Annotated in this window: 50 protein-coding genes, 1 tRNA gene, 2 pseudogenes and 1 riboswitch (2 of these 54 only partly in view); of the genes and pseudogenes, 17 read left to right on the top strand and 36 right to left on the bottom strand. The window is 64.4% G+C overall.

Annotated elements, in window-relative coordinates; translation table 11 throughout:
- Positions 1-1,507: the 5' portion of a diguanylate cyclase domain-containing protein gene (locus tag QCM77_RS07625; protein WP_279660196.1), read on the bottom strand. 191 nt of this gene lie to the left of the window's left edge; the window shows 1,507 of its 1,698 coding nt (coding positions 1-1,507); the start codon lies at positions 1,505-1,507; its stop codon lies beyond the left edge, outside the window.
- A 109-nt stretch (positions 1,508-1,616) separates the two neighbouring features.
- Between QCM77_RS07625 and QCM77_RS07620 the strand changes: the two genes are divergently transcribed.
- Positions 1,617-2,306: a YggS family pyridoxal phosphate-dependent enzyme gene (locus tag QCM77_RS07620; protein WP_279660197.1), complete on the top strand. Its 690-nt coding sequence runs from the start codon at positions 1,617-1,619 to the stop codon at positions 2,304-2,306.
- A 33-nt stretch (positions 2,307-2,339) separates the two neighbouring features.
- On the opposite strand, the gene QCM77_RS07615 is transcribed toward QCM77_RS07620, so the two are convergent.
- A complete protein-coding gene (locus tag QCM77_RS07615; protein WP_279682685.1) occupies positions 2,340-3,113 on the bottom strand; it encodes a 2-keto-4-pentenoate hydratase in 774 nt (257 codons plus the stop codon).
- A 6-nt stretch (positions 3,114-3,119) separates the two neighbouring features.
- Positions 3,120-3,689 (bottom strand): L,D-transpeptidase family protein, encoded by a 570-nt coding sequence (locus QCM77_RS07610; RefSeq protein WP_462804301.1) that lies wholly within the window; start codon positions 3,687-3,689, stop codon positions 3,120-3,122.
- A 202-nt stretch (positions 3,690-3,891) separates the two neighbouring features.
- On the opposite strand from QCM77_RS07610, the gene QCM77_RS07605 reads away from it, so the two are divergent.
- Positions 3,892-4,578, top strand: a complete 687-nt coding sequence (locus QCM77_RS07605) for a response regulator transcription factor (protein ID WP_007598630.1) — start codon at positions 3,892-3,894, stop codon at positions 4,576-4,578.
- 58 nt (positions 4,579-4,636) lie between these two features.
- Positions 4,637-5,080: a cyclic nucleotide-binding domain-containing protein gene (locus QCM77_RS07600; RefSeq protein ID WP_279660200.1), complete on the top strand. Its 444-nt coding sequence runs from the start codon at positions 4,637-4,639 to the stop codon at positions 5,078-5,080.
- A gap of 126 nt (positions 5,081-5,206) precedes the next feature.
- Here QCM77_RS07600 and xth read toward each other — a convergent pair whose 3' ends face one another.
- The 13 genes and pseudogenes from xth to QCM77_RS07535 all read right to left on the bottom strand — a co-directional run bounded on the left by xth (position 5,207) and on the right by QCM77_RS07535 (position 19,055).
- On the bottom strand, positions 5,207-6,022 hold the full coding sequence (xth, locus tag QCM77_RS07595; RefSeq protein ID WP_279682681.1) for an exodeoxyribonuclease III: 816 nt from the start codon (positions 6,020-6,022) through the stop codon (positions 5,207-5,209).
- Positions 6,023-6,156: 134 nt separating this feature from the next.
- Positions 6,157-6,912 carry an outer membrane lipoprotein carrier protein LolA gene (locus QCM77_RS07590; RefSeq protein ID WP_279660309.1) on the bottom strand — a complete coding sequence of 252 codons (756 nt, stop codon included), beginning with the start codon at positions 6,910-6,912 and terminating at the stop codon, positions 6,157-6,159.
- Positions 6,913-7,064: 152 nt separating this feature from the next.
- The gene (locus tag QCM77_RS07585; RefSeq protein ID WP_279682679.1) at positions 7,065-9,539 is read right to left on the bottom strand and encodes a DNA translocase FtsK; all 2,475 of its coding nucleotides are present in this window, start codon (positions 9,537-9,539) and stop codon (positions 7,065-7,067) included.
- A gap of 9 nt (positions 9,540-9,548) precedes the next feature.
- Complete coding sequence (locus tag QCM77_RS07580) at positions 9,549-10,763, bottom strand: aminotransferase class I/II-fold pyridoxal phosphate-dependent enzyme (RefSeq protein WP_279682677.1); 1,215 nt, start codon at positions 10,761-10,763, stop codon at positions 9,549-9,551.
- Positions 10,764-10,992: 229 nt separating this feature from the next.
- Positions 10,993-11,397, bottom strand: a complete 405-nt coding sequence (locus QCM77_RS07575; RefSeq protein WP_279660204.1) for a GFA family protein — start codon at positions 11,395-11,397, stop codon at positions 10,993-10,995.
- 124 nt (positions 11,398-11,521) lie between these two features.
- The gene (locus QCM77_RS07570; RefSeq protein ID WP_279682676.1) at positions 11,522-13,120 is read right to left on the bottom strand and encodes a caspase family protein; all 1,599 of its coding nucleotides are present in this window, start codon (positions 13,118-13,120) and stop codon (positions 11,522-11,524) included.
- Between the two features lie 225 nt (positions 13,121-13,345).
- Positions 13,346-14,794, bottom strand: coding sequence for an ammonium transporter (locus QCM77_RS07565; protein ID WP_279660206.1), 1,449 nt, complete (start codon positions 14,792-14,794; stop codon positions 13,346-13,348).
- A gap of 37 nt (positions 14,795-14,831) precedes the next feature.
- A complete protein-coding gene (locus tag QCM77_RS07560) occupies positions 14,832-15,170 on the bottom strand; it encodes a P-II family nitrogen regulator (RefSeq protein WP_008142813.1) in 339 nt (112 codons plus the stop codon).
- Positions 15,171-15,650: 480 nt separating this feature from the next.
- Positions 15,651-16,253, bottom strand: a complete 603-nt coding sequence (locus QCM77_RS07555) for an ATP-dependent Clp protease proteolytic subunit (RefSeq protein WP_279660207.1) — start codon at positions 16,251-16,253, stop codon at positions 15,651-15,653.
- Between the two features lie 137 nt (positions 16,254-16,390).
- Positions 16,391-16,761 (bottom strand): annotated as a pseudogene (locus QCM77_RS07550) (SRPBCC family protein).
- Positions 16,762-16,805: 44 nt separating this feature from the next.
- Complete coding sequence (locus QCM77_RS07545; RefSeq protein WP_211383744.1) at positions 16,806-17,120, bottom strand: ArsR/SmtB family transcription factor; 315 nt, start codon at positions 17,118-17,120, stop codon at positions 16,806-16,808.
- 86 nt (positions 17,121-17,206) lie between these two features.
- Positions 17,207-18,508: an ammonium transporter gene (locus QCM77_RS07540; RefSeq protein WP_279682674.1), complete on the bottom strand. Its 1,302-nt coding sequence runs from the start codon at positions 18,506-18,508 to the stop codon at positions 17,207-17,209.
- Between the two features lie 208 nt (positions 18,509-18,716).
- Positions 18,717-19,055: a P-II family nitrogen regulator gene (locus tag QCM77_RS07535; RefSeq protein ID WP_008142802.1), complete on the bottom strand. Its 339-nt coding sequence runs from the start codon at positions 19,053-19,055 to the stop codon at positions 18,717-18,719.
- Positions 19,056-19,293: 238 nt separating this feature from the next.
- Here QCM77_RS07535 and QCM77_RS07530 point away from each other — a divergent pair, with 238 nt between their 5' ends.
- Positions 19,294-20,184, top strand: a complete 891-nt coding sequence (locus QCM77_RS07530; protein WP_279682672.1) for a DUF4339 domain-containing protein — start codon at positions 19,294-19,296, stop codon at positions 20,182-20,184.
- A gap of 40 nt (positions 20,185-20,224) precedes the next feature.
- Here the strand turns inward: QCM77_RS07530 and tesB are convergent, their stop codons facing one another.
- Complete coding sequence (tesB, locus tag QCM77_RS07525) at positions 20,225-21,088, bottom strand: acyl-CoA thioesterase II (RefSeq protein WP_279682671.1); 864 nt, start codon at positions 21,086-21,088, stop codon at positions 20,225-20,227.
- A 149-nt stretch (positions 21,089-21,237) separates the two neighbouring features.
- Here tesB and QCM77_RS07520 point away from each other — a divergent pair, with 149 nt between their 5' ends.
- Entirely contained in the window at positions 21,238-22,458 is a 1,221-nt protein-coding gene (locus QCM77_RS07520) for a ubiquinone biosynthesis hydroxylase (RefSeq protein ID WP_279682670.1), read from the top strand.
- A 227-nt stretch (positions 22,459-22,685) separates the two neighbouring features.
- Here the strand turns inward: QCM77_RS07520 and QCM77_RS07515 are convergent, their stop codons facing one another.
- Positions 22,686-22,883 carry a Trm112 family protein gene (locus QCM77_RS07515; protein WP_007598651.1) on the bottom strand — a complete coding sequence of 66 codons (198 nt, stop codon included), beginning with the start codon at positions 22,881-22,883 and terminating at the stop codon, positions 22,686-22,688.
- 66 nt (positions 22,884-22,949) lie between these two features.
- On the bottom strand, positions 22,950-23,480 hold the full coding sequence (locus QCM77_RS07510; RefSeq protein ID WP_279682669.1) for a TetR/AcrR family transcriptional regulator: 531 nt from the start codon (positions 23,478-23,480) through the stop codon (positions 22,950-22,952).
- 106 nt (positions 23,481-23,586) lie between these two features.
- On the opposite strand from QCM77_RS07510, the gene QCM77_RS07505 reads away from it, so the two are divergent.
- From QCM77_RS07505 to QCM77_RS07490, 4 genes are all read left to right on the top strand, one after another.
- On the top strand, positions 23,587-23,937 hold the full coding sequence (locus QCM77_RS07505) for a hypothetical protein (protein ID WP_279660214.1): 351 nt from the start codon (positions 23,587-23,589) through the stop codon (positions 23,935-23,937).
- A 220-nt stretch (positions 23,938-24,157) separates the two neighbouring features.
- The gene (locus QCM77_RS07500) at positions 24,158-24,436 is read left to right on the top strand and encodes a PepSY domain-containing protein (protein WP_279660215.1); all 279 of its coding nucleotides are present in this window, start codon (positions 24,158-24,160) and stop codon (positions 24,434-24,436) included.
- Positions 24,437-24,474: 38 nt separating this feature from the next.
- Positions 24,475-25,065 (top strand): cytochrome b/b6 domain-containing protein, encoded by a 591-nt coding sequence (locus tag QCM77_RS07495; RefSeq protein ID WP_279660216.1) that lies wholly within the window; start codon positions 24,475-24,477, stop codon positions 25,063-25,065.
- A gap of 222 nt (positions 25,066-25,287) precedes the next feature.
- Entirely contained in the window at positions 25,288-27,789 is a 2,502-nt protein-coding gene (locus tag QCM77_RS07490) for an EAL domain-containing protein (RefSeq protein WP_279682668.1), read from the top strand.
- A 12-nt stretch (positions 27,790-27,801) separates the two neighbouring features.
- Here QCM77_RS07490 and QCM77_RS07485 read toward each other — a convergent pair whose 3' ends face one another.
- Together QCM77_RS07485 and trxA are read right to left on the bottom strand one after the other, a co-directional pair.
- Positions 27,802-28,479, bottom strand: coding sequence for an LON peptidase substrate-binding domain-containing protein (locus QCM77_RS07485; protein WP_279682667.1), 678 nt, complete (start codon positions 28,477-28,479; stop codon positions 27,802-27,804).
- Positions 28,480-28,566: 87 nt separating this feature from the next.
- A complete protein-coding gene (gene trxA / locus QCM77_RS07480) occupies positions 28,567-29,490 on the bottom strand; it encodes a thioredoxin (RefSeq protein WP_279682666.1) in 924 nt (307 codons plus the stop codon).
- Positions 29,491-29,760: 270 nt separating this feature from the next.
- On the opposite strand from trxA, the gene QCM77_RS07475 reads away from it, so the two are divergent.
- The 4 genes from QCM77_RS07475 to QCM77_RS07460 all read left to right on the top strand — a co-directional run bounded on the left by QCM77_RS07475 (position 29,761) and on the right by QCM77_RS07460 (position 33,363).
- Positions 29,761-29,835: transfer RNA gene (locus QCM77_RS07475), tRNA-Gly, on the top strand.
- A gap of 76 nt (positions 29,836-29,911) precedes the next feature.
- A complete protein-coding gene (locus tag QCM77_RS07470) occupies positions 29,912-30,898 on the top strand; it encodes an NAD-dependent epimerase/dehydratase family protein (protein ID WP_279682664.1) in 987 nt (328 codons plus the stop codon).
- A 380-nt stretch (positions 30,899-31,278) separates the two neighbouring features.
- Positions 31,279-32,559, top strand: a complete 1,281-nt coding sequence (locus tag QCM77_RS07465; RefSeq protein WP_279682662.1) for a PQQ-dependent sugar dehydrogenase — start codon at positions 31,279-31,281, stop codon at positions 32,557-32,559.
- Between the two features lie 210 nt (positions 32,560-32,769).
- Positions 32,770-33,363, top strand: coding sequence for a c-type cytochrome (locus QCM77_RS07460; protein WP_279682660.1), 594 nt, complete (start codon positions 32,770-32,772; stop codon positions 33,361-33,363).
- Positions 33,364-33,375: 12 nt separating this feature from the next.
- Here the strand turns inward: QCM77_RS07460 and panE are convergent, their stop codons facing one another.
- The 4 genes from panE to QCM77_RS07440 all read right to left on the bottom strand — a co-directional run bounded on the left by panE (position 33,376) and on the right by QCM77_RS07440 (position 37,231).
- Entirely contained in the window at positions 33,376-34,299 is a 924-nt protein-coding gene (gene panE / locus QCM77_RS07455) for a 2-dehydropantoate 2-reductase (RefSeq protein ID WP_279682659.1), read from the bottom strand.
- Between the two features lie 195 nt (positions 34,300-34,494).
- Entirely contained in the window at positions 34,495-35,103 is a 609-nt protein-coding gene (locus tag QCM77_RS07450) for a 2-hydroxychromene-2-carboxylate isomerase (RefSeq protein WP_279682657.1), read from the bottom strand.
- Positions 35,104-35,197: 94 nt separating this feature from the next.
- A complete protein-coding gene (locus tag QCM77_RS07445; protein WP_279682656.1) occupies positions 35,198-36,547 on the bottom strand; it encodes an MATE family efflux transporter in 1,350 nt (449 codons plus the stop codon).
- 87 nt (positions 36,548-36,634) lie between these two features.
- Positions 36,635-37,231 carry a DUF2239 family protein gene (locus tag QCM77_RS07440; protein ID WP_279682654.1) on the bottom strand — a complete coding sequence of 199 codons (597 nt, stop codon included), beginning with the start codon at positions 37,229-37,231 and terminating at the stop codon, positions 36,635-36,637.
- Positions 37,232-37,382: 151 nt separating this feature from the next.
- On the opposite strand from QCM77_RS07440, the gene QCM77_RS07435 reads away from it, so the two are divergent.
- A complete protein-coding gene (locus QCM77_RS07435; protein WP_279682652.1) occupies positions 37,383-38,048 on the top strand; it encodes a glutathione S-transferase family protein in 666 nt (221 codons plus the stop codon).
- A 32-nt stretch (positions 38,049-38,080) separates the two neighbouring features.
- Here QCM77_RS07435 and QCM77_RS07430 read toward each other — a convergent pair whose 3' ends face one another.
- Together QCM77_RS07430 and ggt are read right to left on the bottom strand one after the other, a co-directional pair.
- Complete coding sequence (locus QCM77_RS07430) at positions 38,081-39,376, bottom strand: MFS transporter (RefSeq protein WP_279682650.1); 1,296 nt, start codon at positions 39,374-39,376, stop codon at positions 38,081-38,083.
- Between the two features lie 95 nt (positions 39,377-39,471).
- The gene (gene ggt / locus QCM77_RS07425) at positions 39,472-41,223 is read right to left on the bottom strand and encodes a gamma-glutamyltransferase (protein WP_279682648.1); all 1,752 of its coding nucleotides are present in this window, start codon (positions 41,221-41,223) and stop codon (positions 39,472-39,474) included.
- Between the two features lie 99 nt (positions 41,224-41,322).
- Between ggt and QCM77_RS07420 the strand changes: the two genes are divergently transcribed.
- Entirely contained in the window at positions 41,323-42,708 is a 1,386-nt protein-coding gene (locus tag QCM77_RS07420) for an MFS transporter (RefSeq protein ID WP_279682647.1), read from the top strand.
- A gap of 108 nt (positions 42,709-42,816) precedes the next feature.
- On the opposite strand, the gene purH is transcribed toward QCM77_RS07420, so the two are convergent.
- From purH to QCM77_RS07405, 3 genes are all read right to left on the bottom strand, one after another.
- Positions 42,817-44,409 (bottom strand): bifunctional phosphoribosylaminoimidazolecarboxamide formyltransferase/IMP cyclohydrolase, encoded by a 1,593-nt coding sequence (gene purH, locus QCM77_RS07415; protein WP_279682645.1) that lies wholly within the window; start codon positions 44,407-44,409, stop codon positions 42,817-42,819.
- A gap of 22 nt (positions 44,410-44,431) precedes the next feature.
- A riboswitch (ZMP/ZTP riboswitch) is annotated at positions 44,432-44,513 on the bottom strand.
- Positions 44,514-44,572: 59 nt separating this feature from the next.
- Positions 44,573-46,291 (bottom strand): heparinase II/III family protein, encoded by a 1,719-nt coding sequence (locus tag QCM77_RS07410; RefSeq protein ID WP_279682772.1) that lies wholly within the window; start codon positions 46,289-46,291, stop codon positions 44,573-44,575.
- Between the two features lie 156 nt (positions 46,292-46,447).
- Entirely contained in the window at positions 46,448-47,794 is a 1,347-nt protein-coding gene (locus QCM77_RS07405; RefSeq protein WP_279667734.1) for an RsmB/NOP family class I SAM-dependent RNA methyltransferase, read from the bottom strand.
- Between the two features lie 187 nt (positions 47,795-47,981).
- Between QCM77_RS07405 and QCM77_RS07400 the strand changes: the two genes are divergently transcribed.
- Positions 47,982-48,227, top strand: a complete 246-nt coding sequence (locus QCM77_RS07400; RefSeq protein ID WP_279667733.1) for a DUF1674 domain-containing protein — start codon at positions 47,982-47,984, stop codon at positions 48,225-48,227.
- 51 nt (positions 48,228-48,278) lie between these two features.
- Here the strand turns inward: QCM77_RS07400 and cysN are convergent.
- The 4 genes and pseudogenes from cysN to QCM77_RS07380 all read right to left on the bottom strand — a co-directional run bounded on the left by cysN (position 48,279) and on the right by QCM77_RS07380 (position 54,036).
- Positions 48,279-50,176: pseudogene (gene cysN / locus QCM77_RS07395) on the bottom strand (sulfate adenylyltransferase subunit CysN).
- On the bottom strand, positions 50,176-51,141 hold the full coding sequence (gene cysD / locus QCM77_RS07390; protein WP_279682643.1) for a sulfate adenylyltransferase subunit CysD: 966 nt from the start codon (positions 51,139-51,141) through the stop codon (positions 50,176-50,178). Before cysD ends, cysN begins: the two are co-directional and overlap by 1 nt.
- 5 nt (positions 51,142-51,146) lie before the next feature.
- Positions 51,147-52,166 (bottom strand): sulfotransferase family protein, encoded by a 1,020-nt coding sequence (locus QCM77_RS07385; protein WP_279682641.1) that lies wholly within the window; start codon positions 52,164-52,166, stop codon positions 51,147-51,149.
- Between the two features lie 151 nt (positions 52,167-52,317).
- Positions 52,318-54,036, bottom strand: coding sequence for a methyl-accepting chemotaxis protein (locus QCM77_RS07380; protein ID WP_279682639.1), 1,719 nt, complete (start codon positions 54,034-54,036; stop codon positions 52,318-52,320).
- A gap of 185 nt (positions 54,037-54,221) precedes the next feature.
- Here QCM77_RS07380 and QCM77_RS07375 point away from each other — a divergent pair, with 185 nt between their 5' ends.
- A complete protein-coding gene (locus QCM77_RS07375) occupies positions 54,222-54,812 on the top strand; it encodes a thermonuclease family protein (RefSeq protein ID WP_279682637.1) in 591 nt (196 codons plus the stop codon).
- 56 nt (positions 54,813-54,868) lie between these two features.
- Here the strand turns inward: QCM77_RS07375 and QCM77_RS07370 are convergent, their stop codons facing one another.
- Positions 54,869-55,384, bottom strand: a complete 516-nt coding sequence (locus QCM77_RS07370; RefSeq protein ID WP_279667727.1) for a L,D-transpeptidase — start codon at positions 55,382-55,384, stop codon at positions 54,869-54,871.
- Positions 55,385-55,846: 462 nt separating this feature from the next.
- Positions 55,847-56,384: the end of an acetate--CoA ligase gene (gene acs, locus QCM77_RS07365; RefSeq protein ID WP_279682636.1), read on the bottom strand. The gene runs 1,409 nt beyond the window's last position; 538 of the gene's 1,947 nt are visible here — the last part of the coding sequence; the start codon falls outside the window, past its right edge — the gene reads right to left on this strand; its stop codon occupies positions 55,847-55,849.

The following is a 56,384-nucleotide window of genomic DNA, read 5'->3' as shown; positions in this document are numbered from 1 at the left end:
CGGAGGTGATGTGCGGCAGGCACAGCTTCAGCACGGCCGCGCGCACCTGTTCGCCGATCTCGGTGGCGTGCGTTACGTCGGTGTTCGGCAGCAGCAGGCAGAATTCCTCGCCGCCATAGCGGGCCGCAAAGCCCATGGTGTCGGCGGCGATGCCGGACAGCGCCTCGCCAAGTCTGGTCAGGCAGGAATCGCCTTCGAGATGACCGTAGGTGTCGTTGAACAGCTTGAAATGGTCGACGTCGATCATCAGGAGCGCGAGCTCGCTGCCATATTGCTGCGCGCGCATCCATTCGAAGTCGAGCCGGCTCTGGAAACCACGGCGGTTGGCGAGTCCAGACAACATGTCGATCGAGGCCATCACCGTCAGGCGGTCGTTGCTCGCGATCAGCTCGCGCTCGCGCTGGCTCAGCTGCGCGGCCATCGCGTTGAACGCGCGGGCCAGCGGCACGAACTCGGCCGGCAGACGATTGCGCGCAGCGCGCGCCGACAGATCGCCCTCGCCAAGGCGCTTGGCCATGTCGGCCAACATCTCGATCGGCTTGATCACCAGCTTCTCGGCGGCGATCAGCGCGCCGAGCAGGACGAACAGGACGACGAAAGCGAGCTGGAGATAAGCAGTGCGGATGTCGCGGCTCACGGCCGCAGACACCTTGTCCTCGTCGATGCTGGCGATCAGGCGGGCATTGGTGCCGGCGATGCGGATGTAGCTGACCGCGCGACGGGAGCCGTCGGCGGCGAGGAACGACAATGCGCCTTCGTCCTGGTCCGACCGCAGCGCCTTGTCGGCGATCGCCGACATCAGCGGCATGTTGTCGAGCGGACGGCCGATCGCGCTGTGCTGGTCGGCGGGCGCTGCCAGCACGGTGCCGGCGCTGTCGACCAGCACGGCGGTGATGCCGGCGCGGCCGCCCAGATTGCTCATGACCTTCGACATCCAGTCGAGGTTGACGGTGGCGAGCACGACGGCATCGGATACGCCGCTGAAGGCGGATACCGGGTAAACCGCCATCACGGTCGGTGACGGCACCGGCCGCGACAGGATGAAGTCGCTCAGCACGAAACGGCCGGTTTCCTGCGCCTGCTGGAAGTACGGCCGGTCACTGAGGTCGAGGCCGACATACATGTTGTTGGTGGCGCACTGGATGCGTCCGTCCTGGCCGGCGATCAGAAGCGTGCGGATCCAGGGAAGATTCGATGGCAGGCTCGCGCGCAGCACGTCGCAGCTCTTGCTGATGCCGCCGGCGGAGGCGCGGATGAAAGCTTCCGATTTCAGGATGGTCTCGACCGACGAGATCACCTCGCGCTGCGCATCGGCGCTGTGCCTTGCGACCGTGGTGAATTCAGCCGCGGCCTGCGCGATCTGCCGCGCGCGCGTGTCTTCGAGCGAACGGATGCGCTCGAACATCAAGGGCGCCACCAGAATCACCGCGAGCAACGCAAGCCGTGCCCGGATCCCGAGAACCTGCTTGAGTTTCGCTCGTTTGCGGTTGAAACTGACGTTTGCCATCTTCGCTGCCCACCCCACGGGCTAAGGTAAAGCGAAGGGTTCAAAAACTCTTTCTTGAACTCGGTAAAATTAGAACTAGCTCCGCAACAACCAGTGCCGATGCGACATCATGACTGAAGCCAACGCCGCGCCGGTAACCGGCGATTCACCAAACGCGCTCGCCGCGGTCGAAGCCGAAATCGCGCGCGCCTGCAAGGACGCGCGGCGCGAACGTGCCTCCGTGACGCTGATCGCGGTGTCGAAAACTTTCGCCGCAGATGCAATTACCCCGGTCATCGACGCCGGACAGCGCGTATTCGGCGAGAATCGCGTGCAGGAGGCCAAAGGCAAGTGGCCTGCGTTAATTTCTGTTTACTCCGATATCGCGCTGCATCTGATCGGGCCGCTGCAATCCAACAAGGCGAAAGAGGCGGTGGCGCTGTTCGATGCCATCCATTCGGTCGACCGCCCGAGCATTTGCCAGGCGTTAGCCAAGGAAATCGAATCCCAGGACAAGCACCCGGAATTGTTCGTCCAGATCAACATCGGCGAGGAGCCGCAGAAGGCCGGCATTGCCCCCGGCGAGGCCGATGCCTTCATCGCGAGCTGCCGCGACACCTACGGGCTGACGATCTCGGGGTTGATGTGCATCCCGCCGGTGGATGAGCCGCCGGCGGCGCATTTCGCGCTGACCGCCAAGATCGCCGCGCGCAATGGATTGAAGAAGCTCTCGATGGGCATGAGCGCGGATTTTGCGACCGCGATCATGCTCGGCGCCACCCACGTTCGGGTGGGGAGTGCGATCTTCGGGCACCGGTAATTATCGCCGGGACGACGGCGGAGCGCGTAGCGCCTATTCGAACCCCACCGACACGGTCCCCAGCACGCCGAAATCTACCGCGAAATGATCGCCGGCCTGGATCGGCAGCGGCGGATGGCACGTGCCCGTGGTCACCACCTCCCCTGCCCGCAAGGTGAGGCCGAGGCCACGCAGCTCGTTGGCCAGCCAGACCAAGGCAATGCGGGGATCGCCGAGCACGTTCTTGCCGTGGCCGAGATAGCGCTGGCCGCGCAGCGTGATCTGCGGCCGCTCCTCGACGAGATCCATGGCGCGCCAGCTCGCAGTCGTCGCCGCACCCAGCACGAACAGATGCGCACAGGCGTTGTCGGCGATGAGCTGCGCCTCGCCGGCGCTGGCGAAATCGGCAAAGCGCGAATCGGGAATCTCGATCGCGGGATGCAAGGTATCGACGGCGGCGAGCACCTCCTCGACAGTGTACGGCGCCGCGCGCGGCGGCAGATCGCGCCCCATGCGGAAGGCGAACTCAGGCTCGCCGACGCACATCGCGTTGCCCTTCATCGAGGCCGTGCCGCCGTCGGCGATCACCGTGTCGCTCATGATGCGACCGGCCAGCGGTCCCGCGACGTTGATGTGCTTCTGTCCGGACTCGCTCGTTGCCGCGATCTTCCAGCCGACCAATTTTCCGCTGAGCGCAGCCTGCACGGCGTAACCCTCGGTGCGGCTCTGTGGCCGCAACCCTGTCTCCAGTGCTTCAAGCTTGGTGCCGTCACGCCAATGTTGAACGAGGACGCGCGATGCGGTGGCAATCTGATCGCTTTCGAGCATGTGTTCTCACCCGATGATGATTTTTGTTTTTGGTCCCAGCCGCCGCAGCAATTGTCGCATCGCCGCTTTGGTCATCGAGACGCAGCCTGCGGTCGGGCCGAAATTGTCGCGGGCCAGATGCAAGAACACCGCGCTGCCGCGACCGGCGATGCGCGGCCTCGTGTTGTGGTTGATTTCGATGATGAAGTCATAGAGGTGGTCGGCCCGCTTGAGCCGGTCACCGCCCTGCTCCGGACCGAGCCGGATGCCCTGGTTGTAATGACGGTCTTTGGGATCCTCGCACCAGGCGTCCTCGCCGGTGATGATCCGGGCCGGCAAGAAGGTCTGCGGGCGGCTGTGCCGGTCGCCCCGCCACCACAATCGCCTGGGACGGAAGCTGCCCCTCGGGGTGCCGCCATCGCCCTCGCGTTTATTTGCCAGAATGCCACCGCGTCCGAGCGCCACCGGAATCGTCAGCGCTCCGGCGGTCAGCCAGCCCCGGCGCGGATCCCCGGCAGCAGGCTTAACGCGGATCGCCGACAGCGGCCTGGCGCTTCGGTTCATGGTGTAACTAGCTGAAGCAGCTTTGTTTTTCATATGAACGTGCGATGTCGAATTCATTACAGGACATTCATCAAAACGGCCTGCTATTCTGGGTTAGAGTGGTTCTGGCTTGTGAATCGGTAACAGCCCACTACTTCAACACGAACAACAATAATAACAGCGACCCCTAAACTTCCCTCTCGGCTGGGTGCAGCATGGATGCGCGCCGTGCCGGACCCCAAAAGGATGACCCCCTATGGCCAATGCCCGCAAGATCCTGATCGTGGACGACGATACCGATCTGCGCGATACGTTGGTGGAGCAATTGTCGCTGCACGAAGAATTTGAAGCCTCCGCCGTCGATACCGGCGCCAAGGGCGCGAGCGCCGCGAAGGCTAATGCCCCCGATCTCGTCCTGATGGATGTTGGCCTGCCCGACACGGATGGCCGTGAAGTGGTCCGTTCCTTACGCAAGGGCGGGTTCAAGGCTCCCATCATCATGCTCACCGGGCACGACACCGATTCCGACACGATTTTGGGGCTGGAATCCGGCGCCAACGACTATGTCGCAAAACCCTTCCGCTTCGCGGTCCTGTTGGCACGCATCCGCGCCCAGCTCCGCCAGCACGAGGCCAGCGAGGACGCGGTGTTCTCGGTCGGTCCTTACTCCTTCCGGCCCGGCTCCAAGATGCTGACCGCCGCCAATGCGCGCAAGGTCCGCCTCACGGAGAAGGAAACTGCCATCCTCCGCTTCCTCTACCGGGCCGGCCAGATGCCGGTCTCGCGCGAGACCCTGCTCCAGGAGGTCTGGGGCTATAATTCCGGCGTCACCACCCACACGCTGGAAACCCACATCTACCGCCTTCGCCAGAAGATCGAGAAGGACGCCGCCAACCCGGAGATCCTGGTCACGGAAGCCGGTGGCTACAAGCTGGTGCCGTGATACGCTTCAGGGGCGTGCGAATCGTTTTAGATCGCGTGCCCTTGAGCCCCGGACCTGAATGTCAATCGACGACGATGTAGCGCTGCTCGAGCGTGTCCCGACACTTCGCCTGTTGGGAGACGCTTCGTTGCGCATGCTGGCGATCGGCTCCGAGCAGCGTGACTTCGTCCGCGGCGACGTCCTGTTCAATCTCGGCGACGCCGCCGATGCCGGCTTCGTGGTCCAGCGCGGCGCCTTCCGGGTCGACGACGGCGCCGGAGCCGAGATGATCGCAGGCCCCGGTGCGCTGATCGGCGAGCTCGCGCTTGTGGTGCCGATGAAGCGGCCGTCGAGCGCGATCGCACTGGAGCACGCCTCCGTCATCCGCGTCGCGCGCAGCCTGTTTCAGCGCGTGCTCGAAAGCGACCCTGCCGCCGCCGTTCGCCTCCGCGACGAATTCGCGGTTCGCTCCAGCCAGATCGCGAGCGATATCCTGATGGCCGGTGCGAAGTTGACGTCGTAGGTGATCCTCATGGTGAGGAGGCGCGTGAGCGCCGTCTCGAACCATGCAGGCCCGGCTCTCACCCGTAGCCCATCCTTCGAGACGACCGCTTCGCGGTCTCCTCAGGATGAGGTCGGTGGTTTGGCACTACACCTCGAGCGTCACCGTCACCGGCACATGGTCCGACGGACGCTCCCAGCTGCGCGCGTCGCGCAAGATCATGAAATCACTGACCGCATCCTTCAGCGCGCGCGAGACCCAGATGTGGTCGAGCCTGCGGCCGCGGTCGCCGACGGTCCAGTCGGCAGAGCGGTAGCTCCACCACGTGTAGACCTTTTCCGACATCGGAATGCGCTCGCGCGCGACGTCGACCCACTCGCCGGCTGCCAGCGCCGCGTTGAGCTTCTCGGTCTCGATCGGCGTATGCGACACCACTTTCAGAAGCTGCTTGTGCGACCACACGTCGTTCTCGTGCGGGGCGACGTTGAGATCGCCGACCAGGATGTGGCGATCCTCGCCGCGCGGATGCAGTGGCTCGCACGCCTTCATCTCGTCGAGGAAGCGAAGCTTGTGATCGAATTTCTCGTTCAGCGCGGGATCGGGAATGTCACCGCCGGCCGGCACGTAGAAATTATGCAGCACCAGCGGCTTGGCGATGCCAGCCTTCTCTCCGAACGAGACCGAGATATGGCGTGAATCCACCTTGTCGCAGAAGGTGCGGATGTCCGTTGCCTCGAACGGAATCTTCGAGACGATGGCGACGCCGTGATAGCCCTTCTGCCCGTTCAGCGCGACATGCTCGTAGCCGAGCCGCTTGAAGCGCTTCAGTGGAAAGGCGTCGTCGATGCACTTGGTCTCCTGGAGACACAGCACGTCCGGTCGCGCGCTCTTGAGAAATTTCGCGACCAGATCGATGCGCAGCCGCACCGAATTGATGTTCCAGGTTGTCAGGGAAAAACGCATGAGGCATGCGTCTTAGCATGGATCGGCGTGGGGAAAATGCTTGTCCACAGCGAGAGTTCGTAGGATGGATTAGCTCTGCGGCTGCGCGAAGCGCGGCGCAAAACACTGCCGCCGTTTAATGGTTGCTACGGCACCTATCCCGGCGACGGGCCGTAATTCGTAAAGTCGATCTTGAACATGCCGGGATCGAGCTTCTTGCTCGTGTCGAGATTGTAGACCGCGATCGTGGTGTCGTAGCCCTGCGGGTCGGTGACGGTCCACTGCTTCAACTGGCCGTCCTTGGCGCCGAACATCAGCATCAGGCGGCTGGTGCCGACCAGCGCCTGCTTCTCCTCGATGGTGACGCTGACGAAGACGTCGTCGGCCGAGACGTTGACAACGTTGGTGTCCTTCATCAGGTCGATGCGGTCGGACAGCAGGAAGCGCAGCGGCGTCTGCGACAGCGGATAGACGTCCTGCGTCGCGAGCTTGCGGTCGCGCACCACCAGCGACGATCCGTCGGCGACGATGTCGATCGGGCTCGGCGCATCATATTCGAAGCGGACCTTGCCCGGCTTCTGGATGTAGAAATCGCCCTGCGTCTTGCTGCCGTCGGGACCGACCTGGACGAAATTCCCGACCAGCGTCGACAACGACGACAGGTAGGCGCTGACCTTGGCGGCTTGGGCCTTCTGGTTGGCATCGAAGGTCTGGAAGATGCTGCTCGGCACGTTGCGGCGCGGATCCGGAATCACCGGGTTCGGCGGCGTCTGGGTCGCGCCGGTGACCGTGGGCCCTCCACCCGCCGGACCGCTATCGCGGCCCTTCGGCGCGGGCTTCGGCACGGGAACGGTCTGCGCGAACGACGTCGCGGTCGCCATCGCGGCGGTGACGAGAAGCACGCCGGCCATGCGCGCGCTTCGCGCAGCGATGGTGGCAGCGAATCGAATGTCCGGATGTCTGATCAACGCGTCGTCCTGTGTGGCTGGGCGCCCTTTTAGCGTGATTTCGGCCAAAAGCAGATAACGTTTTTGCGTGGAATGATGGTTTGAGGCGGCTCGCCTCACATATGGCTGTCTTCTTCCTCGACCAGAATCTCGCGCTTGCCGGCGTGGTTGGCGGGTCCGACGATGCCTTCCAGTTCCATGCGCTCCATCAGCGATGCGGCGCGGTTATAGCCGATTTGCAGGCGACGCTGGATGTAGCTGGTCGAGGCCTTGCGGTCGCGTTTGACGATCGCAACGGCCTGCGAGAACAGATCGCCGCCGCCATCCGCGCCCATGGCGGAAGCGTCGAACACCGCGCCATCTTCGTCCTCGGTGGGCTCTTCCGCCGTGACCGCCTCGAGATATTCCGGCTGTCCCTGCGTCTTGAGGTGGCGCACCACCTTCTCGACCTCCTCGTCGGAAGCAAAAGGTCCGTGCACGCGGCTGATGCGGCCGCCGCCGGCCATGTAGAGCATGTCGCCCTGGCCGAGCAGTTGCTCGGCGCCCATCTCGCCCAAAATGGTGCGGCTGTCGATCTTGGACGTGACCTGGAAGGCGATGCGGGTCGGGAAGTTCGCCTTGATGGTGCCGGTGATGACGTCGACCGACGGACGCTGCGTCGCGAGGATCACGTGCAGGCCGGCGGCGCGCGCCATCTGCGCGAGGCGCTGCACCGCGCCTTCGATGTCCTTGCCGGCGACCATCATCAGGTCGGCCATTTCGTCGACGATGATGACGATGTAGGGCAGCGGGTCGAGCGAGAGCTTCTCTTCCTCGTAGATCGCCTTGCCGGTCTCCTTGTCGAAGCCGGTGTGCACCGTGCGCGTCGGCTCTTCGCCCTTGGCCTTCAATTCGAGCAGGCGCGTGTTGTAGCCGTCGATGTTGCGCACACCGAGCTTGGCCATGTTCTTGTAACGCTCTTCCATCTCGCGCACGGCCCATTTCAGCGCGACCACCGCCTTCTTCGGGTCGGTCACGACCGGCGTGAGCAGATGGGGAATGCCGTCATAGACGGAGAGTTCGAGCATCTTCGGATCGACCATGATCAGCCGGCACTGGTCCGGGCGCAGCCGGTAGACCAGGCTGAGGATCATGGTGTTGATGGCGACCGACTTGCCGGAGCCGGTGGTACCGGCGATCAGCATGTGCGGCGTGCGTGCGAGGTCGATGATGACGGGGTCACCGCCGATGGTCTTGCCGAGGCAGAGCGGCAGCTTCGCAACCGAATCGATAGTCTCCTTGGCGACCAGCAGCTCGCGCAGATAGACCTTTTCGCGATGGGCGTTCGGCAGCTCGATGCCGATGGCATTGCGGCCGGGCACGACAGCGACGCGCGCCGACAGGGCACTCATCGAACGGGCGATGTCGTCGGCAAGGCCGATCACCCGCGACGACTTGATACCCGGCGCCGGCTCCAGCTCGTACAGCGTGACCACGGGACCCGGATTGGCCTTCACGATCTCGCCGCGAACGCCGAAGTCTTGCAGCACGCCTTCGAGCGCGCGCGAATTGGCTTCCAGCTCGGTCTTGCTGAGCGGCTGGCGATCGCCGGCCTTGGGCGCGGCCAGCACGGACACGGAGGGAAGCTCGAACTTGTCGGAGGATTTTTTGGAAGCGGCCTTCGGCGCAGCCTTCTTGCGCGGGGCGCGCGCGGCCGGCTCTTCCTCCTCCTCCTCGTCGTCCTCTTCTTCGTGATCGTCCTCGTCGTGCTCGTCTTCCGACTGCGGCGAGATCGACGGCGCGGCGCGGCCGCCACCGAGCTTCGGCTCCTGGCGGCTGAATGCAACGGCCTTGGTCTTCGGTCCGCTCGAGACCAACGAGCGGTAAGCAGCGCCGAGCAGCCAGATCAGCCGTGCCTTCGTGCTCATCAAAGCGTGGAACAGCCAGCCCAGCGACACTGAACCGCGATCGCTCTCCTCGCCTTCATCGAGCGGCTTGTCGTCATCCTCGATCTCCGCGAGCTCGTCGTCATGCTCACGCGCGCCGAGGCCGCAGGCGATCAGGAAAGTCGCCGCCATCGCGGCGAACAGGATCGTGCCCAGCACCATCCGATAGATCGTGCCCGCCGGTCCAAAAATCACCGCGGGCGCACGCACCAGGGCGTCGCCGACCACGCCGCCGAGGCCGGTCGGCAGCGGCCAGGCGCCGCCATGCGGCCAGCAGCTGACGAAGCCCGCCGCGATCACCGTGCAGAGAATCCAGGAGCCGAGCCGCAGCGCCTCGCGGTCGAACGGGCGATGGGTCAGCATGCGCCAACCCCACACCGCGATCGTCAGGACCAGCATGATCGCGCCGAGCCCGAGGATCTGCATCGCGAGGTCGGCGCCGATCGCGCCGGCATAGCCGAGAATGTTGCGGATCGGCCGCGACGTCGCGTGGCTGAGGCTGGGATCCTGCACCGACCAGGTCATCAGCGCCGCCGAGGCGACGCCCGACAATGCAATCAGGCCGAGACCGCTGAGCTCGCGCACGCGCCGCGCCAGCCCCTCGCGGATCGACGGCGGCAGATGGCCGACCAGGGGAATGACACGTTCGATTGTCGACATGCTCATGGGCCCCGCCTAACCCAGAGTCTCGACCAGGCGGTGCAGCGCCGCCGCCGTGGTCTCGCCATCCTGCACCAGCGCGAGGCGAATGTAGCCCGCGCCGGGATTGAAACCGTCGGGCTGGAGTCGCGCCAGATAGCTGCCGGGCACCACGCGCACGCCTGCTTCATTGAAGAGCTTGAGGGTGATCGAGACGTCGTCGCCGAGCTCGGACGTGTCGAGCCAGGCGCAGAAGCCGCCATCGGGCCGGCGATAGCCGTAACGATTGCCGATGATCTGGTCGGCGAGATCGAACTTGATCCGGTAGAGCCTGCGGTTCTCCTCGACATGCGCCTCGTCGCCGTAAGCAACGGTCGCGACATGCTGGAGCGGCACCGGCACCTGCGGCGCCGCAATGTTGCGCAGCTCGAGGAACATGCCGATGAATGTCTTGTCGCCGGCGGCGAAACCGACGCGCATGCCCGGCAGGTTGGAGCGCTTCGACAGCGACTGGAACGCAACCACGCGGGTGAAATCAGGGCCGGCGCATTCGAGCGCGCTGCCGGGCGCTTCGCGGGTGTAGATCTCCGAATAGCACTCGTCGCTCAGGATGACGAAGCCGTAGCGATCGGCGAGCTGCTTCAGGCGAATGAAATAGTCGCGCGAGGCGACCGAGCCCTGCGGGTTGGCGGGCGAGGCCAGATAGAACGCCACCGTGCGCGCCAGCGTCGTCTCGTCGATGGCGTCGAGATCGGGCAGGAAGCCGTTTTCGGCGGTGGTCGGCAGGTAGACCGGCTCACAAGCGGCGGCGCGGGCGCCGGCGCCATAGACCGGGTAGAACGGGTTCGGCATCAGGATGGCCGGCTTGCCGGGGCGCGGGCCGACGTAACGTGCGGCGGTGATCGCGGCGTAGAACAGCCCTTCGCGGCTGCCATTGAGGACGAGAATCTCGTTCTCGGGGTCGAGCGGCCGCGGCAGCTTGAAGCGCGACGACAGCCAGGCGCCGGCCGCCTTGCGGAACGGATCGGTGCCCTTGTTCGCGGGGTAACGGCCGAATTCGGCGATGTGCCTGGCCAGCACCGGGCCGACGAAGTCAGGCACGGGATGCTGGGGCTCACCGACCGCAAGCGAAATCAAGGGCTTGCCGGGCTGATGCGGCGCCAGCAGCTCGTTCAGCCGGACGAAGGGCGAGCGTTCGGTATCGGAGCTTCCACCGGCCTGCGGCGCGCGGGATGAAGCGGTCATGACCATTCTGGGCGCCAGCACTCTTGGAACTGCCGGTCGCATGGATACGCCGGCGGGAAGCGGTTCAGTTCACCATAGATAGGGCGAGGTTAAGACGCGATTAACCATCGGTCGCCGCCTCCGTCCAGAGCAGGAATAATGAGGCCGGATAACAACCGGATGCATGGCCGCATTGGCGCACACCTCGGCAAGGAGCCGAGGCGTCCCGGACCTCCAAGCAGCTGCAGCGGCGCTTCTAATGCGCCGGCAGCTTCTCGAACGTCGCCATGCCTGCGGGGATCGCGTGAAATTCCTGCTTGTCGCAGGTGTAGATCGCCATCTGCGGGTGGAACTGTGCCGGCTCGTCCAGCGTGCCGACCTTCAGGATCGCCGCAGGCAGACCCGGGACCTTGGTCACCAGATGCGTGCCGCATTCGGCGCAGAATTCGCGTGTCACCGCGCGTTCGAGATCCTTGCGCGTGAATTGCTTGGGCTGCCCGGTGATGTAGCTGAAGCCGGCCGCCGGCATCGCGATGAAGGTGTTGGGCGCGCCGCCCGAGATGTACTGGCACTCGCGACAATGACATTGGGCCTGCATCATCGGATCGCCCTCGGCCACGTAGCGCACTTCGCCGCAATAGCATCCGCCTTCCAAACGCATGACGACCTCCCGATTTGTTTTTCGTTGTGGTCGATATTTCTGCGCCGGCGCCTGGAATGGCAATCGTTTTCTTTTTGCCCGAGTGGACAAAAAGGAAATCACCCGGCGACCAGTCCTGCAGCGACTATCTCTTGGCGAGCCCGCAGCCGTTGAATCCTCGTCCGCGCCAGCACCCGCTGCTCATGCACTCTGCTTCCAGCCGTGGGCAGGCGGTCGAAGCGCAATCCGGGCGCCCGCCAAAGCCGACGCAAGCCACCGCGCACTTGCTGCGCATGATGGAGCAGCTCATCCCGTTGCCGCCCGGCTTGGTCTGTGCTCCCTCGCGCCGTTCGGAAGGTGGAACGGCCGCATTGTCGTTGCGCTTGGTGGCGCGCTTCGGATCGGATTGACCCTGATAGGGATCTCCGCTCGGCACCGAGATCTTGGAAAACTCGAAGCGACAGGGCCAGATAGTTTCAGTGCGGACGCCAGCCCCTTTGGAATCCTTCAGTTCGAGCACGATCTTGTATCGATAGGACGAGCCTGCGGGACGGTTCAGCGGATCCTTGTCGCCGATGACGCCGTTGACCGAGATGGTGCTGCTGCCGTCCGCTTCGATCTTGCCGTCATAGCTCACGGAGCCGGGTTTACCTTCGTCCCCGAACACGGTGTGCAGCGCCCCGTCCTTGATGCGGAAGACATATTGGCGGTGCGATTCCGGAAAAGGCAGCTTGCTCTCGCAGCTTTCGTTGGCGATCCAGGTTCCGTCGAAGGTCGCGGGGCGCTTTGCGCTGTCGATGGATTTCGACAACAGCTCGATGCGGGATTTCGCCAGGTCTGCAAAGGCGCAAGAGGGGAAGCGCAGCAGATGATCCCTGAATGCCGTGACCGTCCCGAGCGCTTCCGCGCCGCGCCAATGCTCGGCCGCCTCAGTGCAGGGGTCAGTCCGAGGTGAGGACGGTGTCAGCGCCGCGGTTTCGGCCTTGCCGTTGAGGTAAAACTCGCCGAAGAAGGACAGCGACAGCTCGGGGACCTGTGAACCCTTGGTGCGCTGGTACACGCCCGCGCTGATCGTCTGGAACACTGTGTTGATGTTGTCCCTGTCACCGATGTGCTCCAGGAACGCTCTGGTATAGGGGCTGTTGCGGCCGTTGCCATCATCGGCCGTGCGCCCGGCCTGGGTCGCATAGGAGATGATGGTGCCCTCCGGGCTCTCCATCTTGGCCAGCCCGCGGCTGACGGTCACGCCGCGACCCTGTCCGATGTTTCGCCGAAGCTCGTCGGCGAATGGATTGTCGCGGCAGGCGTCGAGCACGAAGATGCGGAGGTTCTTGGCCTGCTGCAGGTCCGCGAGGATCTCGTCGGCACGCACCAGGCGCCGCAGATCGACCTCGTCGCGCACGACGGCATCGACCGGCACCAGATAGTTGACGCCTGCGAACTGGAGGGCGTGGCCGCTGTAATAGAACAGGGCAACGTCGGCACCGCGGGCCTCGCGCGCGAAGCGAAGAACAGTCTCCTGCATGGCGGCCTGATCGAGATCGGTCGCGATCAGAGGATCGAATCCCGATCGCTTCAGGACCGCGCCGACGTCAGCCGCATCATTGGTCGGATTCGCGAGTGTGGGAACGTTCCTGTAGGCGCCATTGCCGATCACCAGCGCGACGCGCTTGTCAGCCTTGGCGTCGAGGGCCGACAGAGCAAGCGACAGGAAACACAGGGCCAGGCAATGCAGCAAACGCATAAGATCGGGCTCCCAATGGGAGCATGATACGCGCCGGTATCGAGACAATGCAATTTGGCTCTGCGCCGGTTCCGCCGCTGCGACGATGCGGCGCGCCAAAAAGAACAAAAAGAAAGGGGCTCCAACTTGCGCTGGAGCCCCTCAACGGTCGGGACATTGCCGGGTATGTGCCCCAAACCGTAGTTGTGGACGCGACCCCCGGAGAGGCCGCGTCCGGGAGGAGACTTACATGTTGTAGGCGCGCTCGGTGTGCTCGGTGATGTCGAGGCCTTCACGCTCGGTCTCGACATTGGCGCGGAGGCCAACGATCACATCGACGACCTTGTAGAGGATCGCCGAACCGACGCCCGACCACACCAGCGTGGTGCAGACGGCTTCGATCTGGGAGATCATCTGCGCCGCGAAATCGTAATCGGCAACCTTGGGCGGGATCGCGGTGTAGTCGATGATGCCCGCGCCGCCGAGGGCCGGGTTCACCAGGATGCCGGTGCCGAGGGCGCCGACGATGCCGCCGATGCAGTGCACGCCGAACACGTCGAGGGAGTCATCGTAGCCCAGCGCGTTCTTCACGACGGTGCAGAAGAACAGGCAGACCACGCCAACCACGAGACCGAGGACGATCGCACCCATCACACCGGAGAAGCCGGCGGCAGGCGTGACGGCCACGAGGCCCGCAACAGCGCCGGAGATGACGCCGAGCACCGACGGATGACCCTTCACGATCCACTCCGCGAACATCCACGACAGCGCGGCGGCTGCGGTGGCGACGAAGGAGTTGGTCATGGCGAGGGCAGCGCCGCCGTTGGCTTCCAGGTTGGAGCCGGCGTTGAAGCCGAACCAGCCGACCCAGAGCAGCGAGGCGCCGATCATCGACATGGTCAGCGAGTGCGGAGCCATCAGCTCCTTGCCGTAGCCGGTGCGCTTGCCGATCAGGAGAGCGCCGACGAGACCTGCAATGCCGGCGTTGATGTGCACCACGGTGCCGCCAGCGAAGTCGATCGCGCCCTTCTTGAAGATCCAGCCGGCGTCGGCGTTGATCTCGTCGAGCTTGGCCTGCGCCGCGGTCTTCGCTGCGCCATCAGCCGCAGCAGCAAGCGCCTTGGCAGCATCCTGGATCGCGTCCGGGCCGGGCCAGTACCAGACCATGTGCGCGATCGGGAAGTAGATCAGCGTGACCCAGAGCGGGATGAACAGCGCGACCGCCGAGAACTTCATGCGCTCGGCGAAGGCGCCGACGATGAGGGCGGGCGTGATCGCCGCGAAGGTCATCTGGAAGCACATATAGATGAGCTCCGAGATGTTGGCGTCGACCGAGAAGGTCGCAGCCTTCGAGTCGGTGGTGACGCCCATCATGAAGGCCTTGGAGAAGCCGCCGATGAAGTCGGAGCCGCCGGTGAAGGCGAGGCTGTAGCCGTACACGGCCCAGATCACGGTGACGACGCAGACGGTGTAGAACACCTGCATCAGCACCGAGAGCATGTTCTTGGAACGAACGAGGCCGCCGTAGAACAGCGCGAGGCCCGGGATCGTCATCAACAGCACGAGCACTGTCGATGTCAGCATCCAGGCGTTGTCTCCCTTGTTGACCGTTGGCTCGGCATAGGCTGCGGTCGCAGCGAACAGGCCGACTGCGAGAGCCGCCAATCCCGCGCCATAGGGACGCTTAAACGTCATTTTATTCACTCCTGATTGGTAAAGGTTGAGCGCGAAATCAGAGGGCCGCGGCATCGGCCTCGCCGGTGCGGATGCGAACCGCATGGTCGAGATTGATGACGAAGATCTTGCCGTCGCCGATCTGTCCGGTTTTCGCGGCGGACGTGATGGCATCGATGGTCTTGTCGACCTGGTCGGAGGCGACAGCGACCTCGATCTTGATCTTGGGCAGGAAGCTCACGGCATATTCGGCGCCGCGATAGATTTCCGTATGGCCCTTCTGGCGGCCATATCCCTTGACTTCCGTCACCGTGAGACCGTGAACGCCGATGGCGGTCAGGGCGTCACGGACTTCTTCCAGCTTGAATGGCTTGATAATCGCCATAACAATTTTCATGGGTCCTATCCCCGCTTGGGCCCGGTCCGGACGTGGGCCCGGGCGTTTCTCGACTGGTTCGCCACGAGGGAGAAAGTTCACTACGCGGGCACAGCCAGGACCCTTAGAATCAAATGCCGTGCCAGATCGGGCGTGTTGCCTAACGGACTATGAAAACGGGTGTTTTCGCGTTTGACGCGTATTGCTGTGCAGTGCGCTATTACGTCGCGCTCAAAACGTGGTCAGGCCTGCTCAAAATACAGGCAGGACAGGCTGCCGACATAATGTTGCTCATGGGTCGGGCAGTAGAAAGGTATCTAATTATAGGTGGATGCCTCGTTGGCGCGCTTCGCCATGCGGGGCAATGTCCAGCCTTCCAATTCATACTCACGCGAGACGCGCAAGCCACGAGCGGCGCGAACGTCTTGAGCAAGACGAAGCGCGCCTGCCGACCCAGATGAAGGTGACGGCCCACCCCAACTGAAGCCTGCTGGCGGCCCGTCAGGCGGCGCTGCGTTCCGCAAACACCTTGTCGATCAGCCCCCAGTCGACCGCCTGCTGGGCGGTCATGAAGTGGTCGCGGTCCAGGGTCCGTTCCACGTCCTGCTCAGGGCGCCCGCAATGTTGTGCATAGAGCCGGATGATGCGGCGCTTGGTTTCCTGCATTTCGGTGGCATGGATCAGGATGTCGGACGCTTGGCCCTGAAAGCCGCCCAGCGGCTGATGCACGTGAAGGCTCGCATTGGGCAGGGCGGCGCGGTGACCGGGCTCGCCGGCCATCAGCAGGAACGAGCCCATGGAGCGCGCGGTGCCCATGCACAGCGTATGGACCGGCGCCTTGATGAATTGCATGGTGTCGTACATCGCGAGGCCACTGGTGACCACGCCGCCATAGGAATTGATGTAGAGATTGATCGGCTTGTTCGGATTCTCAGCCTCCAGGAACAAGAGCTGTGCGCAAACCAGTCCGGACATCGCATCATTGACCTCGCCGTTGAGGAAGATGATGCGCTCGCGCAAGAGCCGCGAATAGATGTCGAAGGATCGCTCGCCACGGGTGGACTGTTCGACGACCATAGGGACGAGTTGCAGCATGTCGCGCATCGGCGACCTCCATTTCTGCAGGTGATGAAGTCTTTTTGCCGTTAGAGCGTTTTCGAGCGAAGTGGATACCGGTTCGCGTCAAGAAAACGCGTCAAACAAGAATCTAGAGCTCCGTTCCGATCCCATCGGAACGGGGCTCAGGCCGCGCGCATCAGGCAGCAATTGGCGTTGGCCGCCTGCGGCAGCTTTGCTCGATCGTCGCAGGCTTGCTGGATGATGCGAACGCGGGTGCCGCCGGCTTCGTTCGGTTCGATCCGGAAGATGACGTAGCTTTCGCGAAATGGCGGTTCGGAATCACGAAGCCGGTAGCGCACTCTTCGCCCACGATCGATGATTCAGGCTCGGCGCCCACAAGGTCGGAATCCGGCAGCCAGCGCTCGCGCAGGGCCGGAATGGTCACAGCGCGCCAGACCTTTGCCGGTGCCGCATCGAGGTCGTATTCGAGCACCAGGTCTGTTTCGAGCACCAAGTCTGCGTCGGGATGATCAGGCTTCACTGCGTCGCTCATTGATCCAGGTCCTTGTTGATCCAGGTCCTTATTGGTCCAGGTCCTTATTGGTCCATGTCCTTCAAGAGATCGGCGAGCGCTTCCATGCGCTTCGGCCAATAGGCGCGGTAGCGCGCGAGCCATGTCCCGATGGTGGCGATCCCGTCCGGGTCGACCTCATAGTTCACAAAGCGGCCCTGCCGCTGTTCACGCACCAGGCCTGCCGCACGCAGCACCGCGAGATGCTGCGACATCGCCGGCTGGCTGATCTCCAAGCCATCGCGCAAAGCGCTGGCATTCAGGCTTCCGCCAGCGAGCTTTTCAAAGACCTTTCGGCGCGTCGGGTCGGCCAGCGCCTTGAAGATATCTGCTTCGATCATGACAACACATAAGCATACGCTTATGTATTGCGCAAGCCCCGAAACGGCCTCAGGCTGCCCGGCGCTTCGAGCAACCCGCTGGCAGCTTACTGCAGCGCCTCGCCGTGCTGCGAAATATCCAGTCCTTCGAGCTCGTGCTCACGGGATACGCGCAAGGGAACGAACAGGCCGACCAGCTTGAGCAGGACGAAGCTCACGCCCGCCGACCAGACGAAGGTGACGGCGACCCCGTAGAGCTGAATCAGAAGCTGCTGCGGATGGCCTTCGAGCAGGCCGGCGGTGCCGCCGATCGCGCTGGTTGCGAACAATCCGGCCAGCAGGGTGCCGGTCAGCCCGCCGATGCCGTGGACGCCGAACACGTCGAGCGAATCGTCATAGTCGAAGCGGTGCTTCAGCCAGGTGCAGGCCCAGTAGCAGACGAGGCCTGCGATCACGCCGATGACGATACCGTGCCAGGGCGCTACGAATCCCGAGGCCGGCGTGATGGTGCCGAGGCCGGCCACCGCGCCGGAGATCATGCCGAGCACGGAAGGCTTGCGCCGCGTCGACCATTCGATCGCGCCCCAGGTCAGCGCGCCGGAGCAGGCTGCGAGATGGGTCGCGATGATCGCCAGCACCGCGCGCGAATTGGCCGCGCCCGCCGAGCCGCCGTTGAAGCCGAACCAGCCGACCCACAACAGGCCGGTGCCCATCACCGCGAGCGACAGATCGAACGGCGAGAGATTTTCGGTGCCGTAGCCATGACGGCGTCCCATCACCTTCGCCGCGACGAGGCCAGCCGTGCCGGCCGACAGATGCACCACGAGGCCGCCGGCGAAATCCAGCACGCCCATGCCGGCGAGGAAGCCGCCGCCCCACACCCAATGCGCCAGCGGAATGTAGACGAAGATGAACCAGGCGACCGAGAACAGCAGATAGGCCGAGAACCGCATCCGGTCGGCGACCGAGCCCGCGACCAGCGCCACCGTGATGATTGCAAACGTCATCTGGTACAGCATGAACAGCGCTTCCGGGATCGTCTTCGCCGCCGGGTTGACGCTGTCCATGGTCATGCCGGCGAGGAACCAGCGGTCGAGCGTGCCGATCCACGGGCCGTCGCCGACGAAGCACAGCGAATAGCCGAACGCGACCCAGAGAATGGAGATGATCGTCACCGCGGCGAGGCTCTGCGCCATGGTGGCGAGCACGTTCTTCTTGCGCACCATGCCGGAATAGAACAGCGCGAGCCCCGGGATCGTCATCATCAGCACCAGCGCGGTGGCGACGATTATCCAGGCGGTGTCGGCGGTGCTGATCTCGGAGCCCGCGGCGCGCGCCGGCGAAGCCATGATCGAGACAAACCCGACCGACGCGGCCATAGCAGCCGCGCGGCGCAACAATCCCGCCATGTCGTTTCCCCCAGCATAATGATTGCGTCGCACGCAGTGGCGTCGTTGCCCGGTGCGATCTTGATAAGAGTCAGTCCTACTGTGTCACCGCACTCCGCCCTCATCCTGAGGAGCCCGCGACAAGCGGGCGTCTCGAAGGATGGCCGCGGGCTAGAGCCGGGCCTTCATGGTTCGAGACGCGCGTTCCGCGCTCCTCACCATGAGGGCTTTAGAGCGCGTCGCTGTCGGTTTCGCCGGTGCGGATGCGCAGCGCATGGTCGATCGGCGTGACGAAGATCTTGCCGTCGCCGATCTGCCCGGTGCGCGCGGTCGCGGTGATCACGGCGACCGCCTTGTCGGCGACGTCGGAGGCGACCGCGATCTCGATGCGCAGCTTCGGCAGGAAATTCACGACATATTCGGCGCCGCGATAGATCTCGGTATGGCCCTTTTGGCGGCCATAGCCCTTCACTTCGGTCACGGTCATGCCGTGGACGCCGATCGCCGTCAGCGCCTGGCGGACTTCATCGAGCTTGAAGGGTTTGATGATCGCGACGACGAGTTTCATGGTTAGGCCTATTCCCCGGGATGCGCCGCGCCGTATGTCCCCGGCGCAGCGTCAATCTGGCATCTTTCGGGGCAAATGGCATAAAAATGTTGCAGATTGAAGCGGAAAAACGTTGGGCCATGTGAACGGCCGCCTCTGTACAGGGCAGCCGTTCATCCTCCACAATGCGTTTTTGGCATGGATGCGATGAACCCAAGCGTCCCGGCCGGTACAAAAGTATGTTTGAGGGGGACGTTTCATGGCGAGTTGGTTCTACGCATCCGAGGGCAAGCAGCAGGGGCCCTATCCGGAAGGGCAATTCCGCGACCTGGTCGCGCAAGGGATTGTGCGCCCGGATACGCTGGTGTGGTCCGAGGGCATGGCCGGCTGGCAGAAGGCCGCCGAAATCCCCGGCCTGATCGGCGGCGGCGGTGCGCCCCCGATGATGCCGGCTGGCGGCCCGCCGATGATGGGCTCCGGAGGTTACGCTGGCGGTGGCGGCGGAGGATCGCTGGCGGTCGATTTCGGCATCCTCGAGTTCACTTGGCGCAGCATCGTGATGCTGATCGGCATGTGTTTCATCATCCCGGTGCCGTGGGTGTTCGTCTGGTACACGAAATGGATCGTGTCCTGCGTGAAGGTCCCCGGACGGCCCAATCTCAGCTTCACCGGCAATGCGATGGCGCTGGTGCCCTGGTTTTTCGGCTTCATCGTTCTGGCGATCGTGATCGGCTACATCGGCGTCCCGTTGCTGAGCAATTTGCTGTTCATCGCCCAGATCGTTCTCTACTGGCTCCTGATTAAATGGATGGTCGCAAACCTTGCCTCCAACGGGCAGCCGCTCGGCCTGAGCTTCACTGGCTCGGTCTGGGCCTATGTCGGGTGGAGCCTGCTGTTCGCGATCTCCATCATCACCATCATCGGCTGGGCCTGGGTCGCCGCGGCCCAGATGCGCTGGTTCTGCCGCAGCATCGAAGGCACGCGGCGCGAGATCGTCTTCAACGGCAGCGGTCTCGGGATTCTCTGGCGGGGCATCGTGGCCGCATTCCTGTGCGGCTTCCTCATCCCGATCCCGTGGGTGTATCGCTGGATCATGAACTGGTTCGCGTCGGAGACCGTCTTGGCTCCGCGAGGATCGCTCCGAGCATGACCTCGAGAGGCATAAGCGCGATCGATCGCGCTTATGCCTCTTAGACTTTCCGCTCGCGCACGGAGCCTTCCTGCGCGACGGAGGCCACCAGCGTGCCGTCGGGCTTGAAGATCGAGCCGCGGGTCAACCCGCGGCCGCCTCGCGCGTTCGGGGAGTCCTGTGCGTAGAGCAGCCATTCGTCCGCGCGAAACGGACGGTGAAACCACATCGCGTGGTCGAGGCTCGCCGGCATCATGCGCTTGTCGAACAGTGTGCGGCCGTAGCGTGCCATGATCGCATCGAGCAGTGAGAAGTCCGAAGCATAGGCCAGCGCGCACATGTGCAGCGCCGGATCGTCCGGCAGCGTCGCCGCGGTCTTGATCCAGACATGGATGCGGCCGTCCTCGATCTTCTGGCCGAAATACCGGCCGAGCTCGACCGGGCGCAGCTCGATCGGACGGTCGGATTCATAGTAGCGGCGAATGAACTCCGGCATCTCCTTGAACATCGGCTGCTTCGCCACTTCCTCCGCCGTCAGCTTTTCCGGCGGCGGCACGTCGGGCATCTTGTCCTGATGGTCGAACCCGCTCTCCTCCTCGGCATGAAACGAGACCATGATCGAGAAGATCGCGTTGCCGTGCTGGATCGCGGTGACGCGGCGCGTCGAGTAGCTCTTGCCGTCGCGCAGGCGCTCGACCTGGTAGATGATCGGGATCTGCGGATCGCCCGGCAGGATGAAATAACAGTGCAGCGAATGCGGCAGCCGGCCCTCGACGGTACGGCAGGCCGCAACCATCGCCTGTCCGATCACTTGGCCGCCGAACACCCGCTGCCAGCTCGTTTTCGGGCTATTGCCGCGGAACAGGTTCACCTCGAGTTGCTCGAGGTCGAGGATCGAAATGAGGTCGATCAGGCTTTTGGACATGGTGGTGCTTTCAAAATGCCTCATCATTCCGGTTTCGCGCTTGCACGCGCCCCGGAATGACATCTCGGGCCGTTCCGCCCTTGTTTCACCGCACTGTTTCGCCCACCTCAAGTCTGCTAGCAAGACCAGGATTTAGCCGGGAATTGGGTATGTCAGTACAGGGTAGCATTGTCATCGGTGGCGGCGCGTTTGCAGGCCTTGCGCTAGCCCTGGCGCTGCGCCAGGGGCTCGGCCCCGAGATCCCCGTCATCGTCGCCGACCCCGCGCTCAGCACACGGCCGAGCCGCGACCCGCGCGCGACCGCGATCGTGGCTGCCTGCCGCCGCCTGTTCGAGGCGATCGGCGCCTGGGACGACGTCAGGGGCGAGGCGCAGCCGATCCTCGACATGGTCGTCACCGATTCAAAGCTGGAAGACGCCACCCGTCCGGCGTTCCTCAACTTTGCCGGCGACGTCGCGCCGGGCGAGCCCTTCGCGCATATGGTCGAGAACCGCCGCATGATCGATGCGCTGGTGGTGCGCGCCGAGGCCGAGGGCATCGATCTCCGCGCGACCACAGTGTCGTCTTACGACGCGCGGTCCGAGGGCATCGACGTGACGCTCGGTGACGGCAGTGTCATTGCGGCGAGCCTCCTGGTCGCGGCCGACGGTGCGAAGTCGAAACTGCGCGAGCGCGCCGGCATCGCCACCCATGGCTGGGAATACGATCAATCCGGCATCGTCGTCACCGTCGGCCATGAGCGCGATCACGAGGGCCGCGCCGAAGAGCATTTTCTGCCGGCGGGTCCGTTCGCGATCCTGCCGCTTTCGGGCAAGCGCTCCTCGCTGGTATGGACCGAGCGCCGCAGCGAAGCCGCGCGTATCATTGCGTTGAGCGATGAGAAATTTCACGGCGAGCTCGAGCAACGCTTCGGCCTGCATCTCGGCGAGGTGAAGGCGCTCGACAAGCCGCGCGCGTTTCCGCTGTCCTATTTCGTCGCGCGCTCCTTCATCGCCGAGCGTCTCGCGCTGGTCGGCGATTCCGCCCATGTCATCCACCCGATCGCGGGTCAGGGCCTCAACATGGGGCTGAAGGACGTCGCCGCGCTGGCCGAGGTCGTCGTCGATGCAGCGCGGCTCGGCATGGATCTCGGCGCGGCCGACGTGCTCGAACGTTACCAGCGCTGGCGCCGCTTCGACACGATGGCGATGGGCGTTGCCACCAACTCGCTGAACTTCCTGTTCTCCAATCGATCGACGCTGCTGCGCACCGTCCGCGACATCGGCCTCGGCCTCGTCGACCGTGCCCCGCCGCTGAAGAACCTGTTCATCCGCCAGGCCGCGGGTTTGACCGGTGAGATACCGCGGTTGTTGAAGGGCGAGGCGTTGTAGCGCGTTTAGAGAGCGATCGCCCCCCACTCTCCTCGTCGTCCCGGACAAGCGCGCCCCAGGCGCGCGCAGATCCGGGACCCATACTCCGCAGCAATAGTTTGCGGAGACCCGGAGTTGCCGGCTCGTGCAACAACGCAATTCGGTGGTTATGGGTCCTGGCCTTCGCCAGGACGACACCCAAAGTGTGGCGCGGTCATCGCGCCAAACGACCAGCGGGCTACACGCTCTCAATCGATCTTGCGCGCCTCTTCCGGCAGCATGATCGGGATGCCGTCGCGGATCGGATAGGCGAGCTTGGCGCTGCGCGAGATCAGCTCCTGCTTTGCGGAATCGAACTCCAGCGGGCCCTTGGTCAGCGGGCAGACCAGAATCTCCAGCAATTTGGGATCGACGCTGGCTTCGGGGCGTTCGGTGGGCGCGTTCATGGGGGTCTCCGGCGATCGGATTGCCTCTACCTAGCACAGAAAATCGCGGCCGCCCATCGCGGTCCGCTAGGCCAATACCATCCGCAGGATCTCGTCGAGCAGGCCCTGGAGTCGTGCCGCCGGCACCGGCGGGCCCGACAGGGCGAAGCCGAGGAAGGTCCAGTACAGGATTTGCGCGCGGGCTCGCGCCGCCGCCGCCTCGAGCCCGCGCTCCTCCAGCAGCCCTTCGATATAGTCGAGCCTGCGCCGGTCGATCGCACGCACCGCCGTTTGTGCCGCCGCATCGAAGGCCGCCCAGTTCCGCACCGCGCGCTCGAGGTCGAGCCGCGCGCCAAAAGTCCTGCGCAGCAGCGCTTTCAGCGGCTCGTCGCTGGCGGCTTCGACATCGGCGATGATCTGCTCGGCCGCGATCTCGCGCCAGCGCTTCAAGAGGGCCGCGTGGAATGCACCGAGATCGGCGAAATGCCAATAGAAGCTGCCGCGCGAGACGCCCATGACCTTCGCCAGCGGATCGGCCTTCAGCGCGGTGAAGCCGCTTCTGCCGAGCGCCTTCAGGCCCTCCTTGATCCAGTCATCGGCGGTCAGCTGTTCGGTCATCTTGGGTTCCAGATTCGAACCATACACTAGTGTATTGACAGGCGGCAGGCCAGCGCCTATCTCACCATACATAACTGTATGGACGAAGCTTCAGGGAACTCGGACGATGCGTGATCTCTTGCTCCAGTGTGCCGGCGCCGTGACCATTGCCGTGGCCTTCATCCATGGCATTCTCGGCGAGACCAAGGTCTTTGCCCGCGCCCGCATCGAGCCGGAACGGCTCCGCACCCTGATCCGCCTGGTCTGGCAGGCCTCGACCGTCGCCTGGATCGGCGGTGGTGTGCTCCTGATCGCGGCGCCCTGGATGGAATCGGAGCCGGCGCGCCACTGGATCGTCGTCACCATGGCCGGTGTGTTCGGCTTCTCCGCTTTCGCCAACGCATGGGCCACGCGCGGCCGGCATTTTGGATGGATGGCGCTCAGCGCCGTCGTGGCCATGGCGGTCGCCGGCTACTGAGCGGCGCCTCGGGATCAGCCTGTCATCAAACCGTGAGACGTAAGGCCGCAGCGTCGCCTCAAATGACGCGCTGCATACGGAGAGCGCTGATCTTTTTCGGATCGTTAGAATAAATCTAAAGCCAGCCGGCCCCGAACCGGATTGACTTCATCACGTGCTTTGCTTCCTTCGGTCCCGCTTCGCGCCAGGCGTTGCGCCCACGACAGAAGAGGAGACGTTCGTGAAGGTCATTCGTGTTGTTGCCATTGCATTGACGATCGGGATTGGCTCGGGGTCGGCGGCCGTGGCCGACGGTTTCAAGAACTGCACCAAGCTCGACAAGGCGTCGTGGAAGCCGGCGAGCGAAGCCGAAGCCAAGGCCAAGGCGCTCGGCTACGAGGTGCGGCGCTCCAAGATCGAAGGCTCGTGCTACGAGGTCTACGGCGTCAAGGAAGGCAAGGTGTACGAGCTGTTCTACAGCCCGGAAGATCTCAGCCTGAAGCACACCATCGCAAAGTAAACTGCACCAAGCGAACTCCACAAAGTAAGCTGACGCGTATGAAAGAAGCAGTGCCAGAGGCGCGCGGGGAGCCCACACGGGCCCCCGCGGATCGAACCGCTTCGCGGCAGGTCGAGGTCTGGGACCTCCCGCTGCGCCTCTGGCACTGGGTCCTCGCCGTCTGTGTCCTGGTCGCGTGGTTCACGCCCACCGTGTATGACGGACTTCACCGCATCGTCGGCTATACCGTGATCGCGCTTCTCGCCCTCCGTCTGGTCTGGGGTTTTTGGGGAAGCCGCTATTCGCGCTTCCGCATGGTCGGCGTCAGGCTTCGCGCCGCGCCAAGCTATCTCCTGAATCTGCGTCGCGGCATCACCGGCCGCTATATCGGGCTCAATCCCGCCGGCACCTTGATGCTGGTGGCGCTGCTGGCCTCGCTCGCGGTCTCGACGATATCAGGCGCGATGTCGGTGACCGTCACCTTCTTCGGCGTCTGGTGGATCGAGGACACCCACGCTTATGCATCGGACGCCGTCATCGTCCTCGTCGTGCTGCATGTGGTGGGCGTGGTGCTGATGGGACTTCTCCAGCGCGAGAACCTGATCCGCGCGATGATCACGGGTCGCAAACGCATCCGCAATCACACCTGAGCAGAGCTGGTTTGGTTCCAACCGATGGAGTCGCGGGCTCGCTTGACCGCGTAGTTTCACGGGAAATTGTCCCCTCCTCGTACAAGCTGCCGCCAAAGGGGCGCAATGGCTGACGTAACATTTACCTCCCGATAGGCATGCAACCGGAAATTGCGGAAAATTAACGCCGAGAAAGCCTGATCGGATCGATGCTCTAGAGTATTGACGAGGGAGGCGATTTCGATGTTCCGCGTTTTTACCTGCCTCACGGCAGAGCATGATTGGCGGCTTGTCATGCTCGCTGGTCTGGTGTGCTTCGCCGCAAGTATTGTAGCCGTCAGCATCTTTCATCGCGCGATCGCGTCGCGAGCTTGGACGCGGCTGATCTGGATTGCGATCGCCGGCGCCGCCATCGGCTATGGAATTTGGGCAACGCATTTTGTCGCAATGCTTGCCTACGAGCCCGGCGTCTCAACCGGTTACGGCATCGTTCTGACAGCTCTGTCGCTCGCCGCGGCGATGATCCTGACCTCAGGCGGTTTCGGCGTTGCCGTCAGCAATTCCCGCCGGTGGCGCGCGGCTGCCGGCGGCGGCATCATCGGCGCCGGTATTGCGAGCATGCACTATCTCGGCATGTGGGCCCTCGAAGTGCCTGGCCGCGTGACATGGTCGCCGGGGCTGGTGTTCGTCTCGATCGCCCTCGGCATGGTCCTGGCCTACGCTGCACTCGCGGTAGCCCTGGCCCGCAAGGACAAGTGGGGGACCTTCGTCGCGGCGCTGCTGCTGACGCTCGCAATCGTGTCGCATCATTTCACGGCCATGGGGGCCGTGCAGATCGTTCCAGACCCGACGCTGAACAGCAATACCCTGTCGCTTTCCCCGGCCTTCCTCGCCGTGGCAATTGCGGGTGTGGCTCTGTCAGTACTCGGGATGAGCTTTGTCGGCGTGCTGGCGGATCGCCGGCTTGCGACCAGAACCAGCAGACTCGAGGAAATCATCAGGGAGCTTTCGCTCGCCAGGCAACAGGTGGAAGATTCGCAAAAGGAAATCCACGACCAGAAGATCAGGCTGGACACGGCCATCAACAACATGGTCGAGGCCCTGTGCATGTTCGATGCGGAGAAGCGATTTGTCGTCTGCAACGAGCGTTATGCCGAACTCTATCGGCTGCCGCCGGAGCTGCTGAGAACGGGAACACCGCATACCGACATCATCAGGCATCGTATTGTGAACGGCATCCTCAAGGGCGACACCAGCGAGGGTGCTGCCGGGCAATTCATCTCGAAATTGGCCACGTTGCCGTTCGATGCAGTCTCGAGCAGGATCGACGAGTTTGCCGATGGTCGTTTGATCTGCGTGACGCGACAGCCAATGGCCGGCGGCGGCTGGGTGGCCACGCATCTCGATGTCACCGAGCAACGCCGGTCCGAGGCCAAGATCACTCATATGGCGCAACATGATGCGTTGACCGATCTGCCAAATCGCGTGCTGCTCAGGGAGCGGATGGAGCACGCCATTGCAGTTTCGCGCAACGGCGGCCTTGATCTGGCCGTGCTCATCCTGGACCTCGATCGCTTCAAGGAAGTCAACGACACGCTTGGACATCCGGCGGGAGACTCCCTGCTGCGCGCCGTCGCGGCACGTTTGCGCGAATGCACCTCGGAAACCGCGTTGATCGCTCGGCTGGGCGGCGACGAGTTCGCGGTAATCGATTACGTGACCAACCCGGCCGTGGAGGCCGCAACCCTTGCCGAGAAAATCAGAAAGGCGCTTTGCGAACCCTTCGATCTCGGCGATCACCAGGTCACGGTGGGCACCAGCATCGGCATTGCCATCGCACCGCGCGATGGCAACGATTCCGATGTGATCATGAAGAGTGCGGATCTCGCCCTCTACTCGGCCAAGAGTGGCGGTCGTGGTGCATTCCGTTTCTTCGAGCCGGAACTCGACCAGCTCATGCATGCGCGCCGCAACCTGGAGCGCGACATGCGGGATGCGCTTGCTGGAGGTCAATTCGAGCTCCACTACCAGCCATTCGTCAATGCCGCGACCGGCAAGACCAGTGGCTTCGAGGCCTTGCTACGCTGGCATCACCCGCAGCGAGGTCTGGTCATGCCCGGCGAGTTCATTCCGCTTGCGGAGGAGACCGGCTTGATCGTGCCACTGGGAGAATGGGTCTTGAGGACCGCCTGTGCGGAAGCCGCCAAATGGCCCGCCCATCTCATGATCGCGATCAACCTGTCTCCCGCTCAATTCAGGAGCAAGGAGCTTGTCCCGGTCATTATCAGCGCGCTGGCGAGCTCGGGAGTTGCGCCGCACAGGCTCGAGCTCGAGGTTACCGAGACGGTGATCATGCATGACAGCGAAGCGGTGTTCGCAGTACTCGGCCAACTGCGCGAGCTCGGTGTGCGAATCGCCCTGGACGATTTCGGCACCGGCTATTCGTCGCTGAGCTTTCTGCAAAGGTTCCCATTCGACAAGATCAAGATCGACCGCAGTTTCGTCAACGAACTCTCCAGCGAGAACGCAGAGGCGCACCATCTCGCGCGAGCAGTGGTTCGTTTCGCAGTCAGCCTCGGCAAGACGACGACCGCCGAAGGCGTCGAAACGAAGGCGCAGCTGGACATCCTCCGTGAAGAGGGGTGTGTCGAAACGCAAGGCTACTATTTCAGCCGGCCGATGCCTGCATCCAGCATCGCCAAGATGCTGCGGCGAGGTGCAGGAAGAGCCGTCCGCGCTGCGTGAGCATTCAGGCCGCTACTGCAGCGGCGGATCGCCGCTGGTGCGCTTCTTGGCGAGGTCCATCTCGGTGACGGCGATCAGGATTTCGGCGCGGATCTTCAGGTCCGGCGCTTCCAGCATCGCTTGCTTCTCGGCCACGCCATAGGGCGACATCATCGCCAGCGCGTTGACGAGCGCTTCGTTGGGTGCGCTCTCGACGCCCTCCCAGTCGACCTTGAGGTTGTTGGCCTTCAAAAAGTCCGCCAGTACCGTCAGCAGCGCTTCGCGATCGACCTCGTCCTCGCCCATGCGCGGCGTGAAGTCGTCGACGAAGGCGAAGAAATCCACCTTGCACTGCCGGTAGGCGGTGAGCACTTCGAGCTCCTCGACCACCTTGAAGCGCGAGACGCCGGTGAGCTCGAGGATGTAGCGGCCGTCGCCGGATTCGGCGAGCTGGGTGATGCGGCCGACACAGCCGACGCTGAACAGCGCCGGCTTGTCGGAATTCTTGGGCGAGTGCGCGATGTCGGGCTGGATCATGCCGATCAGGCGATGGCCGTCGCGGAAGGCATCGTCGATCATCGCGAGGTAGCGCGGCTCGAAGATGTTGAGCGGCATCTGCCCGCGCGGCAGCAGCAGCGCGCCCGGCAACGGAAATACCGGAACGATCTCCGGAAGGTCGGCGGGCCCGCGATATTCGATGTTGATCGGCATCTGCCCGGTCCCCTGGCCTTGCTAGCGCATGATCCGGAAAAGTGTGCAGCGGTTTTCCGAACAGATCATGCGCAAAAAATGCGCGCCCTATGAAAACAGGATGATCGACAGGCGCTTGCGTCCCTCGACGGTTGCATCGTCGGTGCCGCCCCAGGCCTCGAAGAACTGGACGAGCTGCTTGCGCGCGCCGTCGTCGTTCCATTTGCGGTCGCGTTTGACGATCGCGAGCAGCTGCTCGGTGGCCGCCGAGCGGTTGCCCTGCGCGTTGAGCGCGGTCGCGAGGTCGAATCGGGCCTGATGATCGAGCGGGTTTGCGGCGACTTTCTGTTCCAGCTCGGCGACAGGTCCCAGCGATTCGGCCTGCTCGGCGAGATCGATCGCGGTCTGCACGGCTTTCACCGCGGGGTCGTTGCGCTTGGATTCCGGCACTATGGCCAGCGTCTGCTTGGCCTGCTCCATCGCGCCGGTGGCGGCGTAGCATTTCGCGAGCCCGGCAAGCGCGGCGATGTTGGTCGATTCATGCTGCAGCACTTCTGCGTAGATCTGGGCGGCCGCAGCGGCATCGCCCTCGGCGAGCACGGCCTCGGCCTCTTGCAGGATTTCGGCGACATTCGGCTCACCCGGCGCGGTCACGCCCTTGGTCAGCTTTTCGATGAAGGCATTGAGCTGGCTCTCCGGCACCGCACCCATGAAGCCATCGGCCGGCTGGCCGTTGACGAAGGCGATCACCGCCGGAATCGACTGGATTCCCATCTGGCCCGGGATCGCCGGGTGCTGGTCGATGTTCATCTTGACCAGCTTGACCTTGCCCTTGGCCGCCTTGACCGCCTTTTCCAGCACGGGCGTCAGCTGCTTGCACGGGCCGCACCATTCCGCCCAGAAGTCGATCAGCACCGGCTGGCGCTTCGATTCTTCGATGACGTCCTTCACGAAGGTCTGGGTGGTGGTGTCCTTGATCAGATCGGTCGCAGCCGGGCCCGCCGCTCCGTTACCCTGGTCGATGATCGTCACGGGATCCCCTCGTCTAACTGGAATGGCGGGTCTTTAGCACGCCGCCAATTCATATGCTTCGCTGTTGGCCCTAAATTGGGCCGGGGCGGCCGAATTTCAATCCGTGCGCGCCGATTCGGCGGTTCCAGGGCGTTTTTGGGTGATTTGGCCGCGTTCGGGTTCATATCGGGCCTCCGATTGCGAATCTATGCCGCCGGTAGCTGTTGCATTCCCCTCCCGCTTTTGGCATACGACAGCCGTTGCCGGCGCGTCATGCGACCGACACAGGATGCGGGTGTAGCTCAGTGGTAGAGCACGACCTTGCCAAGGTCGGGGTCGAGGGTTCGAGCCCCTTCGCCCGCTCCAATTTTTCCCAAAGCATCCAGCCAATCCGGACGGGTACGTGGTTTTCCACGCCGCTGGCGGCTGTATTGGGTCTCGAATGACAATTCTGGTCACGGGCAGCGCCGGCCATCTCGGGGAGGCCCTTCTCCGCACGCTCCGCGGGCGCGGATTACCTGTGCGCGGGATCGACCTGAAGCTATCGCCCTTCACCGATGCCGTCGGTTCGATCGTCGATCCCGATTTCGTACGGGGCCAGATGGACGGTGTCACCGCGGTGATCCACACCGCGACGCTGCACAAGCCGCATGTGGCGACCCACTCCAAACAGGATTTTGTCGACACCAACGTCACCGGCACGCTCAACCTGCTCGAGGCGGCCGTGGCTGCTGGCGTGCGCAGCTTTGTCTTCACCAGCACCACCAGCGCATTCGGCTCGCAGCTCCAGCCGGAAGCGGGCCAAGCCGCGGTGTGGGTCACCGAAGACCTGCCGCCTGTGCCCAAGAACATCTACGGCACGACCAAGCTGATGGCGGAGAACCTGTGCGAGCTGTTCTGTCGCGAGCGCGGCCTGCCTGTCGTGGTCTTGAGGACCTCGCGCTTCTTCCCGGAAGACGATGACGATCCGGCGATGCGATCGGCTTACGCGCTGGACAACACGCAGGCCAACGAGTTGCTCTATCGCCGGCTGGATATCGCGGACGCGGTGAGCGCCCATCTGCTCGCCGTCGAGCGCGCGCCGCAGATCGGTTTTGCCCGCTACATCGTGTCGGCCACGAGCCCGTTCGAGCAGCGCCATCTCGCGGCGCTGGCACGTGATGCGGCCGATGTCGTGCGCGAGCACTATCCGGATTGTGCGAAGCTCTATGCGGCGCGCGGCTGGCGACTGTTCCCCGAGATCGACCGTGTCTATGTCAACGATCGCGCGCGGCGCGAGCTGGGCTGGCGGCCCGAATTCGACTTCGCGCATGTCCTGAACTGCCTTCGCGATGGCCGCGATTTTCGCAGCACGCTGGCGCGCGAGGTCGGGTCGAAAGGCTATCATGACACGGTGTTTGGCGTTGGTCCTTACCCCGTCGCCCCGTAGTCGCCGCCTTTGCTAATTTGCTCGACGCGTCAGATGTCTACCCGGAGTCACCGGGAGCAAGATGGCCTGGGCGCTTCTACTGTGCATGGGGTTGTTTTCGCGTTTTTTTGTTCACGCTCCCTCCTGCTGCCTGCAAATTAGCCACGCGTCATCTTGATTCCGCGCTGCAGCGAGCGCGTTGCCGTTGCGGCGTTCCGCCCTCGTTGACATTCCGTCTCAATTTTTATTGCGCGCAACTGCAGCGCACGCGGCGCGCTTCTCACCGTTCGCAGATGTGCTAACCTTTTTGCGTCTGCCTCTCGACAGACCCAAACTTCGCCTCTCGACTAGCAAAACAAAATAACGTGCAGCCCTGATGGCTGCCTTAGGGGAGTGACGCGATGAAATTCCATCGATCCGTCTTTCAATCCGTCCTGGCGCTTGCAGCGGTTGCCCTTCTTGCGGGGACAAGCGCCGGTCACGCGCAGCAGCAGGACAAGAACAAGCCGCTGAAGAAATACGAATCCGGCACCAAGGAATTCTGGACCCATCCGCCGGACGACTGGTTCCTCGGCGACGAGACCGAGGCGCAGAAGGGCCTGGCGCCGCCGTCGGGGCCGCCGACCGGCGCGTCGGAGGCCGAACTCGCCGCGATGATGAAGAAGATCAAGCTGCCGCCCGGCTTCAAGATCGAGGTCTATGCGCCCGGCGTCCTCGCGGCGCGGCAGATGGCCTGGGGTGACAAGGGCACGCTGTTCGTCGGCTCGTTCGGCCTCGGCAACGTCTATGCGATCAAGGACAACAACGGCAAGAAGGAGGTCAAGACCATCCTGAAGGGGCTGAACATGCCCACTGGTCTGGCCTTCAAGGACGGCGCGCTCTACGTCATCGCGGTCGACAAGCTGATCCGCTACGACGATGCCGAAGCCAAGATGGATAATCTCGGCGAGGGCAAGGTCGTCTATGACGACATGCCGTCCTATGCCGCGCATGGCTGGAAATACATCGCGGTCGACAAGGAAGGCTGGTTCTACCTGCCGTTCGGACCGCCCTTCAACGTCGGCGTGCCCCCGACCAGCGTGTCGCAAATCCGCCGCGTCGATCCCAAGACCGGCAACGCCGAAGTCTATGCGCTCGGCGTCCGCAACTCGGTCGGCGGCGACGTCGATCCGCGTACCGGCAAATACTGGTTCACCGAGAACGCGCGCGACTGGATCAGCGACGATCTACCCAGCGACAAGCTGAACATGATCTCGAAGATCGGCGAGCACTTTGGCTATCCCTATTGCCACCAGGGTGACCTGCCCGATCCGAAGTTCGCGATGGGCCACAAGTGCTCGGAGTTCACGCCGCCCGTGCTGAATCTCGGCGCGCATGTCGCTCCGCTCGGCATGAAGTTCTATACCGGCGACCAATTCCCCGCCGAGTACAAGAACAACATCCTGATCGCCGAGCACGGCTCCTGGAATCGTCACAAGTACCAGGGCGGCCGCATCATGCGCGTGATCGTCGGGCCCGACGGCAAGAACGCCAAGCAGGAAGTGTTCGCCTCCGGCTGGATCGAGGGCGACCAGGGCTATCTCGGCCGTCCCGACGACATCATCCTCGCCAAGGACGGCTCGATCCTCGTCGCCGACGATTGGGCCGGCGCGATCTACCGCATCAGCTACAGCAAGAAGTAGCGCGACACGAGAAGGAGGCTGCGACCGGGTGACGGCCGCAGCCTCTTTTGTTTTAATATCTCCCGCTGTCGTCCCGGATCGCGGGTTGGCGCGAGTCCGGAACCCATAACCCCGGCTGGTGGTTATGAATTCCCCAGATGCGCAATTGCGCATCGTAGCTCGTGCTTCGCGCGCCCTGAATGACGAGCTCGATAGATCGGAACGACCCCCATGCGCCGTCAGTCTTGTTCGTACACAATCGGCGCGCTATCGCTCGCGGCGTTCGCATTCGTCCCAGCCCAGGCCGCCGACAATGCCGCGATCAAGGAGAAGGCCGCCGTCTGCTCCGGTTGTCACGGCGAGAACGGCATTTCGCAGACGGAGAACATCCCTTCGCTCGCCGGCCAGCCCGATCAATTCACCCAGTGGCAGCTGGTGTTCTTTCGCGCCGGCTCGCGCAAGAACGACCAGATGCAGCCCATCGCCGAGGAAATCAGCAACGAAGACGTCCGCAATCTCGGCGCCTATTTCGCTGCGATGACGCCGCCGAAGGCAGCGGAAGACGGGGATCCGGACCTGTCGAAAAAGGGCGCGCAAGTTGCCGTCGGCCGCCGCTGCGCCTCATGCCACACCGATAGCTTTGCCGGCACCAAGGCCGTCGCGCGGCTCGCGGGCCAGCGCGAGGAATACCTCGTCAAGGCGCTACATGATTACAAGAGCAGCCAGCGCGTCGGCGGCGGAGGCGCCGCGATGGCCGATGTCGCCTATCACATGAGCGATGAGGAAATCACCGCCGTCTCGCACTATCTCGCGTATTTCAAATAGCGGAAGGTGCGGCTACCCCGCCCGCTGCTTCTCATACGCCTTCAAATGCGTATACGCGATGCGTAGCTTCGGCACCGGCACCTTGGCGGCATCGGCGCGCGCGATGAGGTCGCCGATGACGTGATCGGCCTCGACCGGCAGGCCAGCCTTGACGTCGCGGAACATCGAGGCCGTCATCGGCGAGCCCTCGGTGGTGAGGTTGCCCTTCACCCGTTCGAAGAACGGCCCGCCCGGCGTGTAGCCTGACGCGGTGGCGATCGCGCTGGTCTCGTCCAGCATGCCGAGCAGGAAATCCCTGCCGCCGGGGGCGGCGAGGATGTTGCCGACGGAGGTGCGCATCAGGCTGGTGGACGCCGCAAGCGAGGAGAGGAACACCCACTTCTCCCACATGTCCTGCATGATGTTCTGGCTGGCCGTGGCACCATTGATGCCGCTCTTGAAGGCCTCGTCGATCGCCTTGACGCGATCCGACTGCTTGCCGTCGCGCTCGCCGTAAGTGATCGCCTGCATCGGCTGGAGCTGCACCACCTCGCGCTTCTCGTTCAGCGTCGCGGCGATGGCGCAGAGGCCGCCGAGCACGCGCTCCTTGCCGAACTTGCCGTCGAGAATATCGAGATGCTTCATGCCGTTGAGCATCGGGATGATCGCCGTATCGGGCCCGACCGCCGCCGCGAACGACTTGATGGCGTCATCGAGATCGAACGCCTTGCAGCTCAAGAGCACGACGTCGAAATTGTCCTTGAGCTTGTTGGCCTCGACCCGCGGCGGGTCCTTCAGCGTCACGTCGCCATTCGGGCTCTTGATGACGAGGCCGGTGCTTGCGAGCTCGCTGGCGCGCCGCGGCCGGACCAGGAAGGTGACGTCGCGGCCGGCCTGCAACAGCCTGCCACCAAAATAGCCGCCGATGGCGCCGGCGCCGACCACGAGGATACGCATGGGATTGTCCTTGTTGTTGCTCTTATCGCTTCTTGGACGTCGTCCTGGCGAAAGCCAGGACCCATTACCCCGACTGCATGTTGCCGGACAAGCTGTACTCCAGCTTAGCGCAACAACGACGACTTGTGCTTATGGGTCCTGGCTTTCGCCAGGACGACGTCGAGGAGATTGCTCGGTTCCCCTACTTCAAGAAAATCACTTCCCCGACATCATCTCCTCGACCTCGCGCAGCTGCTCCTTGCCGAAGAACATCTCGCTGCCGACGAAGAAGGTCGGCGAGCCGAACGCGCCGCGCGCAACCGCCTCCTCGGTGTTCTTGATCAGTCTGCCCTTCACTTCGGGCTCCTGGGCGCGGGCGAACAGTTTTTGGGCGTCGAGCCCGGAAGACGCCAGCGCCTTCGCCGCGATTTCGGGATCGTCCATCTTCTTCGGCTCGCGCCACATGTGGTGGAAGGCGGCCTCGACATATGTCTCGAACACGCCTTCGAGCTGCGCCGCGATCGCCGTGCGCATCAGGTTCAGGGTGTTGACGGGGAAGAACGGATTCATGACATAGGACGGGACATTGAAGCGCTTGACGAAGCGCTCGGTCTCGACCGCCTGGAACTCCCGCTTGTTCTTGACGCCGGCAAGCGTCTCGGCCGGCGACTTGTTGTTGGTCGACTTGAAGATGCCGCCGAGCAGGATCGGCAAATATTCGAACTTGACGCCGATGCGCTGCTCGATCGCCGGGATCGCGAGATGACTGAGATAGGCGTTCGGGCTGCCGAAATCGAACAGGAACTGCGGGGCTGTGCGGGTCAAAATCGTTCTCCCTGACATCGCTTTTCCGCATTGTGGCGCAGCGCGCGCCACGGGTCCACCGTTTAATGATGGTCGTAATCTCTTGATGATCCCGTCAGATCAGACGCCGAATCGTCCGCTTGCGCCACACCAGAAGGTAATAGCCCATCTGCAAAAGGAACATGGCGCAGAACACGATCGGATAGGCGACCCACACACCCTGGAGGCCGATCGTGCGGCTGAGCATCATCGCGGCAGGTAGCTCGATCGCCACGATGGTCAAGATGGAGAGCAGCATTGGCGTCAGCGCCACGCCGGCAGCGCGCATCGCGCCGGAAAATACTGTCGCCAGGCCGAACGGCACCGAGCTCCACAGCGCGATGCGGAGCAGGCCCTTCGCCAGATCGAGCACGGTGTCGTCAGTGATGAAGATACCGAGCACGGCGCGCGGCGCGAGATAGATCAGCGCCACCAGCCCGCCGGTCAGGACGATGTTGAACATGAGGCCGGTGCGCACGATGCCATCGAGCCGCGTTCTGTCGCCGCGGCCGACCGCCTGCGCGCCGAGGATCGAGACCGCGATTGAAATCGACATCGCCGTGAACTGCGTGTAACCCATCACCTGGTTGACCGCGCCATAGGCGGCGGTGGCCTCGGACCCGAAGCCGTTGACGAGGCCGAGCAGCACCAGCTCGGCGATCGCCATCACCACCATGCCGATCGCGCTCGGCAGTCCTATGCCGAGGATTTGTCCCAGCACCACACGATTGAGCCGGAGATGACGCAGCAGTGCGGCGTCCGGTGCCAACGCATGCTTCTTCCGCAGCAGATAGGCGGCCAGCGCGATCAGCGTCAGCGCGTTGGCGATCGCCGCCGCCCAGGCCGGGCTGGTGATGCCCGCCGCCGGCAATCCGAACGACCCGTGGATCAGGATCGGCGTCAGGATCAGGCCGATGACGGTCGACAATGCCAGCGCCAGCAGCGGCGTCATCGCGTCGCCGACGCCGCGGATCATCGCCGTCATCAGCAGGAAGACGAAGCCGAGCGGCATGGTGAACAGCATGATTCGGGCATAGGCGCTGGCCTGGTCGAGAATGTCCGCGGGGGTGGCAAGCATCATCATCAATTGCCGGCTGAAGAGCCCGCCGACCAGCGCAATCGATATCGACAGCAACAGGCCGACCGCGAGCGTCGTGCCCACCACAATCTTGATCCGGCTCTGCTCGCCCGCACCATAGGCCTGGCCGATCAGGACCGTGGCGCCGGTGCTCAGCCCCATGACGAAACCGAACAGGAAGAACATCACCGGGAAGAACACCGACACCGACGCCAGCGCGTCGACGCCGATCATCTGGCCGAGATAGACGTTGCTGACAGTGCCGAACAGAGATTGCAGCGCATTGCTCAGCATCAACGGCACGAGGAAGCGGAGGAACGTCGTCCAGAGCGGTTTGGAGGCGGGCATGGATTTGTCTTTCATCAGGGCATGCGAAACCGTTGCCACGCGAAGCACGCGTGGCCCGGCTGTCGATGGGGTTGTGAGAAGGCGCGCCTAGGCGCGGTCGCTATAGGCGAGCTTGACGATGTGGTCGCGGATGTCGGCGGGCCAATCTGCGATCAGTCCGGTGAAGCGCCGCCGGTCGTCCGCGAACAAAGCGCGCGAAGCTTCCTCGAATTGCGGCAGGTTGCCGGCCATGGTCGACATGAAGTGATAGGCCGCATCGCGCGCCTGCCGCTCGCGGTCCTTGTCGCCGCTCGCGCGCCGCGCCTCTTCGACGAGTTTGCGTAGCGCGACCGAGGCGCCGCCTGCTTGTGCGTTGAGCCACTCCCAGTGCCGCGGCAGCAACGTCACCTCGCGCGCGACCACGCCGAGCTTCGGCCGGCCGCGGCCGCGCGGCTCGCTGAGTTGTGTGGTCTCCTCAACTGGGGGCGGGACCAGCTTTGCCAGCCGCGCCAGCACCTCGCGATCGCCGCCGCGCAGATCGAAGTCGATCGATCGGCCGGTGTCGTCCTCGAAGATGATGATGGGCTCGTCGGGCGGTGGGACGATCCGCTTGACGACCAGCGCGACCTCTCCTGCCGGCCCAGACACCAGACGGCGCTGCCCTTGGAAGGCGGTGAAAATCTTTTGCATTGGAATCATTGCCATATTGGTCAAGTTGGCGACTTTAATACCCGGGTAAATTCGTTGCGTCAATATACCCGGGTGAAAATATCCGACGGGATGGCTCGACATTGCGTTCCCGGGCTGGCACGAACGGCGCGGCCGATCGACCACGCCTAGCCCCGGGGACCACGCGATGCTGACCGTTCACCACCTCAACAATTCCCGCTCGCAGCGCGTGCTGTGGCTGCTCGAGGAGTTGGGCGCGCCCTACGAGATCGTGCGCTATCAGCGCCAGCCCGACATGCGCGCGCCGAAGGAGCTCCGCGCCATCCATCCGCTCGGCAAGTCGCCCGTCATCACCGACAACGGCAACACCGTCGCCGAATCAGGCGCGATCATCGAATATCTCGTCGCCACCTACGGCAACGGCCGGCTGGTCCCGCCGCCGAACACGCCCGAGCGGCTGCGTTTCACCTATTGGCTGCACTATGCGGAAGGCTCGGCGATGCAGCCGCTGCTGCTCAAGCTGCTGTTCACGCTGATGCCGAAGCGCGCGCCGGCGTTGCTGCGCCCCCTGGTGCGCAAGGTCTCGAACCAGGCGCTCACTGCGCTGGTCAATCCGCAGCTCAAGCAGCACATGGATTACTGGGAAGGCGAGCTCGGCAAGAGCGAGTGGTTCGCCGGCGGCGAGTTCACCGCGGCCGACATCCAGATGAGCTTTCCGCTTGAGGCGGCGCAGGCCCGCGGTGGGCTCGAACTGGGCCATCCCAGGGCGATGGCGTTTCTGGAGCGCATTCACGCGCGGCCGGCCTACGCCAGAGCGCTCGAGAAGGGCGGGCCGTATCAGGTGGGGCGGTAAGTTTCCTCACCGTCCCGGGACGACGGTGCCCGTTAGTCCGCATGCAATATCCGCCCGCGCGTCTCCGGCAGCGCGAATGCGGCGATGAAGAACAGCGCGTAGGCCGCCACTGCAAACATGGCGATCGCGTTCGCGAGTGACGTCGTCGCCGAGAGGGAGCCGACGAGGAACGGAAACAGCGCGCCGATCCCTCGGCCGAAATTGTAGCAAAAGCCCTGACCGGAGCCGCGCAGCCGCGTCGGATAGAGTTCGGTCAGGAACGCGCCGATCCCTGAGAAATAGCCCGAGGCGAAGAATCCGAGCGGGAAGCCGAGCACCCACAGGATTTCGTTGGTCAGCGGCAGCTGCGTATAGAGCAGCACCACGGCCATCGCGCCGATCGAGAAGATCAGGAACAGATTGCGCCGTCCGATCCGGTCGGCGAGCCAGGCACCGGTGAGATAGCCGATGAAGGAGCCGATGATCAGCGTCGAGAGATAGCCGGTCGAGCCGACGATCGAGAGATGCCGCTCCTTGGTCAAAAACTGCGGCACCCAGAAGGTGACGGCATAATAGCCGCCTTGGCAGCCCGTCGCCATCAGCGAGGCCAGGATCGTGGTCTTCAGGATCGGGCCCGAGAAAATCTCCCAGAGAGCCGGACGATTGCCGCTTGCGGCCTGCCTGGCGCGGGCCTCGGCCGCGATCTCCGGCTCGGTGACGGAGCGGCGGATGTAGAACACCAGCAGTGCGGGCAGCGCGCCGATCACGAACATCCAGCGCCATGCCGTCTCGGCCGGCATGACCGAGAACAGGATCGCCTGCGACAGCACCGCGAGGCCCCAGCCGACTGCCCAGCCCGATTGTACCGAGCCGACCGCACGCCCGCGATATTGCGGCCGGATCGCCTCGCCCATCAGCACCGCGCCCGCGGCCCATTCGCCGCCGAAGCCGAGGCCCAGCACCGCGCGCGCGATCAGGAGCTGTTCGAAATTCTGCACGACCGCGCAGACCAGAGAGAAGAACGAAAACCAGATGATGGTGATCTGGAGTGTCTTGACCCGGCCGATATGGTCGGAGAGATAGCCGCCGAGCCAGCCGCCGATGGCGGAGGCCAGCAGTGTCACGGTGCCGGCGAGCCCGGCCGATCCCGCATCGACCTTCCACAGCGCGATGATGGTGCCGATCACCAGCGGGTAGATCATGAAGTCCATGCCGTCGAGCGCCCAGCCCGCGGCGCAAGCCCAGAACGTTCGCCGCTCGGCGACGTTCATGTCGCGATAGAAGGCGAGAAGGCTGGTGTCTTCGATCTCCGCGCGCTCGATACGCTCCGTCGGATCGGTCGTGGCCATGTGCGTTTCCCCGGCAGTTTCTTATGCGGGCGGTGGTAGCATGCGTCGCGGCCTGCGCAAGCACGGGCCAGCCTTTGCGCCATGCAGGAACAGAGCTACTGCCCCGCCGCTTCCGCGCCTCGTGTGCGTGGATCGGGCGCGCCGAGCGGCCCGTTGGCGGTCACCGCGATCGAATTCGCCGACGTCTGCCCCATCGGCTCGACGATGAGGTGATCCATCGCCTTCAGCTCGAACAGGACATTGTCGGGAAAGCCGCTCTCGATCCGGACCTCGTCGGGCAGCCACTGGTGATGCAGCCGCGGTGCGGCCACGGCGGCTGCGACGTCCATCTTGTAATCGAGGACGTTGACGATCACCTGGAGCACGGTCGAGATGATGCGGCTGCCACCGGGCGAGCCCGTCACCAGCACCGGCCTGCCGTCCTTCAGGACGATGGTCGGTGACATCGAGGACAGCGGCCGCTTGCCGGGCCCGGGCAGGTTGGGCTCGAAGCCGACGAGGCCGTAGGCATTGGAAGCGCCGACCGCTGCGGTGAAATCGTCGAGCTCGTTGTTGAGCAGCACGCCGGTGCCGTCGGCGACGAGGCCGACGCCATAGCTGAAGTTCAGCGTATAGGTGTTGCTGACGGCGTTGCCGCTGCCGTCGACGACGGAAAAATGCGTGGTGTTGCTGCCCTCGCGCGGCGAGGTCGCGGTGGAAACGAGCTGCTTCGACGGCGTGGCGCGATCGGCGGAGATGGTTGCCCGCAGCTTGGCGGCGTAGTCCTTGGCGGTGAGCGTCCCGATCGGTGCGTTGACGAAGGCGGGATCGCCGAGATAGCGCGCGCGGTCCGCATAGGCGCGCTTCATGGCCTCGATCAATAGATGCAGCGAGGCCGGCGATCCTTGCTTCAAATCGGCTAGCGGAAATCCTTCGAGGATATTGAGCGTCTCGACCAGCACCACGCCGCCGGACGACGGCAACGGCATCGATACGATGTCATAGCCGCGATAGGTGCCGCGCACCGGCGCGCGGATCACCGCCTGATAGGATTTGAGATCGTCAGGCGTCATGATGCCGTCCGCGTCCGACACAGCCTTGGCAAGTTTTTCCGCGACCGGCCCCTCATAGAAACCGCGCGGGCCCTGTGCGGCGACGGCCGACAGCGTTTCGGCGAGATCGCTCTGCACCAGCCTGTCGCCTTCGCGGAGCGGCGAGCCATCAGGTCGCGAGAAGATCTTGGCCGAGGAGGGCCAGCGCACCAGCCGCCGGTGCCAGCCCGGCAGCGTGTCGGCCATATCGTCGCTGACGAGGAAGCCATCGCGGGCGAGCGCGATCGCGGGCTCGAGCAGTTGCGCCAGCGTGAACCGGCCCGAGCCATATTTTTCCAAGGCCAGCGCAAGACCCGCGACGGTGCCGGGCACGCCGACGCCGAGCGTGGAATCCCGTGACTTCGCCGCATCGGGCTTGCCGTCGGCGCCGAGGAAAATTTGCGGCGTGGTCGCGGCCGGCGCCGTCTCGCGATAGTCGATCGTGATGTCTTCGTTGCGCTCGGTGGAATGAATCACCATGAAGCCGCCGCCGCCGATATTGCCGGCGCGCGGATAGGTCACGGCCATCGCAAAGCCGGTCGCGACCGCGGCATCGACGGCATTGCCGCCGCGCCGCAGGATGTCGGCGCCGACCTGCGCAGAGATCTTCTCCTGCGCCACCACCATGCCGTGCTCGGCGGGGACGGCGTGCACCGTATCGAGTGCGGGCGGCACATAGGCCCGCCGCGCATCCTGCGCGGTCGCGGTCGGTAGCCCGAACGCCAGAATGGCAATGAAGGCGAAAAATGTCCGCCGTGTCGAAAAAGACGACATCATCAACTTCCGCCGTGGCCTCTAGCCAGTTCACACGCGCCGCTGCAATGCTATACGGTTTGCCCCAACAGAGGCAAAACTGTTCGTGATGAGGACTGCGTGATGACGACTATCGCCCCGGATGCGCGCATGGCCGGCGCGCAGCGGACCTATCCGCCGCGCGCCGCCGTCGTCAGCTGGATCTTCTTCGACTGGGCGGCGCAGCCTTATTTCACGCTGATCACGACCTTTGTGTTCGCGCCCTATTTTGCCACCAGCATTGCGCCAAATCCTGCCACCGGCCAATCGCTGTGGGGTTTTGCGATGGCCGCCGCGGGCCTCGCGATTGCGTTGATGTCGCCGGTGCTCGGCGCCATTGCGGATGCCTCTGGCCGCAGGAAGCCGTGGATCGCGGGATTCGGCACAGTGCTGGTGCTGGCATCCTGCACGCTGTGGATCGGCAAGCCCGGCGATCCCTCCATCATTCCGCCGCTGCTCACCGCGGTCGCGCTCGCCAGCGTCGGCGCGGAATTCGCTACGCTCTTCAACAACGCGATGATGCCGACCCTGGTGCCGCCGGAGCGTATCGGCCGGCTCTCCGGCACCGGCTGGGCGACCGGCTATGTCGGCGGCATCGTCAGCCTGATCATCGTGCTCGGCCTGCTCGCCGCCAATCCCGAGACCGGCCGCACGCTGCTCGGTTTGACGCCGCTGTTCGGGCTCGATCCCGCCAGCCACCAGGGCGACCGCGCCGCCGGACCGTTGACCGGGCTTTGGTTCATCGTTTTCGTGACGCCGATGTTCCTGTTCACGCCGGACTATCCGGCGAAGCGCCCGGTGCGCGCGGCGCTGCACGAAGGTCTGTCGGAGCTGAAGCAATCGATCAAGGGTCTGCCGAAACAGAAATCGCTTGCGGCGTTTCTGCTCGCCAACATGATCTACACCGACGGTCTGGTGTCGCTGTTCGCCTTCGGCGGCATCTATGCCGCGGGCACGTTCGGCTGGCACACGATCCAGATCGGCACCTTTGGCATCATGCTCGCGATCGCCGGTGCGTTTGGCGCGTGGCTCGGGGGCAAGCTGGACGATCGTCTCGGGCCGAAGCGCGTGATCGCCGGCAGCATGCTGGTCCTGCTGCTGGCGGTGGCGGCGATCCTGCTGGTCGACAAGGATTCGATCTTCTTCATCAAGGTCGCGTCGCCCGCGCCTGGCGGTGCATTGTTCGCCGCTGCGTCAGAGCGCGCTTATCTGGTGCTGGGCTGCCTGATCGGTGCAGCCGGTGGTCCGCTGCAAGCCGCCTCACGCACGCTCCTGATCCGTCTCGCGCCGAAGGACCGCATCGCGCAGTATTTCGGTCTGTTCGCACTGACGGGGAAAGTGACGTCCTTCATCGGCCCGCTGCTGATCGGCGTGATTACCGCGGTGACAGCGAGCCAGAAGGCCGGCATGGCCGTGCTGGTGGTGTTCTTCGTCGCGGGGCTAGCGCTGTTGATGCGGGTGCGGGATTAGCCGCGCTTCGTAGCCCGGATGGAGCGAAGCGCAATCCGGGACGGTCTTTCCGCGGGACGACAACCCGGATTTCGCTGCGCTCCATCCGGGCTACGTTCGTCGTGCGACTTAATGCCTGAAATGCCGCGTTCCCGTGAACACCATGGCGATGCCGTGCTCGTCGGCCGCCTTGATGACTTCGTCGTCGCGCATGGAGCCGCCGGGCTGCACCACGGCGGTGGCGCCGGCCTCGATGCAGGCAAGCATGCCGTCGGCGAACGGGAAGAACGCATCCGACGCCACCACCGAGCCCTTGGTGAGCGGCTCGGCGAGCTTCAGCTCACCCGCCGCATCCTGGGCCTTGCGCGCCGCGATCCGCGCTGAATCCACCCGGCTCATCTGGCCGGCGCCGATGCCGACGGTGGCGAGATCCTTGGCGTAGATGATGGTGTTGGACTTGACGTGCTTGGCCACCCGGAACGCGAACTTCAGATCGCGCATCTCCGAATCCGTCGGCGCACGCTTGGTCACGACCTTGAAAGTCATGTCGTCGACCACGGCGTTGTCGCGGCTCTGCACGAGCAGACCGCCCGCCACCGTCTTGGCAGTCAGGCCCGGCGCGCGCGGATCGGGCAGGCTGCCTGCGAGCAGCAGGCGCAAATTCTTGCGCGCGCCGATGATGGCGATCGCTTCTTCGCTGGCGTCGGGCGCGATGATCACTTCGGTGAAGATTTTCGTGATCTCGCGCGCGGTGTCGGCATCGAGTGCGCGGTTCATTGCGATGATGCCGCCGAAGGCGGAGGTGGAGTCGCAGGCCAGCGCCTTGTGATAGGCGCCGACGAGGTCGGAGCCTTCGGCGACGCCGCAGGGATTGGCATGCTTGACGATGACGCAAGCCGCGGTGCGCTTGGAGTCGAACTCGCCGATGCACTCATAGGCCGCATCGGTGTCGTTGATGTTGTTGTAGGAGAGCTCCTTGCCCTGGAGCTGTCGCGCGGTCGAGACGCCGGGCTGCTTGTCGGGCGTCGCATAGAACGCCGCGGTCTGGTGCGGGTTCTCGCCATAGCGCAGCGACTGGATCAGCCTGCCGCCGAAGGCGCGAAAATCGGGCGCGTCGATCTCGAGTTGGCGGTTGAACCAGTTCGAGATCGCGGCGTCATAGGCGGCGGTGCGCGCGTAAGCCTTTGCGGCAAGCCGCCGGCGCAGCTTCAGCGTGGTTGCGCCCTTGTTGGCGGCGAGCTCGTCGAGCACCGCCTTGTAGTCCTCCGCCTCGACCACGACGGCGACGTCGTCATGGTTCTTCGCGGCGGCGCGGATCATCGCGGGGCCGCCGATGTCGATGTTCTCGATGCAATCCTCAAAGCCCGCGCCTTTGTCGACGGTCGCCTCGAACGGATAGAGGTTGACGACGAGGAGATCGATCGGCGCGATGCCATGCGCCTTCATCGCGTCCGCATGGTCCTTGTTGTCGCGGATCGCGAGCAGGCCGCCATGGACCTTCGGATGCAGCGTCTTGACGCGGCCATCCATCATTTCGGGGAAGCCGGTCAGCTCGGAGACGTCCTTCACCTTGAGGCCGGCCGCAGCGATCGCCTTTGCGGTGCCGCCGGTCGAGACCAGCTCGACATCATGCGCGGCAAGCGCCTTTGCGAAGTCGATCAGGCCGGTCTTGTCGGAAACGGAGAGAAGTGCGCGGGTGACGCGGCGGGGATGGTCAGTCATGAGCAAGATCCTCTGTCTGAAGGAGTAATGCCCAGGCGCGCGGCAGCTATGTCCCGCGCTTCCCGATGGTGCTCCATCCAAGGTCGCCAGTCGCGCGAGCGAGGGCTCGATAGCAGTTTTTGGCCGCTTTCACAACGACGAGATGGGGCCGAATCGCGCGCGTTTACAGCGGAAGTTCCGGCTCCCGCCGCGCATTTCTGCGGGCATTGGTGACCGCCGGCGAGGCGGTGGAGCGGACAAAGCTCCAGCGGATCGAGGATGCCTGTCGCGCATCCTGCCGGATCACGATTTGCGCGGTGCGGCGCGGTCCGTCATTGCCGGCCAGGAACACGCTGTCCTCGAGGTCGACCTTGTCGTCGAGCGCCTCGAAGGTCCAGACGTCACGGTTCGGCAGCACCAGCATGACGCCGCGGGCATCGGACAGCCGGCTCGCCTTCACCGCCGGGTGCAGATGGAAGCGCACCGCGAAATCGGCATCCGTGCCCTTGAAGCGCCCGCCCTGCGGCGGCGACAGCGTGTCCTCGCCGTCGATGCGCGCGCCGTCATTGGCGATCATCAGCACGCGGCGCTGGATTGCGCCGAATTTGGCGAGATAGCCATCATGCGACGTCGTGAGCAGCGTGCCGTTCTGCACGATTTCGCGATAGCTCTCGACCTCGACCGGGCCGCTGGTGACGGGAGCGCCGTGCAAGAGCCGCTTCATCGCCGACATCTCCACGAACTGGCATGACGAGGTGTCGTGATAGGTCAGCGTCGAATGCGCCGCCGTGCCGCGTGCGAACGGCCGCCAATTGTCGCGGCCCGTGGTCGGCATGCCGCAATTGGTGACGATGCGGCTGATGCCGGAGGACAGTTCGAACGACAGGCAGCCGGCATGGGCGTCGTGGCTGACGCCGGCCGGCGGCGGCGGGCCGGTGTCGATGATCAGCGTGGTCTGGCCGGCATCGAGGCGCTGGAAGCCGGTATGCGGCATGTTCGCCATCGGCGCGCCGTGGGTGTCGTCATAGGCAAGCAGCGTCGCGAGCAGGTCCGATGGCGTTGCGCTCATGCCGTTGAACAGCGCGAAATTGCCGTCGCCGTGGCGGAAGAAGCGCAGCATCGGCATCATGCGGTCGATCGCGTTGAGCAGCGCGGGCGGCGGCGCGATGTTGCGCGCGGCAAAGGTCTGCCGCAGTGGCAACAGGTCGATCAAGAGCTCGATCAGCGCGCCCGGGTTGCGCGAGATATGCCCGCCGTCGGGCAGGATCTGCCGCTGCAATTCATCCGAGAGCTTTTTCGAGGTGCTGCGGATGTGACTTGCCTGGTTGGCGAGGCACAGCGCCGCATAGCACAGCGCGATCAGCACCTGGAGCTTCGGCACCCCGTCGGGAATGTTGACCATGGTGTAGCGCAGGAAGCGGATCTCGCGCGCCAGCGCGCGCAGATAGCGGCGGTAGAATTTGTTGTCGGTGTCGTTGAGCACCAGCGGCGCCTGCGACAGCAGGGAGATCACGCGTCGCGCCAGCACGTCGGCGCGTCGCGCGACGGCACGGCGCTTGCTGGCAGGGTTGGCAATCCAGTCTTCGATCAGCGCGCGCGCATTCGCGCGCGTCAGCGCGGTGTCGGCGGCGCGCAAATGGCGCAGCCAGCCGAAGCCGAGCAGCGCAACCTCCCAATCCTCCGACGGCGGCTCGAGATCGAAGATCGAGCGGCCGTGGCAATTGACGATCTTGCCGGCGAAGACGAAGCGGCCGGCATAGATCTCGGCGGCGCGGGTCGCATCCGCGGTGCGCAAGTCATGCGGCGCAATGATCAGCCGGTCGGTGCGGCCGGGCCAGACCCGCGAAAGGGCCACGGAACCGCCGCTCGCGCGCGCGAGCATGTTCCGCGCGAAGCGGTTCATCACCAGCGTCGAGATACGTCTGCGTTGAGCGACCGACACGCCTTGCCTTGATGGGGGAGAAGATTCCGACGAATCCTTATTAATCCCAAAATCGGACGGCCGACACCACCTTGAACGGCGCGAATCAGCGCCGTGGTTGCAAAATCCAGTGCAAAATCAGGATTTAACGAGCCGGGCCGCGAAAAATCCGTCGAGCCCGCCGAGCTTGGGATCGGCGTTCGGCAGATGGCTGGGCAGGGTGCGCAAATCGCCCTCGGCGGTGATGATCTCGCTGAGCCCCGACACCTCGGACGCATCGATCGGGACCCGGCGAAGCGCAGGCTCTGCGGCCAGCAGCGCAGCTACCGCATGCTCGCCCTCTTCGGGTTCCAGCGAGCAGGTACAGTAGACCAGCGTCCCGCCGCGCTTGAGCAGCGAGACCGATTTTCGCAGCAGCCGCTGCTGGAGCGTGGTCATGGCGGGGATGTCGGATTCCTGCCGGAGCCAGGACACATCGGGGTGGCGTCGGATCGTGCCGGTCGAGGTGCAGGGCGCATCGATCAAGATACCGTCGAAAGCCTCGGCTGGTCCGGCCCATTCCACGGCGTCGGCGACGACGGTCTCGGCCTGGAGCGACAACCGCGTCAGATTCTCGCGCAGGCGCGCCACCCGGGCGGGCGAGCGGTCGATGGCCGTGACATGCGCGCCGGCCTGCGCCAATTGCGCGGTCTTGCCGCCGGGAGCGGCGCAGAGATCGGCGATGGATTTGCCGGCGATGTCGCCGAAAAGCCGGGCCGGCAGCGCGGCGGCGGCGTCCTGCACCCACCATTGTCCTTCGGCGAAGCCAGGAAGCATGGTCACCGCGCCGTGCAGCACGGTGCGCACCGATCCGGTCGGCAGCACCTCGCCATGTAGCCGGCTCGCCCATTGCGCGGCGTCCGACTTCACGGTCAGATCCAGCGAAGGGTCGTGGCTGAGCGCGAGCGCCATGTCCCTTGCGACTGTCTCGCCGTAATGCGCGCTCCAGCGCGCGAGCATCCAAGGCGGCAGGTCCAGCGACTGCGCGGCAACCTCTTCCACCAACGCCTTGCCCTCGCGCGCGCAGCGGCGCAGCACGGCGTTGACGAGGCCGGCATAGCGGGCGGCGCGGCGGTCGGACTGCACGAGGCGAACGGAGAGATCGACGGCGGCGTGATCGGGCACGTCCATCCAGAGGATCTGGGCGGCGCCGATCAACAGCGCGCTCTGCGCACGCGGTGCATCGGAGGGAATGCCCTTGTCGAGCAGGCGGGACAGCACATGGCCGAGCGTGCCGAGCCGGCGCAGCACGGTGGCGACCAGGCGCCGCATCAGCGCGCGGTCGCGGTCGGCGAGCGTCTTCAGTCCAGGATGGGCGCCGCTGCCGTCGAGCTGCTCGTCAAGCGTGCGATGCTTGTGCAGCACGCCGTCGACGATGTCGGCGGCAATCCGCCGTGCCGCAAGACCGGGCACTTCGGATGGAGGGGCGAAACGTTGAGATGGCATGCGGAAACAAGGTTCTGAGCGAGCGGCAGTCCGCCGCAATGGGCGCATGCCTTGAGAAAATGATCTCTGGCACGCGAATATGCCGAATGTAAGAATCGCTTCCGGGTTTTTCAGCCCTTTCGGAGCAATTTCAGGAATGCGTTATTGGGCGTCGCGCCGCGGGCCGTCCTGCGCTAGAAAGCCGACGATGAGCGACCAGCCTCCCGTTCCCGACCGCAAGCAGCTCACGCCGGCCGCCCAGCGTGCGCTGGCCGAAGCCGAAGCGCGCCGGCAGGCTGCGGCGGTCCAGGCCAGGAACGATGCCAAGGACGACGCCAAGGACGATGCCAGCAACGGCGGCAAGGCGGCGCCAAAGGAGTTGCAGGGGCCAAAGGGACCCGAGCCGACCCGCTATGGCGATTGGGAGCGCAAGGGCATCGCTTCCGACTTCTGAGTTCTGTGCCGGATCGGCCGGATGATGCCGGGCAAGGCCGGTCCCGGCCCGCTACAGATAATCATGCTCCCGGAGATAGCGGATGATGCGCTCGCAGGCTGCGTCGGTCGACAGTTCCGACGTGTCGACGATGATCTCCGGCGCCTGCGGTGCCTCGTAGGGATCATCGATGCCGGTGAAACCCTTCAGCTCCCCTGCCCGTGCCTTGCGATAGAGGCCCTTCGGATCGCGGCGCTCGCATTCGGCGAGCGGGGTCGCGACATGGATCTCGATGAACTCGCCCGCCTCGACCCGCTGGCGCGCCAGCTCGCGCTCGCTGCGGAACGGTGAAATCAGCGCGACCAGCGCGATGATGCCGGTATCGACGAACAGCGCCGCGATCTCCGCGACGCGCCGGACGTTCTCCGTCCTCTCCGCGTTGGAAAAGCCGAGGTCGCGGTTGATGCCGTGGCGGAGATTGTCGCCGTCGAGCAGCGCGGCATGGCGTCCGAGTTCGGCAAGCCTGCGGTCGACGAGATCGGCGATCGTCGATTTGCCGGCACCGCTGAGGCCCGTGAACCAGAGCACGCAGGGCCGCTGCTGCTTGAGTCGCGCTCGCACGGATTTGTCGACGTCAAGCCGCTGCCAATGAATGTTGGTGGCGCGACGAAGCGAGAGGTCGATCATCCCCGCGGCCGCGGTGCGGTGGCTGATCGGATCGACCAGAATGAAGCTGCCCATGTCGCGGTCGTCGCGATAGGCCTCGAACACCAGCGGGCGGTCGAGGCTGAGCTGGACGTGGCCGATCTGGTTGGCGTCGAGCGTGGCTGCGCTTTCCCGCGCCATGGTGTCGATGGCGATGCGATGCCTGAGCGTCGTGATCACCGCGCCGGTCGAGGCGGTGCCGCATTTGAGCAAATAGCGCCGGCCCGTGACCATGGCCTCGTCATCGAACCAGACGAGATGGGCGGCCAGTTGATCCGAGACCAGAGGCGCGGGTCCCCGGCCGTCAGCACGTCGCCGCGGCTGACGTCGATCTCGTCCGCCAAAGTAAGCGTCACCGATTCGCCCGCCAGAGCCCGGTCGCGCTCGCCGCCGGGCGTGAGAATGCGCGCGACTTGCGTGCGACGGCCCGACGGCTGCACGGCGATGGTCTCGCCGGTCGCGATCGTACCGCTGGCGATCCGCCCGCAGAAGCCGCGAAACTCCGCATGAGGCCGGTTGACCCATTGCACCGGCAGCCGGAACGGCCGCTGCGAGACGTCGCCGGCAACGTCCACCGATTCCAGATAGGCCGTGACCGTCGGCCCGGTGTACCAGGGCATCCGCGCGCTCGCGGCGACGATGTTGTCGCCGTCGGGCGCAACGACCGGGATGCATTGGACCTGGGAGATCCCGAGTTGACCGGCCATGGTCAGATATTCGGCGGTGATGGCCGCGAAGCGGTCGCCGTCGAAGCCGATCAGATCCATCTTGTTCACGGCGAGCACGACGTGGCGGATGCCGAGCAGCGACAGGATGTGGCTGTGGCGCCGCGTCTGAGTGATCACGCCTTTGCGGGCGTCGACCAGCACCACGGCGAGATCGGCGTTGGAGGCGCCGGTCGCCATGTTGCGCGTGTACTGTGCATGCCCGGGCGTGTCGGCGACGATGAAGCGGCGCAGCTTCGTGGCGAAGAACCGGTAGGCGACGTCGATCGTGATGCCCTGCTCGCGCTCGGCCTGCAAACCGTCGACCAGCAGCGCGAAATCGAGATCGCCGCCGGTGGTGCCGGCCGTCTTGCTCTCGGAGGCGAGCGCGTCGAGCTGGTCGTCGAGCAGCGTCTTGGAATCGTAGAGCAGGCGGCCGACCAGCGTGCTCTTGCCGTCGTCGACGCTGCCGCAGGTGACGAAACGCAGCGTCGGACGATCGTCCAGTTCGAGCTGCGGCGCATCGGCGGCGGCGATCATCGGTGCCCCGTGATAGGACATCAGAAGTAGCCTTCCGCTTTCTTGCGCTCCATCGATGCGGGACTGTCCCGGTCGATCATGCGTCCCTGCCGTTCGGAGGTGCGTGACGCCATCATCTCCCGCACGATCTCGGGCAGTGTTGCCGCCGTCGAGATCGTTGCGCCGCTGAGAGGATAGCAACCAAGAGTGCGAAACCTGACGGAACGCCATCGTGGCTCTTCGCCTGCAAGCAGCGGCATCCGTTGGTCGTCCACCATGATCAGCGCGCCGTCGCGCTCGACCACCGGGCGCGGAGCTGCCAGATAGAGCGGAACGATCGGGATGTCCTCGAGCAGAATGTAGTCCCAGACGTCGAGCTCGGTCCAGTTCGACAGCGGAAACACCCGCATGCTCTCGCCGGGCGCGAGCATCGTGTTGTACAGGCTCCACAGCTCCGGCCGCTGGTTCTTCGGATCCCAGCGATGCGCCGCGCTCCGGTGCGAGAACATGCGCTCCTTGGCACGCGACTTCTCCTCGTCGCGCCGCGCGCCTCCGATCGCGGCGTCGAAGCCGTGGAGGTCCAGCGCCTGCCGCAACGCCTGCGTCTTCATCACGTCGGTGTAACGGGCCGAGCCGTGGGTGAAGGGATCGATGCCCTGGCTCAATCCGTCGTTGTTGGTATGGACGATCAGATCGAGGCTGAGATCGCGGGCGCGCTGGTCGCGAAACGCGATCATCTCGCGGAACTTCCAGGTCGTATCGACGTGCAGCAGGGGAAACGGCGGCTTGCCGGGATGAAATGCCTTCATCGCCAGATGCAGCAGCACGGAGGAATCCTTGCCGATAGAATATAGCATCACAGGCTTGCGGAACTCGGCCACCGTCTCGCGTAGGATGTGGATGCTTTCCGCCTCCAGGCGCCGAAGATGGCTGGCGGCGGTGCGAGGCGGCTTGTCGTCAGCCCGTTCGGAAAGAGCAGGCTCGGCGATCACGGGAATGTCCAGCATGGTGATCACGCCGCCGCCGCGAACCAATCACCAAACATTTGCGCCGACGCCGACGCACTCAGGTCGAGATCGCCAACGCAGGCCGCGACCGAGGCACGATAGGCGGCGTTGACGCCGCAGCGCTCCAGGACGTCCAGTTGGAATTCGCTGATCGAGGCCGTCGCGCGGTGCTGGTAGCGATAGGCGCTGTCGGAGGTGTGCAGGTTGGGCACCTTGTAAATCGTCGCTTCGCTCGGGAAGATGACACGCGAATTGTTCACCTGCGTTTGTCCGGGCTTTCGCCAGCACGTTACGGCGTTCTCGGTAAAGCTGCCCGAAAGGCCCAGGCGCTCGAACAGGACGCGAACCGACGATGTAGCTTCCTTGCTGACCTCATAGACATAGTGAGTGACGGGAACGCCCTGTCGGCCCGCGTAGTCCGCCACCCGGGCCGCGCTCAGCGCTGCAATGACGTAATGCTGGAGCAATGTCGCTTCCGGCGCGCGAGAGATCAGCTTCTCGAGCCATGAGGCCAGCGCACTCGCCGGCTCGCGATCGAGCATGATGAGATGCAGCCGGTGCGGAGGATAGCCCGCCTCGATCAAGAGCTGCAGCGGATTGAACAGGCTCTCGGCGAGGACGTAGGGCCCGATCGTTTCCTTGCTGAAGATGCGCGGCTCATCGGTCGCTGATGGCAAGATCCAGGGCGTCGGCGCCCGGCTGACGAGCGCGTCGCGCAGCATGGCCTTCAGCGGCTGATAGTACGAGGGCATCCCCGCCATGCCGAACAGGTTGCTCAGCGCCGTCGATCCCACCCGGGCCTTGCCGCATGCGAAATAGAGCATCGGAAAGTCTTGCGCTGGGCGATGCCGAAAAGTCTCGGCAAGGCAGTTCGTCACTTCGCGCATCAGGACTTCGAGGGTAACGGTTCTGGTTTGGAATTCGCCAACTGGCGAAAGCTGCATGGTGTCGAGAGACTTGTGCTGTTGTCGAACCAGGTCGGCGATGCGTTCGAACGAGTCGGTGGCAGTCGCGGCGATGTTCATGTCGAAAGCTCCGCTGCAGCAGGCTCCGCAAGTCAGGTTGCTTGTGGAATTATTGCAGCTTAAAGTTGCTTTCTGCCTCGGTCAAACCCGGGCAATCCCGGATGTTCCGCACCCGACCGGGCACACGAGGGAGCGCGCTGCAGGGTTGCCGTCATGCGGCGCGCACAGTGCTGAGGAACTTCTCGACTTCCTCCTTCAGCAGACCGCTTTCGCGGGACAGCGAGCGTGCCGATGACAGCACCTGTCCGGACGCTGTGCCGGTCGCGCTTGCGCCATGGCTGACCTGAGCAATCTTGTCCGCCACCTCGACCGTTCCTTTCGCGGCCTCGCTGACGTTGCGTGCGATTTCGGCGGTCGCAGCCCCCTGCTCCTCCACGGTGGCTGCGATGGTCGTCGAAATGTCGGAAATCCTGGCAATGGTCGCGCCAATCTCCTTGATCGCGCCGACCGAATCTTCCGTCGCCCTTTGCATGCCGGCGATCTGCGCGCTGATTTCCTCGGTGGCTCGCGCGGTCTGCGCCGCGAGCGCCTTGACCTCACTCGCCACCACGGCGAAGCCGCGGCCCGATTCGCCCGCGCGCGCCGCCTCGATCGTGGCGTTCAGGGCCAGAAGGTTGGTCTGCTCCGCGATTGCCGTGATCAGCTTGACGACATCGCCAATCCGGCCCGCGGCCTTGAGCAATTCGTTGATCCGTACGTCAGTGCGTTCCGCCTGCTGCACGGCCTCGCCGGCGATTCGGCTGGAGTCATGCACCTGCCGGCCGATCTCGGCCACCGACGTGCTCATCTCCTCGGCGGCGGACGCGACGGCTCCGACGTTGGTGGATGCCTCTTCTGATGCCGCTGCGACCATGCCGGAAAGCTGCTGGGTCTCTTCGGCGGTCCCCGACAGGGTGCCGGCGGCGGCTTCGAGCTGCTGAGACGCCGACGATACGGAGTTGATGATCCCGCCGACCGCAGCTTCGAACGCGCCAGCGAGCTTGGTCATCTCTTCCTTCCGCCGTACGGCGGCAGCTGCTTCTTGAACTTTCTGCTCCGCTTCCATCTGCTCGATACGGATCAGATTTTCCTTGAAGGTCTTCGCGGCGCGCGCGTTGTCACCGACTTCATCGCCGCGGTCGACGTAGGGAATCTCGATTGTCTTGTTGCCGCTCGCCAGTTGCAAGAGCACCTCGCCGATGCGCCGGATCGGCCGGGCGATGTTCAACACCGAGAAGACCGCCGAACCGATCAGCATCACCATGACGAAGACGCCGACGACCAATGCGAAGCTGGCAACGCGGTCGAGCTCGATCAGCAGCTCCCCTTTGCGCCGCGCCGCGAATTCGTTGGCGACACCTACCAGATCGTCGATACGCTTGCCGACTTCCCGGGCCGCGGGGCGCATATGCTCTTCGAGAATGCTCGCCCGCGTGGCTTCGGCCCCGGCTTTCGCGGTGCCCGCGGGAGTGCCAATCACGGCCTTCTGCACCGCCGCCAGTTCGACGGCGCTGGTCAGATAAGCATCGACGAATTTTCTGGTTTCACGGTAGGCGTCCTGCGTGACCTTCCGCGTCGCCCGTTCCCTTGCGGTGTCTATTTCAGCACCGGCTTCAGTTGCGTGGGTGCGAAGAGTCTCGAGAAACCTGTCGACCTCGCCGGCTGACGGCGCAACACCGATCTCGAAAGCGGCAAGCTGTGCGCGCGCCATCGCCGTCTGCGCCGTCTGTGCATTGCCTTTGTTGAGATAGTTGATGATGACCAGGCGATTGGATTCCGCAATCGATCGGTTGCCGAGCATCTGGTTGGTAAGGATGCCGCCGACCAGCAGGACGCTGATGCCTGCGATGATGCCGAGCTTCGTTCCAATGCGAAAACCAAACAAATCCACCGCCGTCCCCCCGCGTTGTCGTATAGCAGGTATACGCAACCAATGATTGAGAATTATGTAAGATTCGCGGGTCGTAAAACTACGGCTGCGGCCTTGGGAGAGCGACGTTGGTTCCATGCGTTGGCACGTCGGTCGGGGGAACCGCGCGCTTGCCGGTTCCCCCGACTCAGCCTTAGCGTGACCTGATGCCTTTCGATGATCGCCCCAATTCTTATCGGCCGCGGTTCGGCGGCTCGCCGTTCGGCCGTCGCCTCTCCGGATTATTGCCGTGGATGTTTGTGGTCGGCGTCGCGGTGGCGGCGGTGCTCATCTTCCGGCACGGCATGAACTGGACGGTTCCGCACGCGGATGGCGGCGGCACGCGCGACGCCGAGATCGTGCTCCAGCAAGGCGGCCATCCCGATCGTCGCGAGCCGGTCGACGTCGTTCGCACCATTGACGGCGACACCTTTCTCGCGCGCGTTCGTCAGCGCGACGGCCGCGACCTCGTCGTGCGCGTTCGCCTGCGCGGCATCGACGCCCCCGAGATGAAAGCATCCTGCCAGGAGGAGCTGGACAAGGCCGAAGCCGCGGCCCGCGCGCTGCGCGATCTGCTCGGCCAGGGCGGCGTGACGATCACCAATCTTGGCCCCGACAAATATGGTCGCGTTCTCGCCGACGTCGCGACCAGGCGAACCGCCAACGTTTCGGCGGCATTGCTCGCCGGCGGTTACGCGCGGAGCTACAATGGTGGCCATCGCGACGGCTGGTGTGCGCGAAGTTGGCGCCTCTGGTAACAAAAAAAGCCGCGTCGATGGACGCGGCTCCGTTTGTCCGGCCCTGATCCCGGCGATCAGCGCGTCACGACCACCGTCGTGCCGACCGAGACGCGGCTGTAGAGATCGGTGATGTCGTCGTTGAGCATGCGGATGCAGCCATAGGAGACGAAGCCGCCGACCGAGCCCGGCACGTTGGTGCCGTGGATGGCATATTCGCCGCCGGCCAGCGTCATCGCCGCAACGCCCATCGGGTTGCGCGGCGAGCCGCCCGGAATGACGTCCGGGATGCTCGGCTTGTCGCGCTTTACCTCGGCAGGCGGCGACCAGGCCGGATTGCGGTACTTGCCGTCGATGCGGGTTGTGCCGGCCCATTGCTTGCCGGACTTGCCGACGCCGACCGGGTAGCGCACGGCGTGGCCGTTATCGAGGACGAGATAGAGCCGACGCTCGTTGGTTTTGACCACGATGGTGCCCGGCGAATAGTCGGCCAGGTGCGTCCCCACCATTTCCGGCCGCGCTTGCGCCGCCGTCGACATCATCACCCCTGCCCCGACGGTGGCGGCCAGCGCCACTGCAATCCTCATCGACATCGATTTTTCCCTTGCCCCGAACCAATCGTCCAAATTGACGCAAAACCGGCAATCGCCAGCCCGCCAAGTCCTTGTCAGGGGACATTCTTAACCGCGCCTGTTAACCGGATGGTTTCCACGCACGGCCGCCAAGGGCCAGCCAGCAGGGGGAACAAAGGAAATGTTCGAAACAAAGTAAATGACCTGAAAACAACACTCAGCGGGAAAGATGCGCAGGCGCTGGGGCGTGGCCTGACGAGTGCGTGAGGATGCGAACGGCTGTTGTTTCCGGGACGGTGCGAAGTGGATTGCTTCGGTGTCCCGGACGCGGCGCGGCACGTCTCGGCGATGCGAAGCATCGTCCGGTGTGACGCGACGCAGAGCCGGGATCCAGTTCTTTGCGCGTGGGAGGTACGGGCCCCGGCTCTGCGGCGCACCGCTATAGTAGCGCTGCGCTGCGTCCGGGGCACGAGAGACCCTGGCTCAGACCGACTTCTTGTTCTGCCGGTTCTTGACGAGATCGTCGACGACGGCGGGATCGGCCAGGGTCGAGGTATCGCCGAGGCTGCCCGGTTCGTCCTCGGCGATCTTGCGCAGGATGCGGCGCATGATCTTGCCGGAGCGGGTCTTGGGCAGGCCGGGCGCGAACTGGATCTGGTCGGGCGAAGCGATCGGGCCGATCTCCTTGCGCACCCAGGTGACGAGCTCCTTGCGCAGATCGTCGGTCGGCTCGACGCCGGCCATCAGCGTCACATAGGCGTAGATGCCCTGGCCCTTGATGTCGTGCGGGAAGCCGACCACGGCGGCTTCCGACACCTTCTCATGCGCCACCAGTGCGCTCTCGACTTCGGCCGTACCCATACGGTGGCCGGAGACGTTGATGACGTCGTCGACGCGGCCGGTGATCCAGTAATAGCCGTCGGCATCGCGTCGGCAGCCGTCGCCCGTGAAATACTTGCCCTTGTAGGTCGAGAAATAGGTCTGCTCGAAGCGGGCGTGGTCGCCATAGACCGTGCGCATC

The sequence above is a fragment of the Bradyrhizobium nivariense genome (assembly GCF_029846695.2).
In the GTDB taxonomy this organism is placed as follows: domain Bacteria; phylum Pseudomonadota; class Alphaproteobacteria; order Rhizobiales; family Xanthobacteraceae; genus Bradyrhizobium.
Note: the sequence above shows the minus strand (reverse complement) of the source record. Positions and strands in the feature narration are given on the sequence as shown.

Bases quoted from the DNA above. Each gene is read 5' to 3' on its own strand.
- QCM77_RS07615 (WP_279682685.1), bottom strand. From the start codon at position 3,113: ATGCTCGAAAGCGATCAGATTGCCACCGCATCGCGCGTCCTCGTTCAA.
- QCM77_RS07470 (WP_279682664.1), top strand. From the start codon at position 29,912: ATGACAATTCTGGTCACGGGCAGCGCCGGCCATCTCGGGGAGGCCCTT.
- QCM77_RS07420 (WP_279682647.1), top strand. From the start codon at position 41,323: ATGACGACTATCGCCCCGGATGCGCGCATGGCCGGCGCGCAGCGGACC.
- panE (WP_279682659.1), bottom strand. From the start codon at position 34,299: ATGCGTATCCTCGTGGTCGGCGCCGGCGCCATCGGCGGCTATTTTGGT.
- QCM77_RS07515 (WP_007598651.1), bottom strand. From the start codon at position 22,883: ATGAACGCGCCCACCGAACGCCCCGAAGCCAGCGTCGATCCCAAATTG.
- QCM77_RS07570 (WP_279682676.1), bottom strand. From the start codon at position 13,120: ATGCGTTTGCTGCATTGCCTGGCCCTGTGTTTCCTGTCGCTTGCTCTG.
- QCM77_RS07400 (WP_279667733.1), top strand. From the start codon at position 47,982: ATGAGCGACCAGCCTCCCGTTCCCGACCGCAAGCAGCTCACGCCGGCC.
- QCM77_RS07385 (WP_279682641.1), bottom strand. From the start codon at position 52,166: ATGAACATCGCCGCGACTGCCACCGACTCGTTCGAACGCATCGCCGAC.
- QCM77_RS07435 (WP_279682652.1), top strand. From the start codon at position 37,383: ATGCTGACCGTTCACCACCTCAACAATTCCCGCTCGCAGCGCGTGCTG.
- QCM77_RS07565 (WP_279660206.1), bottom strand. From the start codon at position 14,794: ATGACGTTTAAGCGTCCCTATGGCGCGGGATTGGCGGCTCTCGCAGTC.
- QCM77_RS07445 (WP_279682656.1), bottom strand. From the start codon at position 36,547: ATGCCCGCCTCCAAACCGCTCTGGACGACGTTCCTCCGCTTCCTCGTG.
- QCM77_RS07410 (WP_279682772.1), bottom strand. From the start codon at position 46,291: ATGAACCGCTTCGCGCGGAACATGCTCGCGCGCGCGAGCGGCGGTTCC.
- QCM77_RS07590 (WP_279660309.1), bottom strand. From the start codon at position 6,912: ATGGCCGGCGTGCTTCTCGTCACCGCCGCGATGGCGACCGCGACGTCG.
- QCM77_RS07540 (WP_279682674.1), bottom strand. From the start codon at position 18,508: ATGGCGGGATTGTTGCGCCGCGCGGCTGCTATGGCCGCGTCGGTCGGG.
- QCM77_RS07485 (WP_279682667.1), bottom strand. From the start codon at position 28,479: ATGCCGATCAACATCGAATATCGCGGGCCCGCCGACCTTCCGGAGATC.
- QCM77_RS07430 (WP_279682650.1), bottom strand. From the start codon at position 39,376: ATGGCCACGACCGATCCGACGGAGCGTATCGAGCGCGCGGAGATCGAA.
- QCM77_RS07370 (WP_279667727.1), bottom strand. From the start codon at position 55,384: ATGTCGATGAGGATTGCAGTGGCGCTGGCCGCCACCGTCGGGGCAGGG.
- QCM77_RS07465 (WP_279682662.1), top strand. From the start codon at position 31,279: ATGAAATTCCATCGATCCGTCTTTCAATCCGTCCTGGCGCTTGCAGCG.
- QCM77_RS07490 (WP_279682668.1), top strand. From the start codon at position 25,288: ATGTTCCGCGTTTTTACCTGCCTCACGGCAGAGCATGATTGGCGGCTT.
- QCM77_RS07605 (WP_007598630.1), top strand. From the start codon at position 3,892: ATGGCCAATGCCCGCAAGATCCTGATCGTGGACGACGATACCGATCTG.
- QCM77_RS07545 (WP_211383744.1), bottom strand. From the start codon at position 17,120: ATGATCGAAGCAGATATCTTCAAGGCGCTGGCCGACCCGACGCGCCGA.
- QCM77_RS07580 (WP_279682677.1), bottom strand. From the start codon at position 10,763: ATGGTCATGACCGCTTCATCCCGCGCGCCGCAGGCCGGTGGAAGCTCC.
- QCM77_RS07560 (WP_008142813.1), bottom strand. From the start codon at position 15,170: ATGAAAATTGTTATGGCGATTATCAAGCCATTCAAGCTGGAAGAAGTC.
- QCM77_RS07620 (WP_279660197.1), top strand. From the start codon at position 1,617: ATGACTGAAGCCAACGCCGCGCCGGTAACCGGCGATTCACCAAACGCG.
- QCM77_RS07510 (WP_279682669.1), bottom strand. From the start codon at position 23,480: ATGACCGAACAGCTGACCGCCGATGACTGGATCAAGGAGGGCCTGAAG.
- cysD (WP_279682643.1), bottom strand. From the start codon at position 51,141: ATGCTGGACATTCCCGTGATCGCCGAGCCTGCTCTTTCCGAACGGGCT.
- QCM77_RS07600 (WP_279660200.1), top strand. From the start codon at position 4,637: ATGTCAATCGACGACGATGTAGCGCTGCTCGAGCGTGTCCCGACACTT.
- QCM77_RS07585 (WP_279682679.1), bottom strand. From the start codon at position 9,539: ATGAGCATGTCGACAATCGAACGTGTCATTCCCCTGGTCGGCCATCTG.
- QCM77_RS07405 (WP_279667734.1), bottom strand. From the start codon at position 47,794: ATGCCATCTCAACGTTTCGCCCCTCCATCCGAAGTGCCCGGTCTTGCG.
- QCM77_RS07520 (WP_279682670.1), top strand. From the start codon at position 21,238: ATGTCAGTACAGGGTAGCATTGTCATCGGTGGCGGCGCGTTTGCAGGC.
- QCM77_RS07440 (WP_279682654.1), bottom strand. From the start codon at position 37,231: ATGGCAATGATTCCAATGCAAAAGATTTTCACCGCCTTCCAAGGGCAG.
- QCM77_RS07460 (WP_279682660.1), top strand. From the start codon at position 32,770: ATGCGCCGTCAGTCTTGTTCGTACACAATCGGCGCGCTATCGCTCGCG.
- QCM77_RS07610 (WP_462804301.1), bottom strand. From the start codon at position 3,689: ATGAAAAACAAAGCTGCTTCAGCTAGTTACACCATGAACCGAAGCGCC.
- ggt (WP_279682648.1), bottom strand. From the start codon at position 41,223: ATGATGTCGTCTTTTTCGACACGGCGGACATTTTTCGCCTTCATTGCC.
- xth (WP_279682681.1), bottom strand. From the start codon at position 6,022: ATGCGTTTTTCCCTGACAACCTGGAACATCAATTCGGTGCGGCTGCGC.
- QCM77_RS07535 (WP_008142802.1), bottom strand. From the start codon at position 19,055: ATGAAACTCGTCGTCGCGATCATCAAACCCTTCAAGCTCGATGAAGTC.
- QCM77_RS07375 (WP_279682637.1), top strand. From the start codon at position 54,222: ATGCCTTTCGATGATCGCCCCAATTCTTATCGGCCGCGGTTCGGCGGC.
- QCM77_RS07575 (WP_279660204.1), bottom strand. From the start codon at position 11,397: ATGCGTTTGGAAGGCGGATGCTATTGCGGCGAAGTGCGCTACGTGGCC.
- QCM77_RS07530 (WP_279682672.1), top strand. From the start codon at position 19,294: ATGGCGAGTTGGTTCTACGCATCCGAGGGCAAGCAGCAGGGGCCCTAT.
- QCM77_RS07505 (WP_279660214.1), top strand. From the start codon at position 23,587: ATGCGTGATCTCTTGCTCCAGTGTGCCGGCGCCGTGACCATTGCCGTG.
- tesB (WP_279682671.1), bottom strand. From the start codon at position 21,088: ATGTCCAAAAGCCTGATCGACCTCATTTCGATCCTCGACCTCGAGCAA.
- QCM77_RS07495 (WP_279660216.1), top strand. From the start codon at position 24,475: ATGAAAGAAGCAGTGCCAGAGGCGCGCGGGGAGCCCACACGGGCCCCC.
- purH (WP_279682645.1), bottom strand. From the start codon at position 44,409: ATGACTGACCATCCCCGCCGCGTCACCCGCGCACTTCTCTCCGTTTCC.
- QCM77_RS07555 (WP_279660207.1), bottom strand. From the start codon at position 16,253: ATGCGCGACATGCTGCAACTCGTCCCTATGGTCGTCGAACAGTCCACC.